General features: G+C 63.9%; 47 protein-coding genes and 1 tRNA gene. 22 read left to right on the top strand and 26 right to left on the bottom strand.

Going from position 1 to position 57671, the window contains the following annotated elements:
• Window positions 1–107 precede the first annotated feature (107 nt).
• The 7 genes from Q0K23_RS04170 (at window position 108) to Q0K23_RS04140 (ending at window position 5754) form a co-directional block, all read left to right on the top strand.
• Window positions 108–416 (top strand): V-type ATP synthase subunit F, encoded by a 309-nt coding sequence (locus tag Q0K23_RS04170; RefSeq protein WP_294518192.1) that lies wholly within the window; start codon window positions 108–110, stop codon window positions 414–416.
• A gap of 38 nt (window positions 417–454) precedes the next feature.
• Entirely contained in the window at window positions 455–1075 is a 621-nt protein-coding gene (locus tag Q0K23_RS04165) for a V-type ATP synthase subunit E (protein WP_294518190.1), read from the top strand.
• A gap of 48 nt (window positions 1076–1123) precedes the next feature.
• Window positions 1124–2887, top strand: coding sequence for a V-type ATP synthase subunit A (locus Q0K23_RS04160; protein ID WP_294518188.1), 1764 nt, complete (start codon window positions 1124–1126; stop codon window positions 2885–2887).
• Window positions 2888–2910: 23 nt separating this feature from the next.
• The gene (locus Q0K23_RS04155; protein ID WP_294518186.1) at window positions 2911–4338 is read left to right on the top strand and encodes a V-type ATP synthase subunit B; all 1428 of its coding nucleotides are present in this window, start codon (window positions 2911–2913) and stop codon (window positions 4336–4338) included.
• 19 nt (window positions 4339–4357) lie between these two features.
• Entirely contained in the window at window positions 4358–4987 is a 630-nt protein-coding gene (locus Q0K23_RS04150; protein ID WP_294518184.1) for a V-type ATP synthase subunit D, read from the top strand.
• A gap of 135 nt (window positions 4988–5122) precedes the next feature.
• Window positions 5123–5419, top strand: a complete 297-nt coding sequence (locus tag Q0K23_RS04145) for a DUF2089 family protein (RefSeq protein ID WP_294518182.1) — start codon at window positions 5123–5125, stop codon at window positions 5417–5419.
• Window positions 5420–5424: 5 nt separating this feature from the next.
• The gene (locus Q0K23_RS04140; protein ID WP_294518180.1) at window positions 5425–5754 is read left to right on the top strand and encodes a hypothetical protein; all 330 of its coding nucleotides are present in this window, start codon (window positions 5425–5427) and stop codon (window positions 5752–5754) included.
• A 55-nt stretch (window positions 5755–5809) separates the two neighbouring features.
• Here Q0K23_RS04140 and Q0K23_RS04135 read toward each other — a convergent pair whose 3' ends face one another.
• From Q0K23_RS04135 to metF, 4 genes are read right to left on the bottom strand one after another with little or no spacing between them, the layout of a single operon-like run.
• Complete coding sequence (locus tag Q0K23_RS04135; RefSeq protein ID WP_294518178.1) at window positions 5810–6376, bottom strand: uracil-DNA glycosylase family protein; 567 nt, start codon at window positions 6374–6376, stop codon at window positions 5810–5812.
• On the bottom strand, window positions 6373–8784 hold the full coding sequence (locus Q0K23_RS04130) for a homocysteine S-methyltransferase family protein (RefSeq protein ID WP_294518176.1): 2412 nt from the start codon (window positions 8782–8784) through the stop codon (window positions 6373–6375). Before Q0K23_RS04130 ends, Q0K23_RS04135 begins: the two co-directional genes overlap by 4 nt.
• 11 nt (window positions 8785–8795) lie before the next feature.
• The gene (locus tag Q0K23_RS04125) at window positions 8796–9446 is read right to left on the bottom strand and encodes a vitamin B12 dependent-methionine synthase activation domain-containing protein (RefSeq protein WP_294518174.1); all 651 of its coding nucleotides are present in this window, start codon (window positions 9444–9446) and stop codon (window positions 8796–8798) included.
• Window positions 9443–10303 carry a methylenetetrahydrofolate reductase [NAD(P)H] gene (gene metF / locus Q0K23_RS04120; protein WP_294518171.1) on the bottom strand — a complete coding sequence of 287 codons (861 nt, stop codon included), beginning with the start codon at window positions 10301–10303 and terminating at the stop codon, window positions 9443–9445. Before metF ends, Q0K23_RS04125 begins: the two co-directional genes overlap by 4 nt.
• 506 nt (window positions 10304–10809) lie before the next feature.
• Here metF and aspS point away from each other — a divergent pair.
• The 4 genes from aspS to gatB all read left to right on the top strand — a co-directional run bounded on the left by aspS (window position 10810) and on the right by gatB (window position 15451).
• Window positions 10810–12132: an aspartate--tRNA(Asn) ligase gene (gene aspS / locus Q0K23_RS04115; protein ID WP_294518169.1), complete on the top strand. Its 1323-nt coding sequence runs from the start codon at window positions 10810–10812 to the stop codon at window positions 12130–12132.
• A gap of 85 nt (window positions 12133–12217) precedes the next feature.
• On the top strand, window positions 12218–12505 hold the full coding sequence (gatC, locus tag Q0K23_RS04110; protein WP_294518167.1) for an Asp-tRNA(Asn)/Glu-tRNA(Gln) amidotransferase subunit GatC: 288 nt from the start codon (window positions 12218–12220) through the stop codon (window positions 12503–12505).
• A 12-nt stretch (window positions 12506–12517) separates the two neighbouring features.
• Window positions 12518–14026 carry an Asp-tRNA(Asn)/Glu-tRNA(Gln) amidotransferase subunit GatA gene (gene gatA, locus Q0K23_RS04105; protein WP_294518164.1) on the top strand — a complete coding sequence of 503 codons (1509 nt, stop codon included), beginning with the start codon at window positions 12518–12520 and terminating at the stop codon, window positions 14024–14026.
• A complete protein-coding gene (gatB, locus tag Q0K23_RS04100; RefSeq protein ID WP_294518162.1) occupies window positions 14027–15451 on the top strand; it encodes an Asp-tRNA(Asn)/Glu-tRNA(Gln) amidotransferase subunit GatB in 1425 nt (474 codons plus the stop codon). It begins immediately after the preceding gene.
• Window positions 15452–15504: 53 nt separating this feature from the next.
• On the opposite strand, the gene Q0K23_RS04095 is transcribed toward gatB, so the two are convergent.
• Window positions 15505–16989: an N-acetylmuramoyl-L-alanine amidase gene (locus tag Q0K23_RS04095; RefSeq protein ID WP_294518160.1), complete on the bottom strand. Its 1485-nt coding sequence runs from the start codon at window positions 16987–16989 to the stop codon at window positions 15505–15507.
• 317 nt (window positions 16990–17306) lie between these two features.
• On the opposite strand from Q0K23_RS04095, the gene Q0K23_RS04090 reads away from it, so the two are divergent.
• The gene (locus tag Q0K23_RS04090; RefSeq protein ID WP_294518158.1) at window positions 17307–19556 is read left to right on the top strand and encodes a hydratase; all 2250 of its coding nucleotides are present in this window, start codon (window positions 17307–17309) and stop codon (window positions 19554–19556) included.
• 108 nt (window positions 19557–19664) lie between these two features.
• Here the strand turns inward: Q0K23_RS04090 and Q0K23_RS04085 are convergent, their stop codons facing one another.
• The 14 genes from Q0K23_RS04085 to Q0K23_RS04020 all read right to left on the bottom strand — a co-directional run bounded on the left by Q0K23_RS04085 (window position 19665) and on the right by Q0K23_RS04020 (window position 36159).
• Complete coding sequence (locus tag Q0K23_RS04085; protein WP_294518156.1) at window positions 19665–20168, bottom strand: hypothetical protein; 504 nt, start codon at window positions 20166–20168, stop codon at window positions 19665–19667.
• Window positions 20169–20251: 83 nt separating this feature from the next.
• Window positions 20252–21535: an O-acetylhomoserine aminocarboxypropyltransferase/cysteine synthase family protein gene (locus tag Q0K23_RS04080; protein ID WP_294518154.1), complete on the bottom strand. Its 1284-nt coding sequence runs from the start codon at window positions 21533–21535 to the stop codon at window positions 20252–20254.
• Window positions 21536–21647: 112 nt separating this feature from the next.
• Complete coding sequence (locus Q0K23_RS04075) at window positions 21648–22589, bottom strand: GerMN domain-containing protein (protein ID WP_294518151.1); 942 nt, start codon at window positions 22587–22589, stop codon at window positions 21648–21650.
• Window positions 22586–24076: a HAMP domain-containing sensor histidine kinase gene (locus tag Q0K23_RS04070; RefSeq protein WP_294518149.1), complete on the bottom strand. Its 1491-nt coding sequence runs from the start codon at window positions 24074–24076 to the stop codon at window positions 22586–22588. The genes Q0K23_RS04075 and Q0K23_RS04070 overlap by 4 nt, the downstream gene beginning before the upstream one ends.
• A 33-nt stretch (window positions 24077–24109) precedes the next feature.
• A complete protein-coding gene (locus Q0K23_RS04065) occupies window positions 24110–24958 on the bottom strand; it encodes a metal ABC transporter permease (protein WP_294518147.1) in 849 nt (282 codons plus the stop codon).
• Entirely contained in the window at window positions 24958–25728 is a 771-nt protein-coding gene (locus tag Q0K23_RS04060; RefSeq protein WP_294518145.1) for a metal ABC transporter ATP-binding protein, read from the bottom strand. Before Q0K23_RS04060 ends, Q0K23_RS04065 begins: the two co-directional genes overlap by 1 nt.
• Window positions 25725–26669 (bottom strand): metal ABC transporter substrate-binding protein, encoded by a 945-nt coding sequence (locus Q0K23_RS04055; RefSeq protein WP_294518143.1) that lies wholly within the window; start codon window positions 26667–26669, stop codon window positions 25725–25727. Before Q0K23_RS04055 ends, Q0K23_RS04060 begins: the two co-directional genes overlap by 4 nt.
• Window positions 26670–26774: 105 nt before the next feature.
• Complete coding sequence (locus Q0K23_RS04050) at window positions 26775–27230, bottom strand: MarR family winged helix-turn-helix transcriptional regulator (protein WP_294518141.1); 456 nt, start codon at window positions 27228–27230, stop codon at window positions 26775–26777.
• A 13-nt stretch (window positions 27231–27243) separates the two neighbouring features.
• Window positions 27244–29097, bottom strand: coding sequence for an ABC transporter ATP-binding protein (locus Q0K23_RS04045; protein WP_294518139.1), 1854 nt, complete (start codon window positions 29095–29097; stop codon window positions 27244–27246).
• Entirely contained in the window at window positions 29097–30833 is a 1737-nt protein-coding gene (locus Q0K23_RS04040) for an ABC transporter ATP-binding protein (protein WP_294518137.1), read from the bottom strand. Before Q0K23_RS04040 ends, Q0K23_RS04045 begins: the two co-directional genes overlap by 1 nt.
• A 235-nt stretch (window positions 30834–31068) precedes the next feature.
• The gene (locus Q0K23_RS04035) at window positions 31069–32010 is read right to left on the bottom strand and encodes an ABC transporter permease (protein WP_294518135.1); all 942 of its coding nucleotides are present in this window, start codon (window positions 32008–32010) and stop codon (window positions 31069–31071) included.
• Complete coding sequence (locus tag Q0K23_RS04030) at window positions 32011–33165, bottom strand: ABC transporter permease (RefSeq protein ID WP_294518133.1); 1155 nt, start codon at window positions 33163–33165, stop codon at window positions 32011–32013.
• A 3-nt stretch (window positions 33166–33168) separates the two neighbouring features.
• A complete protein-coding gene (locus tag Q0K23_RS04025; RefSeq protein WP_294518221.1) occupies window positions 33169–34674 on the bottom strand; it encodes an ABC transporter ATP-binding protein in 1506 nt (501 codons plus the stop codon).
• Window positions 34675–34914: 240 nt separating this feature from the next.
• Window positions 34915–36159, bottom strand: a complete 1245-nt coding sequence (locus Q0K23_RS04020; protein ID WP_294518131.1) for a BMP family protein — start codon at window positions 36157–36159, stop codon at window positions 34915–34917.
• Window positions 36160–36557: 398 nt separating this feature from the next.
• On the opposite strand from Q0K23_RS04020, the gene infC reads away from it, so the two are divergent.
• The 3 genes from infC to rplT all read left to right on the top strand — a co-directional run bounded on the left by infC (window position 36558) and on the right by rplT (window position 37901).
• Complete coding sequence (gene infC, locus Q0K23_RS04015; protein WP_294518129.1) at window positions 36558–37196, top strand: translation initiation factor IF-3; 639 nt, start codon at window positions 36558–36560, stop codon at window positions 37194–37196.
• Window positions 37197–37250: 54 nt separating this feature from the next.
• Window positions 37251–37454, top strand: a complete 204-nt coding sequence (gene rpmI / locus Q0K23_RS04010) for a 50S ribosomal protein L35 (RefSeq protein WP_006574162.1) — start codon at window positions 37251–37253, stop codon at window positions 37452–37454.
• Window positions 37455–37544: 90 nt separating this feature from the next.
• A complete protein-coding gene (gene rplT / locus Q0K23_RS04005) occupies window positions 37545–37901 on the top strand; it encodes a 50S ribosomal protein L20 (RefSeq protein WP_006574163.1) in 357 nt (118 codons plus the stop codon).
• A gap of 109 nt (window positions 37902–38010) precedes the next feature.
• Here the strand turns inward: rplT and Q0K23_RS04000 are convergent, their stop codons facing one another.
• From Q0K23_RS04000 to Q0K23_RS03990, 3 genes are all read right to left on the bottom strand, one after another.
• On the bottom strand, window positions 38011–40527 hold the full coding sequence (locus Q0K23_RS04000; RefSeq protein ID WP_294518122.1) for an ATP-binding protein: 2517 nt from the start codon (window positions 40525–40527) through the stop codon (window positions 38011–38013).
• A 49-nt stretch (window positions 40528–40576) separates the two neighbouring features.
• On the bottom strand, window positions 40577–42118 hold the full coding sequence (gene cls / locus Q0K23_RS03995) for a cardiolipin synthase (RefSeq protein ID WP_294518120.1): 1542 nt from the start codon (window positions 42116–42118) through the stop codon (window positions 40577–40579).
• A gap of 136 nt (window positions 42119–42254) precedes the next feature.
• A complete protein-coding gene (locus Q0K23_RS03990) occupies window positions 42255–43577 on the bottom strand; it encodes a putative ABC transporter permease (RefSeq protein ID WP_294518118.1) in 1323 nt (440 codons plus the stop codon).
• A 181-nt stretch (window positions 43578–43758) separates the two neighbouring features.
• Here Q0K23_RS03990 and Q0K23_RS03985 point away from each other — a divergent pair.
• The 3 genes from Q0K23_RS03985 (at window position 43759) to Q0K23_RS03975 (ending at window position 45232) form a co-directional block, all read left to right on the top strand.
• Window positions 43759–43845: transfer RNA gene (locus Q0K23_RS03985), tRNA-Leu, on the top strand.
• A gap of 234 nt (window positions 43846–44079) precedes the next feature.
• Window positions 44080–44556 carry an NUDIX hydrolase gene (locus Q0K23_RS03980; RefSeq protein ID WP_294518116.1) on the top strand — a complete coding sequence of 159 codons (477 nt, stop codon included), beginning with the start codon at window positions 44080–44082 and terminating at the stop codon, window positions 44554–44556.
• A gap of 127 nt (window positions 44557–44683) precedes the next feature.
• Window positions 44684–45232, top strand: coding sequence for a GNAT family N-acetyltransferase (locus Q0K23_RS03975; RefSeq protein WP_294518114.1), 549 nt, complete (start codon window positions 44684–44686; stop codon window positions 45230–45232).
• Between the two features lie 67 nt (window positions 45233–45299).
• On the opposite strand, the gene Q0K23_RS03970 is transcribed toward Q0K23_RS03975, so the two are convergent.
• Window positions 45300–45635 carry a hypothetical protein gene (locus Q0K23_RS03970; protein WP_294518112.1) on the bottom strand — a complete coding sequence of 112 codons (336 nt, stop codon included), beginning with the start codon at window positions 45633–45635 and terminating at the stop codon, window positions 45300–45302.
• A gap of 210 nt (window positions 45636–45845) precedes the next feature.
• On the opposite strand from Q0K23_RS03970, the gene Q0K23_RS03965 reads away from it, so the two are divergent.
• From Q0K23_RS03965 to Q0K23_RS03955, 3 genes are all read left to right on the top strand, one after another.
• Window positions 45846–46217, top strand: a complete 372-nt coding sequence (locus Q0K23_RS03965; protein WP_294518110.1) for a BlaI/MecI/CopY family transcriptional regulator — start codon at window positions 45846–45848, stop codon at window positions 46215–46217.
• Entirely contained in the window at window positions 46214–48067 is a 1854-nt protein-coding gene (locus Q0K23_RS03960; protein ID WP_294518108.1) for a M56 family metallopeptidase, read from the top strand. Before Q0K23_RS03965 ends, Q0K23_RS03960 begins: the two co-directional genes overlap by 4 nt.
• 125 nt (window positions 48068–48192) lie before the next feature.
• Window positions 48193–49050: a carboxypeptidase-like regulatory domain-containing protein gene (locus tag Q0K23_RS03955; protein WP_294518106.1), complete on the top strand. Its 858-nt coding sequence runs from the start codon at window positions 48193–48195 to the stop codon at window positions 49048–49050.
• Between the two features lie 408 nt (window positions 49051–49458).
• Here Q0K23_RS03955 and Q0K23_RS03950 read toward each other — a convergent pair whose 3' ends face one another.
• The 3 genes from Q0K23_RS03950 to Q0K23_RS03940 all read right to left on the bottom strand — a co-directional run bounded on the left by Q0K23_RS03950 (window position 49459) and on the right by Q0K23_RS03940 (window position 55966).
• Window positions 49459–53721, bottom strand: a complete 4263-nt coding sequence (locus Q0K23_RS03950) for an EAL domain-containing protein (protein ID WP_294518105.1) — start codon at window positions 53719–53721, stop codon at window positions 49459–49461.
• A gap of 343 nt (window positions 53722–54064) precedes the next feature.
• A complete protein-coding gene (ypeB, locus tag Q0K23_RS03945) occupies window positions 54065–55438 on the bottom strand; it encodes a germination protein YpeB (RefSeq protein WP_294518103.1) in 1374 nt (457 codons plus the stop codon).
• A gap of 66 nt (window positions 55439–55504) precedes the next feature.
• Window positions 55505–55966, bottom strand: coding sequence for a pyridoxamine 5'-phosphate oxidase family protein (locus Q0K23_RS03940; RefSeq protein ID WP_294518102.1), 462 nt, complete (start codon window positions 55964–55966; stop codon window positions 55505–55507).
• Window positions 55967–56253: 287 nt separating this feature from the next.
• On the opposite strand from Q0K23_RS03940, the gene Q0K23_RS03935 reads away from it, so the two are divergent.
• Window positions 56254–57671, top strand: a 1418-nt coding sequence (locus Q0K23_RS03935) for a 4Fe-4S dicluster domain-containing protein (RefSeq protein ID WP_294518100.1), incomplete at its 3' end; no start/stop codon positions are given.

Here is a 57671-nt window from a genome sequence, read left to right as displayed (position 1 = left end):
GGCCCGGCTTCCGCCGCTGTCCGCCCCAGGGCGGGCAGCGGCGGGGTCCTCCATCCGCCGGAGGTTTTATTTCCTGACTGCGCGCCGAAAGGCGCATGGAGGTCTGTATGAAGTATTTTGTTATCACTGACAGCACCGATACCCAGGTGGGCCTGCGTCTGGCGGGTATCGAGGGCGTGGTGGTCCGGGAGATCCCCGAGGCCCGGAAGGCCATTCAGGACGCCGCGGCCGACCCCGACATCGCCGTCCTCCTGGTGACGGAGAACCTGGCGGCCAAGTGCTCTGACCTGCTGGAGCCCCTGAAAATGAGCTGCCATATCCCTCTGGTGGTAGAAATTCCGGACCGTCACAGCACCGGCCGTGCCTCCGACTCCATCACCCGTTATATCCGCGAGGCCATTGGGGTCAAACTTTGACCTGTGTCCTCCTCTTTTAACCAAAGGAGGTTTCTTCCATGTCTGAACTGAACAAAAAGCTGGACCACTTTACGTCCACGCTTCTGGCTGAGGCCACCGCTGAGACCGACCGGGTCCTCAGCGAGATCAAGGCCCAGCACGATAATTCCTACTCCGAGGCCGAGGACAAGATCCTGGCCGAGGCTTACCACTACATCCGCACCGAGGTGTCCCGCATCCGCAGCGAGGAGGGCCGCAAGGTCTCCCGCCACATGCTGGACAACAAGAAGACCCTCTACCTCCGCCGTGAGGCCATCGCCAGCGAGGTCTTCGAGGCGGTGCGGGACCGCATCGTCGCGTACAGCGCCACCCCCGACTACCGCAAGCGGCTGACCGAGGTGGCCCGTCAGGCCGTGGATACCCTGAAGGGCGCCGATGACATCGTCATCCACCTGCGCGCCGAGGATATGGACCAGTCCGCCGCCATCACCGCCGCTCTGGGCGGCGTGAAGGTGACCTTCGAGGCCGATCCCACCATCCTGCTGGGCGGCCTGACGGCCGTGTCCGCCTCCCTGGGCCGCCGCGTGGATGCCACCTTCGGCACCGCCATGGCCGAGCTGAACGGACACTTCGCCGAGATCTTCGGCCTGTCCCTGTCCGACGATCTGACCGAGGAGTAAGACCGCGTCCCCGGTCCCTGATTACCTGTTTGTTGTGAGGATGATACTATGAGCCAATATGTTATCAAGGGCGTCAACGGCCCTGTTGTCACCGTCGTCGGCGGCCAGGGGCTTGCCATGATGGACATGGTGCACGTGGGTAATGAGGGTCTGATTGGCGAGGTCGTAGGCGTGAGCGGCGGCGTGACCACCGTGCAGGTCTACGAGGACACCGCCGGTCTGGCCCCCGGTCAGCCCGTCACCACCACCGGCGCGCCCATGTCCGTCAAGCTGGGCCCCGGCCTGCTGAGCAATATCTTCGACGGCATTGCCCGCCCCCTGAACGTGATTCAGGACAAGGCCGGCCCCTTCATCACCCGCGGCATCAACATCTCCGCCCTGGATGAGGAGAAGCTGTGGGACACCACCATCACCGTCAAGGTGGGCGACGCCATCCGTCCCGGCACTCAGTACGCCTACTGCCAGGAGACCTCCCTCATCCAGCACCGCTGCCTGGCCCCCGCCGGCGTGGAGGGCAAGGTGACCCGGGTCCTGCCCAACGGCAGCTACAACGTCAACGAGGTCCTGGTGGAGGTCACCAACCTGTACGGCAAGGTGTTCAAGCTCTGCCTGTCCCAGGACTGCCGCATCCGTACCCCCCGGCCCATGGCCGAGCGTCTGCCCATCTCCCGCCCGCTGATCACCGGTCAGCGGATCATCGACACCCTCTTCCCCATCGGCAAGGGCGGCGCCGCCGCCATCCCCGGCCCCTTCGGCGCCGGCAAGACCATGACCCAGCACCAGCTGGCCAAGTGGTCTGACGCCGACATCATCGTCTACCTGGGCTGCGGCGAGCGCGGCAACGAGATGACCCAGGCCCTGGAGGAGTTCTCCGAGCTGCTGGACCCCAAGAGCCACCAGCCCCTGATGAACCGCACCATCCTGATCGCCAACACGTCCAACATGCCTGTGGCCGCCCGTGAGGCCTCCGTCTACACCGGCATGACCATCGCCGAGTACTACCGCGATATGGGCTACCACGTGGCCCTGATGGCCGACTCCACCTCCCGTTGGGCCGAGGCTCTGCGTGAGATCTCCGGCCGTCTGGAAGAGATGCCCGCCGAGGAGGGCTTCCCCGCCTACCTGGCCTCCCGTCTGGCCGAGTTCTACGAGCGCGCCGGCTACGTGAAGACCCTGGAGGGCAAAGAGGGCAGCGTCACCGTCATCGGCGCCGTCTCCCCCCAGGGCGGCGACTTCTCCGAGCCCGTCACCCAGAACACCAAGCGTTACGTCCGTACCTTCTGGGGCCTGGACCGCGCTCTGGCCTACGCCCGTCACTTCCCCTCCATCAACTGGCTGACCTCCTACTCGGAGTACACCACCGATCTGAAGCCCTGGTATGACGCCAACGTGGGCACCGACTTTGTCCCCTGCCGCAACAAGATCGCCAACCTCCTCCAGGAGGAGGCCTCCCTGATGGAGATCGTCAAGCTGATCGGCGCGGACGTGCTGCCCGAGGACCAGAAGCTGGTCATTGAGACCGCCAAGCTCATCCGCGTGGGCTTCCTGCAGCAGAACTCCTATAACCCCATCGATACTTACGTCCCCCTGGATAAGCAGCTGAAGATGATGCAGGTCATCCTGCGCCTGTACGACGGCGCCAAGGCCCTCATCGCCCGCTCCATCCCCCTCTCTCAGCTCAAGGCCACCGGCATTTTCGAAACCCTGGCCAAGATCAAGTACGAAGTCACCAACGACCAGATGGAGAAGTTCGCCGACTATGAGAAGCAGGTGGACGAGGCCCTGGACAAGGTGGACAAAGCCAACCGCTGAGACGAGATTTTTGAGGTGATTTTATGCGCATGGAATACATCGGCCTGTCCGAGCTGTCCGGTTCTCTGATCGCCCTCCAGGGCGTGGAGGACGTGGCCTACGACGAGATGGCCGAAATCACCCTGGAGAACGGCGAGCGCCGCTACGGCCGTGTCATCACGGTTGACGGCGACAAGGCCATCCTCCAGGTCTTCGAGGGCACCAAGGGTATCTCCCTGGAAAATGCCCGCACCCACTTCACCGGCAAGCCCATGGATATCGCCCTCTCCCACGAGATGCTGGGCCGTATCTTCGACGGCGCCGGCCGGCCCATTGACGGCCTGGGTGAGATCTACCCCGAGCAGCGCCGGAACATCAACGGCTCTGCCATCAACCCGGTGTCCCGCCAGTACCCCCGCTCCTGCATCTACACCGGTATCTCCGCCATTGACGGCTGCTCCACGCTGATCCGCGGCCAGAAGCTGCCCATCTTCTCCGGCGCCGGCATGAAGCACAACGAGCTGGCGGCTCAGATCGTCCGCCAGGCCCGCGTCGGCGACCAGGACGGCGACTTCGCCATCGTGTTCGCCGCCATGGGCGTCAAGAACGACACCGCCGAGTTCTTCCGCCGCAACTTTGAGGAGGCCGGCGCCCTCCAGCGGGTGGTCATGTTCATGAACCTGGCCTCCGACCCCATCATCGAGCGTATCCTGACCCCCCGCTGCGCCCTCACCGCCGCTGAGTATCTGGCCTTTGATCTGGGCTACCACGTGCTGGTCATCATGACTGATATGACCTCCTACTGCGAGGCCGTCCGTGAGTTCTCCTCCTCCAAGGGCGAGATTCCCTCCCGTAAGGGCTTCCCCTCCTACCTGTACTCCGACCTGGCCTCCCTCTACGAGCGCGCCGGCATGATCAAGGGCCGCCCCGGTTCCGTGACCCAGGTGCCCGTCCTGACCATGCCCAACGACGATATCACCCACCCCATCCCCGACCTGACCGGCTACATCACCGAGGGCCAGATCGTGCTGGACCGTGATATGGACCAGAAGGGCGTCTATCCCCCCATCTCCATCCTGCCCTCCCTGTCCCGTCTGATGAAGGACGGCATCGGCAAGGGCTTCACCCGTGACGACCACCCCGACGTGTCCAACCAGCTCTTCGCGTCCTACTCCAAGGTGCAGGACGCCCGGAGCCTGGCCAGCGTTATCGGTGAGGATGAGCTGTCCGAAATCGACAAGAAGTACCTGGAGTTCGGCAAGGCCTTCGAGGCCCTGTTCATCAACCAGGACATGGGCGACAACCGGACCATCGACCAGACCCTGGACCTGGGCTGGAAGCTGCTGAGCATCCTGCCCAAGAGCGAGCTGGATCGTATGAGCAGCGCCACCATCGAGGCCCACTATGTGGAGGGCGCCTACAAGACCATCCTGCACCCCGAATCCGCCGGCGGAGACGGGAAGCTCAACTAACCTGAGAGGAGGCCCGTAAATGGCCGCTGTCTTACCAACCAAAGGCAACCTGATGGCCACCAAGCGCTCCCGCGCACTGGCTCAGACGGGCTATGAGCTGATGGACCGGAAGCGGAACATCCTCATCCGGGAGATGATGTCCCTGATGGAGACCGCCAAGCAGGTCCAGGACCAGATCGACACCGTCTTCACCGAGGCCTATGCCTCCCTCCAGACCGCCAACATCAAGCTGGGCATCTGCGACCGGATCGCCGAGGCCGTTGACGTGGACGAGAGCCTGGAGGTGCAGTACCGCTCGGTCATGGGCGTGGAGCTGCCCCATATCCCCGACCGGTCCGCTCCGGTCCGGCCCGAGTACGGCTTTGCCTCCACCAGTTCCGAGCTGGACGAGTGCTACCTCAAGTTCCACCAGGTGAAGGAGCTGGTGCGCCAGCTGGCAGAGGTGGAGACCTCCATCTACCGCCTGGCCACCGCCATCAAGAAAACCCAGAAGCGTGCCAACGCCCTGAAGAACATCGTCATTCCCGGCTTCAACAACACCATCCGCTTCATCACCGAAGCGCTGGAGGAGAAGGAGCGGGAGGAGTTCACCCGTCTGAAGGTCATCAAGTCCTTCCAGACCAAGAAGCGTTCCCGCACAAGCGCCTGATCAAATACCGCCGCTGGACAGCAGTCCGGCGGCGGTATTTTTTATCTATTTTATTTTTAATATATTTCATATTGACTTTCATAAAATTAAAGTTTATATTAATATTATGAAAGTCACAGAGAGGAGGTTCTGTCCATGTCCATTGACCGGGTTCCGGGCTGGATGGCCGAACTGGAGGAGGAGGACGCGGCCTTTATCCGCAACTTTCTCCTGTGCTCCGGCTCCCTCAAGGATATCGCCAGGCAGTACGGCGTGTCCTACCCCACTGTCCGCCTCCGGCTGGACCGGCTGATCCAGAAGATCAAGCTCAGCGAGGAGGCCGACCAGGACCCCTATGTGGCGCTGATCAAACGCCTGGCCGTCAATGAGAAGCTGGACTTCGACACGGCAAAGCTCCTGATTCAGGAGTACCGCAGGCAGAAGAAGGAGTGAATTGTATGTCCACTATTCTGGCTATCGTTCTGTTTCTAGGTGCGCTTCTCGTCTATATCTGTATTTTGGGCCTGGTGCAGTATCTGCTCTGCCGGCTGACACCCCCCTGGCCCGGCCTGATTCTGCCCGTTCTCTCCGGCCTATCCGCCCTGGCTGCCGGAGCTTATCTCTTCCTCTTCGCGATTGCTCACACCCGGCTGGGAATGCTCATCTTATCCCTGGTGGTACTCGCGCTTCTCCTTCCCACTGTGATATTTATCATCATCTACCGCATCACCCGCCGCCGCTTCCGTCAGCAGGATGAGGTGGAGCGCATGAATCTCCAGGACCTGTGACCCACATATAACAGCCGCCCGCTGTCTTTCGGACAGCGGGCGGCTGTTTCTTCGCTCAATAGGTCCTGGTGCAGATTTCCCTGATCTTAGCCTGGAGGGACTTCAGGTCCTCAAAGGCGGCGGGACGCCAGCCAGGGTTGCGCAGCAGGGCCGCCGGGTGGTACATGGCGGTCATGTGCACCCCCGCCTTTTCCACCCACTGGCCGTGCTCCTTGGTGATCTTGAAGTCCTCCTTGATCAGCTTCATGGCGGCGATCCGGCCCAGGCACACGATGATCTTGGGCCGGATGATGGCCACCTGGTTGCGCAGATAGCCGATGCAGGCCTCCTGCTCCACGTTGAGGGGGTCCCGGTTCTGGGGCGGACGGCACTTGACCATGTTGGTAATGTAGATCTTGCTCCGGTCCAGATCGATGATCTCCAGCATGTCGTCCAGCAGCTTGCCGGCCCGGCCCACAAAGGGCTCTCCCTTCAGGTCCTCCTGTTCGCCGGGTCCCTCGCCGATGAACATGACCTCGGCGTTGGGATTGCCCGCGCCGAACACCACGTTGTGGCGGGTCTCAGCCAGGGCGCACTTCCGGCAGGCCATACACTCGGCCTGGAGCCCTTCCCAGTTCTTCATGCCTTCTCCTCCCTGTTCTCCGTTGCGTAGACTTCCTTGGCGTAGCGGACGGTGGCCATGGCGTCCCTGGCGTAGCGGTCGGCGCCAATGCTGGCGGCGTACTCCTCGGTGAGCACCGCGCCGCCCACCACCACCTTGACGCCGCTGCCGCTCTCCCGCAGGGCCCTGATGGTCTCCTCCATGCTGACCACCGTGGTGGTCATGAGGGCGCTCAGGCCCACCAGACGGACACCGGGTGCGGCGGCCGCCTCCACGATCGTCTCCGGGGCCACGTCCTTGCCCAGGTCCACCACTTCAAAGCCGTAATTCTCCAGCAGGACCTTGACGATGTTCTTGCCGATGTCGTGGATATCCCCCTTGACGGTGGCCAGCACCACCTTGCCCTGCTTCTCCTGGGGCTGGCTGGCCATGGCGGCCTTGACCACCTCGAAGGCCGCCTTGGCCGCCTCGGCGCTCATGAGCAGCTGGGGCAGGAAGAGGATCTTTTTCTCAAAGTCCTGGCCCACCTTGTCCAGGGCGGGGATCAGAGCGGTGTTGACCAGCTCCAGGGGCTCCACGCCCTTTTCCAGGTTCCTGCGGGCGGCCCGGGCCGCCTCCTCCTGCATGCCCCGCATCACACACTCCTCCAGGGACAGGCTGGCCGCGGCGGCAGGGGTGGCAGCGGAGGCCGCGGTCTGGCCGCTGTACGCCTCGATATAGCCGCCGCACTGGCTGTCCAGCCCGGCCAGGGCGCAGTAGGACCGCCAGGCTCCCATCATACCCTCGGCCAGAGGGTTGATGATGGCGCAGGACAGCCCGGCCTCCAGGGCCATGGCAAAGAAATTGGCGTTGATGATGTCCCGCCGGGGCAGGCCGAAGGACACGTTGGACACGCCCAAAATGGTGTGTCCCCCCAGCTCGTCCCGCACCCGCCGGAGAGTCTCCAGGGTGACCACCGCCGCCTTGGGCTCGGAGGAGACCGTGAGGGTCAGGCCGTCGATCACGATGTCCTCCGGCGGGATGCCGTACTCCGCTGCGGTGTCGTAGATCTTCCGGGCCACTGCCAGGCGGCCCTCGGCAGTCTCGGGGATGCCGCCCTCGTCCAGGGCCAGGCCCACCACCACGCCGCCGTACTTGCGCACCAGGGGGAACACCGCCGCCATGCTCTCCGCCTTGCCGCTGACCGAGTTGATCATGGGCTTGCCGTTGTAGCGGCGCATGGCACGGGCCATGGCCTGGGTGTCAGAGGTGTCGATCTGCAGGGGCAGGGGGATGACGCTCTGGAGGGCGCACACCGCCTCCTCCAGCATGGCGGGCTCGTCGATCTCGGGCAGGCCCACGTTCACGTCCAGGATGTGGGCCCCGGCCTCCTCCTGGGCGAACCCTTCATTCAGGATATACTCCAGGTCATGGTTCCGCAGGGCCTCCTTGAAGCGCTTCTTGCCGGTGGGATTGATGCGCTCGCCGATGATGACGGGCATGGGGCCGATCTCCACCGCCCGGGAGAAGGAGGACACCACAGTCCGCCGCTTCCGCTCCGGCGGGGTGACGGGGATGTCCCGGCAGGCGGCGGTGAGGGCGCGGATGTGGTCGGGGGTAGTGCCGCAGCAGCCGCCCAGGCCCCACACGCCCAGCTTTGCAATGCGCTCCATAACGGCGGCGAACCGCTCCGGGTCCACGTCGAACACGGTCCTGTCCCCCTCCCGCCGGGGCAGGCCGGCGTTGGGGTTGACCACCACGGGCACGGACGCCAGCTTCACCAGCTCCTCGGCCAGGGGGAGCATCTGCTCCGGACCCATGCCGCAGTTGACGCCCAGGGCGTCCACCCGCAGGCCCTCCAGCAGGGCCACGGTGGAGGCGATAGTGCCGCCGGTGAGCATCTTGCCGTTCTCGTCGTACACCGTGGTCACCACCACGGGCAGGTCGCTGTTCTCCTTGGCGGCCAGCACGGCCGCCTTGGCCTCGTAGCCGTCGCTCATGGTCTCGATGAGCACCAGGTCGGCCCCGGCCTGGGCGCCCACCCGGACCACTCTGGCGAAGAGTGACACCGCGTCCTCAAAGTCCAGGTCCCCCATGGGGCGCAGCAGCCGCCCGGTGGGGCCCATGTCCAGGGCGATGTAGGCGTCGGCCTCACGGCCCGCCTCCGCCCTGGCACGCTTGGCGTTGTCCACGGCCGCCCGGATGATCTCCTCCAGGTCCCATTCTCCGCCGTCGGGGAACTTCAGGGCGTTGGCCCCGAAGGTGTTGGTGCAGATGACGTGGCTTCCCGCGTCCAGATAGGCCCTGTGCACGGCCTGAATCCGTTCGGGATAGCGCAGGTTCCAGGTCTCGGGCAGCTCGCCGCCCTTCAGGCCCTGGGCCTGCAGCAGAGTGCCGGTGCCACCGTCAAAAAAGAGGCGCTCCCGCCCCAGTTTCTCCAAAAAACTCATACATCCTCCTGTTATCTGCGAAAGGCGCAGTCGGTCTTGTCACAGGCCTCGCAGCCCTGCCGGTGGCAGGGCGCCGCCTGACGGGACATGCCGATCACCGCGGTGACCGACTTCATGGGGGCCAGCAGCATCTGCTCTGTCACGGTCAGGCCGATCCTGGCCGGGGTCTGGAGCAAAGTTGTGATGTCGCGCTGGTGGGCGATGGAGAAGTCCCCGTAGCCGGGGCTGAACCGGGGCCGGAGATACCAGCCCTCCTCCTCCGCCTTACGGCGCAGCTCCTCGCAGGCGCTGTCGCAGCATACCTCGATGAGGGAGGCCGCCGCGGCCTGGAGGATCACCGCCTCGCTCATCCGCACGGCGGTAGCCCTGGCGATGAGCCGGTCGGCCTCCACCCCCAGGGTGGCGGCGAAGAAGATCACCCGCTCACAGCCCTTCAGGTTGCGGGACAGGCTTTTGCTCTCCACCCGGACCTCCCCCAGCTCCAGCGCCCCGTCGGGCAGGTGAGCGAGGGGGAACGCCCGGCTCACCCACCGGGGGGTGACCGCCTGTTCCAGCCGCTTGGCGCAGGCGCGGATGGTCTGCTCCATGGCGCTGTCCGGCGGTGTGTCCCTCCGGTAGCCTAAGTACCGGCAGATCTCGCTGTAGTCCGCCTCCAGGGTCACTTCAGGACCTCCGACAGGCTGGCCTGAATGCCGGCGGCGATCTCCGGCTTGTTCATGGAGTAGATGTGGATGTGGTTGACGCCGTTGGCGATCAGGTCGATGATCTGTCCGGCGGCGTAGGCCACGCCGGCCTGGCGCATGGCCGCCGGATTGTCCCCGAACTTGTCCACAATGGCCTTGAACTTTTCTGGCAGATAGGTGCCGGACAGCTTGCAGATGCGGGTCATCTGCTTGCCGTTGGTCACGGGCATGATGCCCGCCACCACGGGCACGGTGATGCCCTTCTCCCGGATGCGGTAGAGGAAGTTGTAGAGGATGTTGTTGTCAAAGAACATCTGGGTGGTGAGGAACTCACAGCCCGCCTCCACCTTGGCCTTCAGATGGTCGATATCGCTGGCCTTGGTGGGGGATTCGGGGTGCCCCTCGGGGTAGCAGGCGCCGCCCACGCAGAAGTCTCCGCTGGCCTTGATCTCCCGCACCAGCTCGGCGGCGTAGTGGTAGTCGTGGGCCGGGGCGCCGCCGGCGGGGATGTCCCCCCGCAGGGCCAGCACGTTGCTGATGCCGCTCTCCTTCAGCTTGCCCAGCACTTCATGGACATGCTCCCGGGTGGAGGAGGCGCAGGTCAGGTGGGCCAGAGGCTCCACGCCGTACCTGTCCCGGATGCCCGCGGCGATGCCCACGGTGTAGTCGCTGGTGCCGCCGCCGGCGCCGTAGGTGACGCTCATAAAGTCGGGCCTGAGGGCCGCGATCTCCTGGGTGGCCTTTGCCACCGACTCGTAGGAGTCGCTGGTCTTGGGGGGGAAGACCTCGAAGGACAGGGTGACCTTGTCCTGGTTGAGAATGTCAATGATTTTCATGTCTGGGTTCTCTCCTTTGGATGTGCCTCAGCGCCAGGGGCCGGCGGTCCCGGCGGCGGCCGATTCAATGCTGTCCATTATAGCACACTTCATCGGTAAAGTTCACCTTTTTTCTTTCATGGGAAATTTTTGAAAAAAATAACCGTTGACAAATGTCCGTCCATGGGCGTATAATGCCTCCAACATCACAAAGGCGACGAGAAAGACCGCCCCTCGGGCATCCGACAGAGAACGCGGGCCACCGACTGAGAGCCCGCCCCGGAGAGAAGAGAAGGCGCAACACTTTTGAGCCGGCGTGCCGAGCCTCCGCTGGAGGGGTAGGTCCGCCCGTTCCCCTCCGCGTTAAGGAGTATAAGAGGTCGCGTCAATGGGGACGCCGCAACTTTGGGTGGTACCGCGGAATAGGTCTATTTCGCCCCGAAACTGCTTTGGCAGTCTCGGGGCTTTTTTCGTTTTCCACGGTGGAAATTTTTAACTTTTATTTTTTCAGAAGGATGTGAACGGTCATGATCACAGCGACAGCTCTTACCGCAGTCAAGCAGCCCGCGATCCGCGACATTATCGGAGGTGCCCTGGAGAATCAGGCCGTCTCCGTCCGGGGCATGGTCCACTCCCTGCGGGACATGGGAGGCCTCACCTTCCTGCTCCTGCGCAAGGGGGACGGGGTGCTCCAGTGCGTGTGCCCGCCGGAGGTGGACCTGGACGGCGTCACCGAGGAGTGCGCCGTGGAGGTGCTGGGCACGGTGCACCAGGAGGAGCGGGCCCCCGGCGGGGCCGAGCTGGCCGCGGCGGCGGTGCGGGTGCTCTCCCGGCCCGCAGCTGCCATGCCGGTGCCGGTGTCCAAGCGGAAGCTGAACCTGACGCTGGACGCCCGCCTCTCCCTCCGCCCCGCCGTGCTGCGCAGCCTGCGGGAGCGCAGCGTGTTCCGCATCCAGGCGGGCATCTCCCGGGCTTTTCGGGAGTACCTCCAGAGCCAGGATTTTACCGAGATCCACACCCCCAAGATCGTCCACGCCGGGGCCGAGGGCGGCAGCAACATCTTCCGCCTGGACTACTTCGGCCGCAAGGCCTTCCTCACCCAGTCCCCCCAGTTCTACAAGCAGACCATGGTGCCCGTCTTTGAGCGGGTGTTCGAGGTGGCCCCCGTGTTCCGGGCGGAGAAGCACAGCACCACCCGCCACCTGAACGAGTACACCTCCATGGACTTCGAGATGGGGTATATCGACAGCTTCTACGACATCATCGCCGTGGAGACCGGCTTCCTCCGCTACTGCTTCCGCCTGCTGGGCGAAGAGTATGCCGACGACCTGGCCCGGCTGGGGGTGACCCTGCCCGAGATGAAGGACGTCCCCTGCGTCCGGTTCGACGAGGCCAAGCGGCTGGCGGCGGAGAAGTACGGCTACGCCATCCGCAACCCCTACGACCTGGAGCCCGAGGAGGAGCACGCCATCGGCCGGTACGCCAAGGAGGTGTGGGGCAGCGACCTGGTCTTTGTCACCCACTACCCGGCTAAAAAGCGGCCCTTCTACGCCATGGACGACCCGGAGGACCCCAAGTACACCCTGTCCTTCGACCTGCTCTTCCGGGGCATGGAGGTGACCACCGGCGGCCAGCGCATCCACGACTACCATCAGCAGGTGGCCAAGATGGAGCGGCTGGGCATGCACCCGGAGGAGTTCGAGTCCTACCTCATGCTCCACAAGTACGGCGCGCCCCCCCACGGCGGCCTGGGCATCGGCCTGGAGCGGCTGACCATGCAGCTGTGCGGCCTGGACAACGTGCGCCTGGCCACCCTCTTCCCCCGGGACCGCACCCGGCTGGAACCGTAAAGGGCGATTGATTTTCTGCCGAAAATCTCTGTCCCGCGATACCCCTCCGCTCTGTGAGGGGATCGGACGAAAGGATGCTGTTGCTATGAAAATTACCGAAGAGCTGGTGGACTACGTCTCCACCCTGTCCCGGCTCCGCCTGCCCCAGGAGGAGAAGGCCAAAATGGCCGGCGAGCTGGAACAGATCGTCACCTATATGGACACCCTCAACACCCTGGACACCGACGGCGTGGAGCCCATGAGCCACATCTTCCCCCTGAAGAACGTGCTCCGTGCCGACACGGTGGTCCCCTCTGCGGACCGTGAGGTCCTGCTGTCCGGCGCGCCGGACAGCGACGGGGAGACCTTCCGGGTCCCCAGGGCTGTGGAATAAGGAGGGTTTATCGTGAAAGAACTGCTGGAACTGAGCGCCCTGGAGCTGGGCGCGGCCATCCGGACGGGGGACGTGTCCATCGCCGAGGCCACCCAGACCGCCCTGGACGTGATGGCGGAGCGGGAGCCCGCCCTCAACTGCTTCATCACCGCCACCGGCGAGCAGGCCATGGCCCGCGCCCAGGCCCTCCAGGCCGGGGTGAAGGAGGCGAAAAGCCCCCTGTACGGCGTGCCCATGGCCTTCAAGGACAACATCTGCACCAAGGGCGTCAAGACCTGCTGCGCCTCCAAGATCCTGGGCGACTTCGCGCCCCCCTACGACGCCGCCGTGGTGGACCGGATGACGGAGGCGGGCGCCGTCTCCCTGGGCAAGCTGAACATGGATGAGTTCGCCATGGGCTCCACCACTGAGACCTCCTTCTGCGGCCCCACCCACAACCCCTGGGACACCGCCCATGTGCCCGGCGGCTCCTCCGGCGGCGCGGCGGCGGCGGTGGCCGCCCGGGAGTGCTGGTTCGCTCTGGGGTCGGACACCGGCGGCTCCATCCGCCAGCCCGCCTCCTTCTGCGGCGTCACCGGCATCAAGCCCACCTACGGCACGGTCAGCCGGTACGGCCTCATCGCCTACGCCTCCTCCCTGGACCAGATCGGCCCCATCGCCCGCACCGCCGCCGACTGCGCCGCCGTGCTGGACGTGATCCAGGGCAGGGACAGGCGGGACGCCACCTCCCTGGACGCCCCCGCCGGCAGCCTGCTCTCCGGCCTGACCGGGGACATCCGTGGCATGAAGATCGGCCTGCCCGCCGACTGCTTCGGCGAGGGCCTGGAGCCCCAGGTGGCCGCCGCCGTCAAGGAGGCCTCCGCCGTGCTGGAGGCCAGAGGCGCCAGGGTGGAGACCTTCTCCTTCCCTCTGATGAAGTATATGGTGCCCACCTACTATATCATCGCCTGCGCCGAGGCCAGCAGCAACCTGTCCCGGTACGACGGCGTGAAGTACGGCTGGCGGGCGGCGGAGTATGAGGACCTGACCGACCTCTACTGCCGCACCCGCACCGAGGGCTTCGGCTCTGAGGTGAAGCGGCGCATCCTGCTGGGCACCTTCGTCCTCTCGTCCGGCTACTACGACGCCTACTATAAAAAGGCCCTCCAGGTCAAGGCCCTCATCAAGGAGGCCTATGACAGGGCCTTTGAGCAGTACGACCTGCTGCTCACCCCCGTCTCCCCCACCACCGCCCCCAAGCTGGGGGAGAGCCTCAGCGACCCGCTGAAGATGTACCTGAGCGATATCTACACCGTGCCCGTCAACCTGGCGGGTCTGCCGGGGCTGTCCATGCCCTGCGGCTTTGACGGCGGCCTGCCCATCGGCGCCCAGCTCATCGGCCCGGCCCTGGGGGAGGCGGCGGTGCTCAACGCCGCCCATGCCTTCCAGCTGGACACCGACTGGCATAAGCGTTTCCCCTCATCCGGCCCTGAGGGCCACCTTCCCCCCAAGGGGAAGGCAGATCAGGAAGGGGTGATTTGAATGACCTGGGAAACTGTGATCGGTCTGGAGACCCACGTGGAGCTGGCCACCGAGACCAAGATCTTCTGCTCCTGCACCACCGCCTTCGGCGGCGCGCCCAACACCCACTGCTGCCCGGTGTGCACCGGTATGCCGGGCACCCTGCCCGTGCTCAACGAGAAGGTGCTGGAGTTCGCCGTCCGGGCCGGACTGGCCCTCAACTGCGCCATCACCCGCAAGAGCCACTTTGACCGGAAAAACTACTTCTACCCCGACCTGCCCAAGGCCTACCAGATCTCCCAGCTCTACCTGCCCATCTGCCGGGACGGCGCGGTGGACATCGGCGGCGGCAAGACCATCGGCATCCACGAGCTGCACATGGAGGAGGACGCGGGCAAGCTGATCCACGACCCCTGGACCGACCAGACCTGCTGCGACTACAACCGCTGCGGCGTGCCCCTGATCGAGATCGTCACCGAGCCCGACTTCCACACCGCCGATGAGGTCATCGCCTACCTGGAGCAGCTGCGCTCCACCCTCCAGTACCTGGGCGTGTCCGACTGCAAGATGCAGGAGGGCTCCCTCCGCTGCGACGTGAACCTGTCGGTGCGCCCCGCCGGCTCCACCGAGCTGGGCACCCGCACCGAGATGAAGAACCTCAACTCCTTCAAGGCCATTTCCCGGGCCATCCAGTACGAGAGCCGGCGGCAGATTGAGCTGCTGGAGGAGGGCAAGCGGGTGATCCAGGAGACCCGCCGGTGGGATGAGAACAAGGACGCCACCTACGCCATGCGCTCCAAGGAGAACGCCCAGGACTACCGCTACTTCCCCGACCCCGACCTGCCCCCGGTGGAGCTGTCGGAGGCGTATCTGGAGCATCTGCGCTCCGCACAGCCCGAGCTGGCTCCGGCCAGAATGGAGCGGTATCAGCGCCAGTTTGGCCTGCCCGCCTACGACACCGAGATGCTCACCTCCCAAAAGGCCCTGTCCGACTTCTTTGAGGCCGTGGTGGCCCTGGGCGCCCCCGCCAAGCAGGCGTCCAACTGGATCATGGGCGAGGTGCTGCGGGCCCTGTCCGCCCGGAGCATGGAGGCGGCGGACATGCCCCTCTCCCCCGCCACCCTGGCCCGGCTCATCGCCCTGGTGGCCGAGGGCAAGCTCAACCGCAACACCGCCGTCACCGTCTTTGAGGCGGTGTTCGACAGCGACGGCGACGTGGACGCCTACGTGGCGGACCACGGCCTGGAGCAGATCCGGGACGACAGCCTGGTGGAGGCCGCCGTGGACAAGGCCTTTGCCGACAACCCCAAGTCGGTGGAGGACTACCGCTCCGGCAAGGAGAAGGCCTTCGGCTTCCTGGTGGGCCAGGTCATGCGCCAGCTTAGGGGCAAGGCCGACCCCAAGGCCGTCAACGAGGCGGTCCGCCGCAAGCTGACGGAACAGTGACAGCACAAAAAAGTACCGCCGGGCAGCTGCCCGACGGTACTTTTTTGAAGAAATCAGCCCAGCGTGTTCAGGTAGTTGATGATACCCTGGGCGATGCCCTGGGCCAGCTTGTCCTGATAGGAGCTGGTGTTGAGCTTCATCAGCTCGTCGTGGTTGGTCATAAAGCCGGTCTCCACCAGCACGGCGCACATGTCGGTCTCCCGCAGGACCACGAAGTCCGCCGAGGCGATGTTCCGGTTCTTGGCGCCGGTGGCCTGGCAGGCCGGGGTCTGGATGGCCTGGGCCAGCCGCTTGCCCCGTCCGCTGGAGGGGTGGTAGTAGGTGATGAGGCCGTTGACCGACGGGTCGTCAAAGGCATTGGCGTGGATGGAGACAAAGATATCCGCGTCCACGCTGTTGGCGATGTCCGCCCGCTCGTACAATCCCACATACACGTCGGTGGAGCGGGTCATGACCACGTTGTACCCCGCCGCCTTCAGCAGAGCGGCCAGCTTCAGGGAGATGGGCAGGGTCAGGTCCTTCTCCAGGATGCCCTCGTACACCGCGCCGCTGCTGGTGCCGCCGTGGCCCGGGTCGATGACCACGGTCCGGCGGGACGGGTCGATGGGGTTGGACGGGTTCACCGGGTCGGTGGGCTCCTCCGCCGGGGTATCCGGCACCTGGGGCGCCTCCTCCTGGGGCCGGAAGGCCGTGATGAGGATACCGTCGTCCTGCTGCTCGATGGTCAGGTTCTTCTCCCGGGTGACGCCGTCGGCCAGGGTCAGCTCCACCCGCACCACGTGGTCATACCCCTCGTACAAATCGGAGCCGTGCTGGGCGTAGCGGACCGTGGCGATAAAGTCGTTGTCCACCGGGATGGTGCCGGGGAACCCCGCCGACAGCTCCGCGCCCAGGACGTCCAGGGTCACCTTGCCGCTGCCGTCGGTGACCCGGTACTCCAGCTTCCGGTCCGTCTCAATGAACACGGTCTGGCGGTCATAGTCGGCCTGGATGCGGGTGATGTAGGCCGTGTCGTTCTCCCCGCTGATGATGATGGCGGTAAAGGTCTCCTGGTCCCAGTCCACCTGGGCGCCCAGCTGCTCGGACACGAACCGCAGAGGCACCATGGTCCGCTCCACCCCCTGGCACTTCACCACACAGGCGGGCACGCCGTCGGGCAGGGGCTCCACCTTGCCGTTGACCACCGCGTTGGCCGAGCCCAGGGTGAGCACGATGGTGTCCACCCCCTTGCGCAGGATGACCTGGTTGCTCCCCTGAGGCCAGAGCACCGTGGCCCCCAGAGCCTCGGCCACCGTGCGGATGGGCACCATGGTGCGCCCGCCCAGCGCCAGGCCGGGCACGTCGCCCGTCAGGTCGATGACCGTCCCGTCCAGGCTGATGTTCACCTTCTCCGCCTGCTGGGGCTCGTAGCGCCCCGCGGACTCGTTATGTACCTCGATATTCAGCAGCCCGTTGGGCCCCGCCGCCTGGACCGGCAGGAAGGATACCAGCAGGGCCAGCATCAGCAGAAATGCAGCCGCTCTCTTTGTCTGTCTCATGGGGAACTCCTTATCCTCTGTAAACCTATCTCATTCCGGGCCTCAGGGGCACCGGCACACGTTCCCTATTATTCTACCGAATCCCCTTCTGTCCGTCAATGGATTTGGGTCAAAAAGGTTGACATAAATTTTTACATTTTTTATATGTCCTGACGGCGTCCCGGGGAAATCCGCATTTTCCCACCCCTGCCGCTTGCACTTTCCCCGCCGCTTTGGTATGATAATATTTATTGAATCAGCGAACTGATGTCACACAAGTTCTCGGTTCTCTGCCTGCAAAACCATTTCAAAATCCACAAGATATTGGAGGTACGTCCATGAGCATCAAACTGACTCTCTCCGGCGTCTACTATCGGGACGGCGGCTTCCTCTCCGAGGCCGAGGGTGCGGCCGCCGGCCTGCCCGCGCCTCAGCTGGCCAAATCCGGCACTATGGCCTATCACATCCTCAAGGCCCACAACACCGCCGGCAACATGGCCGAACTGAAGCTGAAATTCGACGCCATGGCCTCCCATGATATCACCTACGTGGGCATCATCCAGACCGCCCGCGCCTCCGGCATGAAGGAGTTCCCCCTGCCCTACGTACTCACCAACTGCCACAACTCCCTGTGCGCCGTGGGCGGCACCATCAATGAGGACGACCACGTGTTCGGCCTGTCCGCCGCCAAGAAGTACGGCGGCGAGTTCGTCCCCGCCCACCAGGCCGTCATCCACTCCTACATGCGGGAGCGGTACGCCGCCCCCGGCCGGATGATCCTGGGCTCCGACTCCCACACCCGCTACGGCGCCTACGGCTGCATGGCCATCGGCGAGGGCGGCCCCGAGCTGGCCCGCCAGCTGCTGTGCAAGACCTACGATATCGCCTACCCCAGGGTCATCGCCATCCACCTCACCGGCGCGCCCCGCCCCGGCGTGGGCCCCCAGGACGTGGCCCTGGCCCTCATCGGCGCCACCTTCAAGATCGGCGCGGTGAAGAACGCGGTGATGGAGTTCTTCGGCCCCGGCGTGAAGAACCTGTCCATGGACTACCGCTGCGGCATCGACGTAATGACCACCGAGACCGCCTGCCTATCCTCCGTGTGGAGCACTGACGAGACCGTGAAGGAATACCTGGGCATCCTGGGCCGGGGCGACGCCTACCAGGCCCAGGCCCCTGCCGACGGCGCCTGGTACGACGGCGTCATCGAGGTGGACCTGTCCGCCATGGAGCCCATGATCGCCCTGCCCTTCCACCCCTCCAACGCCTTCACCATCAAGGAGTTCAAGGCCAACATGGCCGACCTGCTCCACCAGGTGGAGGAGGACGCGGTGCGCCAGCTGGAACTGAAGAACGGCGCGCCCTCCCTCACCAAGAAGATCCAGGACGGCCAGTTCCACGTGGACCAGGGCGTCATCGCCGGCTGCTCCGGCGGCACCTACCAGAACCTGGTCCGGGCCGCCCAGATCCTCAAGGGCCACGCCATCGGCTCCGACGCCTTCTGGCTCTCCTGCTACCCCGGCTCCATGCCCATCAACCTGGAGCTGACCAAGCAGGGCTACATCGCCGACCTGATGGCCGCCGGCGCGTCCATCCGCTCTTGCTTCTGCGGCCCCTGCTTCGGCGCAGGCGACGTGCCCGCCAACGGCGCCTTCTCCATCCGCCACTCCACCCGCAACTTCCCCAACCGGGAGGGCTCTAAGCCCGCCGACGGCCAGGTAGCCTACGTGGCCCTGATGGACGCCCGCTCCATCGCGGCCACCGCCCTCAACGGCGGCGTGCTCACCGCCGCCACCGAGCTGCCCGACGTGCCCGCTGATCCCGCCAACGAGCCCTACCACTACGACGACTCCGCCTACAAGGCCCGGGTGTACTTCGGCGTGGGCCATCCCCAGCCCGAGACCGAGCTGGTCTTTGGCCCCAACATCGCCGACTGGCCCGAGCAGATCCCCATGCCGGAAAACCTGCTCCTCACCGCCGCCGCCGCTATCTATGACCCGGTGACCACCACCGACGAGCTCATCCCCTCCGGCGAGACCTCCTCCTACCGCTCCAACCCCATCAAGCTCTCCCAGTTCGCCCTGAGCCGCAAGGACCCCCAGTACGTCCCCCGTGCCAAGGCGGTCCAGGAGGTGGAGCTGCTGCGGCGGAAGAACCCGGAGGACGCCGCCGTTGTGGAGGCCCTGGGCGGCCGGGACGGCCGCACCACCGGCCTGGGCACCTTTGTCATGGCCCTCAAGCCCGGCGACGGCTCCGCCCGGGAGCAGGCCGCCTCCTGCCAGCGCGTGCTGGGCGGCTGCGCCAACCTGGCCGCTGAGTACGCCACCAAGCGCTACCGCTCCAACGTGGTCAACTGGGGCATGCTGCCCTTTGTGGCCGACGATGTGAAGGACTGGAACGTCCAGCCCGGAGACAAGCTGTGGCTGCCCGGCATCCGGAAGGTGCTGGAGTCTATGGACGAGACCGTGGAGGCCACCCTCATCCAGAACGGCCAGGAGCGCACCGTCACCCTCCGCCTGCCCGGCATGACCCGCGAGGAGCGGGATATCGTGCTGGCGGGCTGCCTGATCAACTACTATGCCAAGTAAATAAAGCAAAAGCGCGAGGCCCCGCCGGTACCGGCGGGGCCCCTCGTTTTATGGTCATCTCCTGCTCAGCTTTTTCAGCCGACAAAAAAGGGATTGTAAAGGCGGAAACTATCTCTCAATTCCAAGAACATCGTAGTATTCATCACTGTATTGGACTTTGCTGTCATCAAACTCTGACTGCAATGACTTTACATATTCAAAGGGATTTTCCATGGGCGTAAGGCTCAACTCATGGGCCAGAAAGGACATCAGCTCTCTCTGCTCCGGTGTCTGCGCTTCTCTTTCGCTCTGTAAGTGCTGCTCAAACTGCTGTTTATTCATCCATACAATCTGTTCAACCGGATTGGCGGAACCGCATGCCAGAATCAGCCGCATAAAATCCTTAAAGTCTGCTGCAAGGGGATAGACATTTTTATCCGCACAACTCTCGGGATTTGACGCAAAGACCATATCCCCATATTCAGGCAGGAAACAATACAATATGCAGCCTTCAAAGCCAATCACTCTGGCATTCACAGGGTAGCAGAAATAGGGCTCTGCGCGTTCCTCATATGCAAGAGAAATCAGTCTGCCGTCTATGTTCAGCGCTCTGTATTTTGAAAACAGGTCCATCCCTATCATCCTCATAGATTTTCCCTATTGCGTGAATCCCCCTCCCGCGCTGTGTGCAGGAGGGGGATTTTCTCAGTTTCAGTTTACACGCCGGCCAGGGCCTTCTCCACGTCGGCCAGGATGTCGGCGGGGTCCTCGATGCCCACGGACAGGCGCACCAGGTCGGGAGACACACCGGCGGCAGCCAGCTCGGCGTCGTTCATCTGCCGGTGGGTGGTGGAGGCGGGGTGGAGCACGCAGGTCTTGGCGTCGGCCACGTGGGTGGCGATGGAGGCCAGCTCCAGCCCGGCCATGAACTTGGAGGCCGCCGCGCGGCCGCCCTTCACGCCGAAGGACACCACGCCGCAGGTACCATTGGGCATGTACTTGGCGGCCATGGCGTGGTACTGGTCCCCCTCCAGGCCGGGGTACTTGACCCATGCCACCTTCTCGTGGCCCTGGAGATACTGGGCCACGGCCAGAGCGTTGGAGCAGTGCTGCTTCATCCGCAGGGGCAGGGTCTCCAGGCCGATGTTCAGGTAATAGCAGTTCTGGGGAGAGGGGATGGAGCCGAAGTCCCGCATGAGCTGGGCGGTGGCCTTGGTGATGTAGGCGCCCTCCTTGCCGAACTTCTCGGCGTAGGTGATGCCGTGGTAGCTCTCGTCGGGGGTGGTCAGGCCGGGGAACTTGTCGGCGTGGGCCATCCAGTCGAACTTGCCCGAGTCCACAATGGCGCCGCCCACCGCGTTGGCGTGGCCGTCCATGTACTTGGTGGTGGAGTGGGTGACGATGTCGGCGCCCCACTCAAAGGGGCGGCAGTTCACAGGGGTGGGGAAGGTGTTGTCCACAATGAGGGGCACGCCGTGGGCGTGGGCCGCCTTGGCGAACTTCTCGATGTCCAGCACGGTGAGGGCGGGGTTGGCGATGGTCTCGCCGAACACAGCCTTGGTGTTGGGCTTGAAGGCGGCCTCCAGCTCCTCCTCGGAGCAGTCCGGGTCCACAAAGGTGAACTCCACGCCCATCCGCTTCATGGTGACGGCGAAGAGATTGAAGGTGCCGCCGTAGATGGCGGAGGAGGCCACCACGTGGTCGCCGCAGGAGGCGATGTTGAACACCGCGTAGAAGTTGGCCGCCTGGCCGGAGGAGGTGAGCATGGCCGCCGTGCCGCCCTCCAGGGCGCAGATCTTGGCCGCCACGTGGTCGTTGGTGGGGTTCTGGAGGCGGGTATAGAAGTAGCCGCTGGCCTCCAGATCAAAGAGGGCGCCCATCTGCTCGCCGGTGGCGTACCGGAAGGTGGTGGACTGGATAATGGGAATATTCCGGGGCTCGCCGTTTCCGGGGCGATATCCGGCGTGGATGCAGTTGGTGCTCATACGGTAGTCACTCATGGTCATGCTCTCCTTTTTCTTGGGTAAGCCGTCTGTCCGGCGGCGGGCCTGGTTCCCGGCCCTGCGTTGGCATTTTGTAACAGGAATATCCTACACGCCCGGTGGGACTCTGTCAAGACTCCAGCAGCGTCCAGTCCGGCTCCAGGGGCACGGAGGCCGGCACGCCGCCGATGGACTCAATGGCGTGGCCATCGGCCAGGATCTGCACGGTGCTGATGGACAGGTCCTCCTGCATGCACAGGGTGTTGACGATGGAGTAGAGCAGCAGCCGGGCCGACTGCTCGTCCTCCGGCAGCGCGGCGAGAAACTCGGGCGACAGGTTCACGGTGCACACGCCGCCCTCCACCGAGATGCCCCGCAACTTGGTGTCCTCGGGCATCAGGCTGGTCAGCTCCCGGTACCGGGGGCCCTCCAGCAGGGCGGAAAACACGGCGCTGGCCATGGTGTCCCCCTCGTTCTGCACCACGTCGCGGTACTCCACCCCCAGGCCGCTGCCGTCGGCCCTGGGGAAGCACAGCCCCACCGCCACGGTCAGCTCTCCCTCCCCTGTGCCGGGCAGGAGCACGTCGTCCGTGCCCATGGCCCGCAGGGTCTGGTAGGGGATGGCCTCCCCCTCCACGGTGATGTACACCTCCTCCACCCCCTCCAGCTGGCACAGGGTGAGGGTGAGGCAGGAGTTGGCCACTGTCAGATCCACGCCGGACAGGCCGCCGTACTGCTCGGACAGGTCCAGCCGCAGCTGCCCCTCCTCCAGCTGGCAGGAGAGCAGCCGGGTGCCCGAGGGGGCGGGCGAGGTCAGGCCGGGGGTCTCGGGCTGGGAGAGCACCAGCTCCGCCAGGGCGGAGGCGGTGTCCTCGCCGGAGGGGACATGGTACTCCCAGTCCACCGCCTGGACCGTGGCCTCCTCCCCGGTCACCGCGTAGTAGACCTTGTAGGCCCCCTGGGGCTGGGTCTCCTCCCCGCTCTCCACCAGGGCGCAGGCCGACAGGAGCAGCAGGCCGGTCCACAGGACCAGCAGCAGACCGCTGTTCCGGCGCAAATCACACTGTCTCACTGCTCGCTCCCCCCTTCCGGCTGACAGAGCGGAAACACGACCTCAAAGCAGGTGCCCGGCTCCGGGTCCCGGCGGCGGACGGTCACAGAGCCGCCGTGCTGCCGGGCGGTGTCCCGCACGATGGACAGGCCCAGGCCGGTGCCGCCCGCCTCCCGGGAGCGGGCCTTGTCAACCCGGTAGAACCGGTCGAACACCTTGGGCAGATCCTCCTCCGGGATGCCCACGCCGGTGTCCTCCACCCGGAGGAGGACGCTCTTTCCACGGACGAACAGCGTCACCGTCACGGTGCCCTGGGGCAGGTTGTACTTGATGGCGTTTTCCATCAGGTTGAAGGCGATCTGGTAGATGTCGTCCTGGGTAGCCCGGACAAAGCAGCCCTCGTCCAGCCGGCACAGCAGCGTCACGTCCACCGCCTTTGCCAGAGGCGAGAGCATGTGCTCCACCTTCTCCACTACGTATTTCACATCCACCGGCTCGGTGTGGACCGGGGCGGCGTTGTCCATACGGGTGAGGGTGAGCAGCTTTTCGGTGATGCGGGTGAGCCGCTCGGCCTCCTCGCCGATGTCGCTGACGAACTCCTTCCCTGTCTCCGGGTCCATGTGGTCGGACTGGAGGATGGAGTCGGTGAGCAGGCGGATGGAGGCCAGCGGGGTCTTCAGCTCGTGGGAGGCGTCGGACACAAAGCGGCGGCGCACCTCCTCCGTGGTCTGGAGGCGGCCGGTCAGCTGGTCAAACTCGTCAGCCAGCAGGGCCAGCTCGTCGTGTCCCCCCAGCTGGACCCGGTGGCTGTACTCGCCCTCCCGCACGATGCGGATGGCTTTGAGCAGGGTGCCCATCCGCCGGGTGAGGGCCCGGGAGAACACCGCGCTCAGCAGCAGGGCCACCAGGCAGATGATCACGGAGATCCGGCCCAGGTTCCGCTGGACCCCGGAGAGCAGGGCCCCCTGGTCGGCGTCGTACTCATAGAGGCACACGGCGCCGATGATGGACCCCCGGTACACCACCGGGGCGGCGGCCCGGTTGCGGAACACCCCGTCCCGGTACTGGCAGGTGAACACGTCGTAGCCCTGGCCCTTGAGGGCGGTGACCACCTCGCCCACCAGGGCATACCGGCCGATGGTGGCGCCGGTCTCGCCGGTGTCGTAGATGATCATGCCCGCCGCGTCGGTCACCAGGATGCGGATGCGGGCCAGGTCCACGTTGTCCTGGAGCCGCAGCTCCTGAAAGACGCCGTCGGCGCCGTCGTAGGTCATGGTGCGCAGGCTGGACAATGCCGAGGAAATCAGGGACGCCTGGCTCTGGAGGGCGGTCTGTTTGGAGGTCTCCACCAGCTCCCGGGAGGCCAGGAGGGGGTAGGTGTTGAGCAGCACCAGCACCGCCGCGATGACCGCGATGTAGGTCAGGGCGAATTTTGTCTGGAGGGAGCTCCAGAGGTGGACCTTCCGGGGCGCGGAGCGCTCCTGATTCTTTTCCTTTTTTCTGTTCAAGGACTCCGCCTCCTCTCGTCTCCGGCGGTGATGTCAGGCCCGGCGGCCCCGCAGCAGGAAGGTGACGGCGAAGAAGGCCGCCAGATACAGCGTGATGGACGCGCCGGCAGAGGTGCCCGCGTAGTAGGAGGTCATCAGCCCGGCGATGCCGGCCACAATGGCCCCCAGGATGGAAAACAGGTGGTACTGCCGCATGTTGCGGGCCAGGTTCCGGGCGGCGGCGGCGGGGAGCACCAGCAGGGAGTTGATGACCAGCAGGCCCACCCAGGTCATGGACACGGTGACCACCACGGCGATGGCCGCGGAGAACAGGGCCTCCTGCCAGAACACCCGGATGCCCCGGCTGTCCGCCAGGGCGGGGTGGATGGAGGAGATCATCAGCTGGTTGAAGGACGCCAGCCACAGTACCACCACCAGCAGCAGGATGAGGGCCAGCAGGCCGATCTTGCCCGGCTCCACGCTGAGGATGTCGCCGATGAGCAGGTTGTTGAACTTGGTGAAGCTGCTGCCCCCCAGGGTGGCCAGGAAGATGCCCAGGGCCACCGCCGTGGAGGAGAAGACGCCGATGACGGTGTCGCTGGCCATGTGGGTCCGGTGGCGCACCAGGGTGAAGAGCAGGGAGAAGGCGATGGCGAAGATCACCGCGCACCACATGGGGTCCACAAAGCCGAAGATGGCGCCGATGGCCATGCCGGTAAAGGCGGAGTGGCCCAGGGCGTCGGAGAAGAAGGACATCCGGTTGGTGACCACCATGGTGGACAGCAGTCCGAACAGGGGCGAGATGACCAGCACCGCCAGCAGGGCGTTCTTCATAAAGTAGAGCCCGTCGGGCCCGGCCCATTCAAAGGGCAGAATGGATACGATCTGATACCACAGCTCCATTACGACCCCGCCCCCTTTCTCAGGTCCAGGTGGAACACGGCTCTGAACTCATCGGAGGAGAGAACCTCCGCGGGCGTGCCCACCTTCAGCACCGTGGACTTGAGGAGGATCACCTGGTCGGCGTACTCCTCCAGGGTGGCGAAGTCGTGGGTGGACAGGAGGATGGACAGGTCGTACTGGGTGCAGATCTCGTCCAGCATGTCCAGCAGCTGCCGCTCGCCGTCGATGTCCACGCCGGAGAGGGGCTCGTCCAGGATCAGGATATGGGGCAGCGGCTCCAGGGCCATGGCCATGAGCACCCGCTGGAGCTCGCCGCCCGACAGGGCGCCCATGCGCTTGTCGATGAGGTCGGCGCCGTGGACCCGCTCCAGGCAGGCGATCACCCGCTTGCGCAGGCTCTTGGGCGCGGGCAGGAACACCGGCCAGGAGGAGATGGCGGCGGAGAAGAAGTCGAACACGCTCACCGGGTCCCCCCGGTCAAAGGCGGGGGACTGGGGCACGTAGCCGATGAGGGGGCGGGTGTGCTTTCCCCCCGCCTTCTGGAACTCGATGGTGCCGCTGTGGGGGATCTGGCCCAGCACGGCCTTGAACAGAGAGCTCTTGCCCGCGCCGTTGGGGCCGATCAGAGCCACGATCTGGCCGCAGTGGAGGTGGAAGTTGACGTCCCGGAGGATGTCCGCTCCACCCATGTCCACCCCCAGGTGCTCCACCCGGAGGCAGCAGGCGCCCGCGCAGCCGGCGCCCTGGATCTCATGCTTTGGTTTTCTCATTCATAGGCCTCCAGGATCGTGTTGACATTCTGCTCCAGCCCGGCCCGGTAGGGGTCGTCGCTGTCCGCAGGCACCGCCTCGGCGCTCATGAGCATGGTCAGCTGGGCTACCTTGACCCCCGTCTCCCGGGACACCGCGTTGGCGGTGGCGTCCGAGCCGTTGGCCTCGGTGAAGATGGCGGGCAGCTGATACTGCTCGATCAAATCAATAATTTCCACCAGTTCCCTGGCGCTGGCCTCGCTGCCCGCCTCCTCCTCGATGGCCTTGACCACGGTCAGGCCCATGGCGTCGGCAAAGTAGCCGAAGCCCTCGTGGAAGGTGATGAGCTCTCTGGGCTCCAGGCCGGAGAGACGGTCCCGCAGCTCATCCTTCAGGGCGGTCAGCTCGCCGGCATAGGCCGCGGCGTTGTCCGCGTACAGCTGGGCGTTGTCCGGGTCGGCCTGGGACAGGGCGGCGGCGATGTTCTCCACCATCACGGCGGCCCGGGACGGGTCCATCCAGATGTGGGGGTCGTACTCGCCGTGGTCGTGGTCGTCGTGGTCGTCCTCGCCGCCGTGGGCGGCGTGCTCCTCGGCGCTCTCCCCGTAGTGGAGGAGGGACACGCCCCCCGAGCAGTCCACCGTGGGCACGCCGCTGGACTCGATGGCAGAGGACATGGCGTCCTCCAGGCCCACGCCGTTGAGCAGGAGCAGGTCGGCGCCCTGGATGGCCTTCATGTCGTTGACGGTCAGGGTGTAGTCGTGGAGGCAGCTCATGGGCTGGTTGATGACCGCCTCCGCCTCCACCCCCTCGGCGCCCTCGATGACCCGGCTGGTGAAGAGATAGATGGGGTAGGTCATGGCCGCCACGTGCAGCGTGCCGTCCTCCTCCGGCGCGGCGGCAGGGCCGCAGCCGGACAGCAGCAGCGCCAGGCTCAGGAACAGGGGAATGAGTTTCTTCATACAATACCTCGCCAATAAAATACCTGCCGGACCGCGCTTTCCCGCAAGTCCGGCAGGCTTTATTATACCGCTATTTGCACATTTTGTAAAATGTTTTCCCACTTGTCAGGTGGATTTTCCCCCGAACAGGCCCTCGCACCCGTCCAGGTTGGCCCGCAGGCGCTCCAGGTCCTCCTGGAGCCGGTCCAGCTCCGCCTGGGAAAACCCCCGGCAGAGCACCTCGTCCACCCGGTCAAACCCCTGCTGGACCTGGGCGGCCTTCTCTCGCCCGGCGTCGGTGAGCCGGACCAGGTAGGACCGGCGGCTGCCCGGGTTCTCCACCCGGCGGATGAGTCCCGTCTCCTCCATCCGGTCCAGGGCCCGGGAGAGGGTGGCGGCGTCCAGCACACAGGCGTCGGCCAGCTCCCGCTGGGTCAGGCCGTCCCCCTGGAGGAGGCGGGCGAGAATCCGGGGCTGCCCCTGGCCCAGGGTGAGCCCCAGGCCGGAGAACCAGGGCTGGAGCAGCCTCCGGCGGCTCAGCTCCAGCTGGAACAGCATTGACCGCAGTTCACGCTTTTTCACGGCGCTCCCCTCCTCACTCCAGCTCGAACTGGCCGGTGTAGAGCTGGTAGTACCGGCCCTTCTGGGCCAGCAGCTCCTCGTGGCTGCCCCGTTCGATGATCCGCCCCTGCTCCAGCACCAGGATGGCCTGGGCGTTGCGGACGGTGGAGAGCCGGTGGGCGATGACGAACACGGTGCGGCCCTCCATGAGGTGGTCCATGCCCTGCTCGATGAGCTGCTCGGTGCGGGTGTCCACCGAGCTGGTGGCCTCGTCCAGCACCAGCACCGGCGGCTGGGCCACGGCGGCCCGGGCGATGGTGAGCAGCTGCCGCTGGCCCTGGGACAGGTTGGCGCCGTCCGAGGTGAGCATGGTGTCGTACCCGTCGGGCAGGCGGCGGATGAAGGAGTCGGCGTTGGCCAGCCTGGCCGCCTCCTTCACCTCCTCGTCGGTGGCGTCCAGCCTGCCGTACCGGATGTTCTCCAGGATGGTGCCGGTGAAGAGGTGGGCGTCCTGGATGACCATGGCCATGGACCGGCGCAGATCGTCCTTGCGGATGTCCCGCAGGTCGATGCCGTCGTAGGTGATGGCGCCCTCGTTGAGCTCGTAGAACCGGTTGATGAGGTTGATGATGGTGGTCTTGCCCGCGCCGGTGGAGCCCACGAAGGCGATCTTCTGCCCCGGCTTGGCAAACAGGTCGATGCTGTGGAGGATGGTCTTTTTGCTATTGTACCCGAAGACCACGTTGTGGAAGCGCACGTCCCCCCGCAGAGGCACCAGCCTGACCGTACCGTCGGCCTGAGGCACCCGCCAGGCGTAGATGCCGGCGGGGTCCTCGGTGAGGGTGCCGTCGGCGTTCTCCCGGGCCCGGCATAGGGTCACCTTGCCCTCGTCCGGCTCAGGCTGCTCCTCCATCATCTCAAAGATCCGCTCCGCGCCGGACAGGGCGGCCATGATGAAGTTGACCTGCTGGGTGAACTGGTTCATGGGCATGGCGCTCTGCCGGACGTACACCAGGTAGGCCGACAGGCTGCCCAGGTCCATCAGGCCGGAGAGCACGAACATGCCGCCCACACAGGCGGACACGGCGTAGTTGAAGTAGGACAGGCTCACCACCGTGGGCACGGTCATGCCCGCGTAGTTGACGGCCTTGGTGGCCGCCTTCCGCAGGTCCTCGTTCTTGCGGCAGAAGATCTCAAAGTCCTGGGGCTCGTGGTTGAACACCTTCTCCACCTTCTGGCCGGACACCATCTCCTCGATGAAGCCGTTCAGGTCGCCCAGCCGGGCCTGCTGCTCGTTGTAGTACCGGCGGCTGCGCTTGCCGTTCCACCGGATGAACAGGGCCATGGCCGCCAGAAAGGCCACCACGATGAGGGACAGCCGGAAGTTGAGCACCAGCAGCATGCTGATGGTGCCCACCACCATGATGGCGCTCTGGATGAGCATGGCGAAGGAGTTGTTGAGCATGTTGGTGAGGGTGTCCACGTCGTTGGTGAAGCGGCTCATGAGCTCGCCGTGGGTGTGGGTGTCAAAATACCGCAGGGGCAGGGTCTGGACGTGGGCGAACAGGTCGGAGCGGATCTCCGCCACCACCTGCTGGGCGGTGTGGGCCATGAGCTGGTTGTAGCCCCAGGTGGCGGCGGCCCCCGACAGGTACATCAGGCCCATGAGCAGCAGCATCACCATCAGGCCGCGCACATCCCCGGGCAGCACGTACTGGTTGATGACCGGCTTGAGCAGATAGGTGCCGAAGATGTTGGCGCCGCTGCCGATAAACACCATCACGGCCACGGCCACCAGAGCCAGCTTGTGCCGCCCCAGATAGCGCATGAGCTGGAGTATGGTCTTTTTGGTGTCCTTGGGCCCCCGGCCTCTTACCATTGCAGCCATTATTCCAGCGCTCCTTTCTGCTGAGACTGATAGAGCCCCTGGTAGAAGGGGTTGGAGGCCATCAGGCTCTCATGGTTGCCCACGGCGCTGATCTTTCCGTCCTCCAGGATGAGGATCTGGTCCGCCTCCTGGACGGAGGTCACCCGCTGGGCGATGATGATCTTGGTGGTGCCGGGCAGGCCCTGGGCCAGGCCCTGGCGGATCTTGGCCTCGGTGGCCGTGTCCACGGCGGAGGTGGAATCGTCCAGGATGAGCACCCTGGGCTTTTTCAGGATGGCCCGGGCGATGCACAGCCGCTGCTTCTGGCCGCCCGACACGTTGACGCCCCCCTGGCCCAGCTCGGTGTCGTATCCGTTCTGGAGCCGGTCGATGAACTCGTCCACGCAGGCGATATGGCAGGCCTGGTCGATCTCCTCGTCGGTGGCGTGTTCGTTGCCCCAGCGGAGGTTGTCCTTCACCGTGCCAGAGAAGAGGGTGTTCTTCTGGAGCACCATGGCGATGGCGTCCCGCAGGTGCTCCAGGGGGTACTCCTTCACGTTCCGGCCGTCCACATACACCGCGCCACCGGTGACGTCGTACAGCCGGGGGATGAGCTGGACCAGGGTGGACTTGGCCGAGCCGGTCTGGCCCAGGATGCCCACGGTCTGCCCCGCCTCGATGCGGAAGGACACGTGGTCCAGCACGTTCTCCCCCGCTCCCGCCCGGTAGCGGAAGGACACGTCGTCAAACACGATCTCGCCCCGCTCCACCTTGGCGTCCGGGTCGGTGACGCCGGGGATCTCGGTGATGTCGATCTTCTCGTCCATGACCTCCAGGATCCGGCGGCAGGAGGCCAGGGACCGGGTGAGCATGAGGAACACGGCGGAGAACATCATCAGGGAGTTGAGCACCTGGAGCACGTAGCTGAGGAAGCCGGTCAGGTCGCCCACCTCCATGCCGCCCACCATGGTCAGCCGTCCGCCGAACCACAGGATGGCTAGGATGGTGCTGTACATGATCAGCTGCATGGCGGGCATGTTCAGGGCCGCCAGCCGGAAGGCCCGCTCGGAGGTGTCCCGCAGGTTCTTGTTGACCTCCTCGAACTTCTCCACCTCGTACTCCCCCCGGACGCAGGCCTTCACCACCCGGATGGCGGTCAGATTCTCCTGGATGATCCGGTTGACCTGGTCCATGGCAGCCTGCATTTTGCCGTACATGGGCCGCACCCGGCTGACGATCTGCCACAGCAGGATGCCCAGCAGGGGCGCCGCCACCAGGAACACCACCGCCAGCCTGGGGCTCATGCGGAAGGACAGGCCCAGGGCCATGACCATCATGATGGGGGAGCGGACGGCGGGTCGCAGGCCGGTGGCCAGGGCGTTCTGCACGGCGGTCACGTCGCTGGTGAGCCGGGTGACCAGGGAGGCCGTCTGGAACCGGTCGGTGTTGGCAAAGGAGAAGGCCTGGATCTTGCGGTACTCCTCCTTCCGCAGCTCTGCGCCCAGACCCTGGCCGCACACGGCGGCAAAGCGGGCGCTGCCCGCGCCGAACAGCAGAGCCAGCAGGGCGCACACGGCCATCATGGCGCCCCGGGTGAAAATGTACGTGGTGTCCCCGTTCTTGACGCCCACATCCACGATGTCCGCCATCAGGAAGGGGATGATCAGCTCAAAGACCGCCTCCACCGCGATGCAGAGCACCGCCAGTATGGTGTATTTCCGGTAGGGCTTCAGGTAGGAAAAAATCCGCAGAAGCACGTGCCGTCGCCTCCTCAGTTGCAGTTCTTATTGTTGTGCGTGCAATTATTGTATGCGCATCACATGCAGATGTCAACCTTTCGCAGGCAAATTTCTTCCCCTCCCCTGTTTTTTCGGCGCTAGACCCTGTTTTCTCTCGAAAATGCCGCCCGGCGGGTCTGTTTTCGGCAGAAATGACAAACGGACCGCCGCCCGGATGGGCGGCGGTCCGCTTGGAATCAGCTTGTGACAGGGGTCAGCGCTGTCCCTTGTCGTAGGGGATACCCTCGGCCTTGGGCGCCCGGGACTTGCCGGAGGTGAAGGCCAGGATGATCAGGGAGATGATATAGGGCAGCATGTTGTACACGCTGCTGGGCAGGTTGAGGGCAGCCAGGAAGTCGAAGCCGGTGTACACGTTGCCCAGGGCCCGGAACAGGCCGAACACCAGGGCGGCCAGGGCGATGCGGGTGGGCTTCCACTGACCGAAGATCATGACGGCCAGGGCCAGGAAGCCGAAGCCGGCCACGCCGTTCTCAAACTTCCACTCGCTGACGCCGGCGGTGATATAGACGATACCGCCCAGACCGCCCAGCACGCCGGAGATGAGCACGCCGGCATAGCGCATCTTGTACACATTGATGCCCACGGAGTCGGCCGCCTGGGGGTGCTCGCCGCAGGCGCACAGCCGCAGGCCGAAGCGGGTCTTGTACAGCGTCACATAGGCCAGCACCAGGGCGATGACGGCCAGGAGCATGAACCAGTTGAACTCAAAGCCGGCGATGTTGACGATAAAGGCCTTCTTGGGCTCGATATACTGGATGGTGGAGGAGACGTTGTTCACGTTCTCCGAGGTGTTCATGGCCTTGACGAACACGGTGGCGGCGGCGGTGCCCAGCAGGTTCATGGCGGTACCCACCAGGGTCTGGTCCGCCTTGAAGTTGATGGCGGCCACGGCCAGCAGCAGGGAGTACACCAGGCCCAGGGCCATGGCGGCCACGACCACCGCCAGGATGACCGCCGGCGCGGGAGTGCCGGCAGGCAGGAACTTCATCATCAGCGCGCCGCCCAGGGCGCCCATGACCATAATGCCCTCCAGGCCGATGTTGATGATGCCGGAGTGCTCCGAGAAGCAGCCGCCCAGCGCCACCAGGATCAGGACGGAGGCAAAAATCAGCGTATACTGAATGAGCAGTACCATTTACTTGTCCCCTCCTTCCCCGTTCTCGGCGGCCTTGGCAGCCGCCAGGGCCTTGGCCTCCGCCTTGCGGTCGGCCCGGCGGTCCATGAAGCTCTTGAAGAACAGCACGAAGCCGCACAGGTAGATGATGAGGGCGGAGATAAAGTCGGCGATCTGGGCGGAGTACATGGTCTTGTCCACGTAGGCGCCGCCGTTGGTGATGTGCTGGATGAAGTAGGAGGAGAAGATGGCGCCGATGGGGTTCAGGCCGCCCAGGAAGGCGGCGGCGATGCCGTTGAAGCCCATGGCGGGCACAGAGGAGGCGGTGGTCTGCCACTGCTCGAAGCCGGTGAGATAGAACATGCCCGCGCCCATGGCGGCCAGACCGCCGGCGATGACCATGGTGAGGATGATGTTCTGCTTCTCCTTCATGCCGCAGTACTTGGCGGCGAACTTGTTGAAGCCGGTGGCCTTCAGCTCATAGCCGAACTTGGTCTTCTCCAGCACCACCCACACCACGATGGAGATGATCACCACCAGGGGGATGGCGATGGTCACGTACTGGTTGTTGCTGAAGAACTTGCCCAGGCCCAGGCTGGGCAGGATGGCGCTCTTGTTGGTGCTGGCCAGGGTCAGGGTGTAGGGGCTGGCGGTCTCCTTCACGTTGCCCAGCAGCATGTTGACCGCGTAGAGGCTGATCCAGTTGAGCATGATGCAGGAGATGACCTCGTTGACGTTGCAGTAGGCCTTCAGGGCGCCGGAGATGCCGCCCAGGATGCAGCCGGCCAGGATGGCGGCGATGATGCACACATACCAGGGCATATTCAGGGCCAGGGCGCAGTAGAGGCTGGCGCCCGCGCCCACCACGTACTGTCCGGCGGCGCCGATGTTGAACAGGCCCACCTTATAGGCGAACAGGATGGACAGGGAGCACATGATGAGGGGCACGGTCTTGACCAGGGTGTTGCCCAGGTACTTCAGCTGGGCTGCGGCGCTGGGATAGTAGAGGAAGTTCTCCACAATGGTCTTGATGGCTTCCGTCGCGCCGGCGGGATTGATGATGAGCAGGACGATATAGCCCACCAGCAGTCCGATCAGGATGCACAGCAGCGAGGCCGCCAGAGATTGAAAGCCTTTGTTCTTCCAGATGGAACCGGACTTTTTTCCTTGCTTCATCCTTTATTTCCCCTCCCTCTTGGCGCCCGACATATACAGGCCCATTTCTTCCACCGTAGTGGTCTTGGGGTCCAGCTCGCCCACGATCTCGCCCTCGTACATGACCAGGATCCGGTCGCTCAGCGCCATGACCTCGTCCAGCTCCAGGCTGACCAGGAGGACGGCCTTGCCGGCGTCCCGCTGGGCCACGATCTGGCTGTGGATGTGCTCGATGGCGCCCACGTCCAGGCCGCGGGTGGGCTGGACGGCGATGAGCAGATCCGGGTTCTTGTCGATCTCACGGGCCACGATGGCCTTCTGCTGGTTGCCGCCGGACATGCTGCGGGCGAGGGTGATGGGGCCCTGTCCGGAGCGGACGTCGTACTCCTGAATGAGCCGCTCGGCATAGGCCCGGATGGCCTTCCGCTTCATGAAGCCGGCGTGGACGAACTCGGGCTCAAAGTACCGCTGGAGCACCATGTTGTCCTCCAGGGTGTAGTCCAGCACCAGGCCGTACTTGTGCCGGTCCTCGGGGATGTGGCTCATGCCGGAGACCGACCGCTTGCGGATGGGGGCGTTGGTAATGTCCTGGCCCTTGAAGGTGATGGTGCCCGACACAACAGGCTCGATACCGGTCAGGCCATACACCAGCTCGCTCTGGCCGTTGCCGTCGATGCCGGCGATACAGACGATCTCCCCGGCCCGGGCCTGGAAAGAAACGCCCTTCACGGCGTTGTTCTTGTGGACCTTGGAGGCCACGGTCAGGTCCTTCACATCCAGCACCACGTCGCCGGGCTTGGCGGGCTCCTTGTGGACCACAAAGTCCACGTCCCGGCCCACCATCATCTTGGACAGCTCTTCCTTGGTGGTGTGGGCCACGTCCACGGTGCCGATATACTTACCCTTGCGCAGGACGGTGCACCGGTCGGCCACAGCCATGATCTCGTTGAGCTTGTGGGTGATGAACAGGATGCTCTTGCCCTCGGCCCGCAGGCCGCGCATGATCTCCATCAGCTCGTCGATCTCCTGAGGGGTCAGAACGGCGGTGGGCTCGTCAAAGATCAGGATCTCGTTGTCCCGGTAGAGCATCTTCAGGATCTCGGTGCGCTGCTGCATGCCCACGGTGATGTCCTCCACCATGGCGTCCGGGTCCACCTTCAGCCCGTACTTCTCGCTGAGGGCCACCACCTTTTTCCGGGCCTCATCCTTCTTCAGGAAGGGACCCTTGGTGGGCTCCACGCCCAGGATGATGTTGTCCAGAACAGAGAACACCTCCACCAGCTTGAAGTGCTGGTGCACCATGCCGATACCCAGGTCGTTGGCGTCGTTGGGGTTCTTGATGGAGACCACCTGACCGTCCTTTTTGATGGTGCCCTCCTCCGGCTGATAGAGCCCGAAGAGCACGCTCATCAGAGTGGACTTACCCGCGCCGTTCTCGCCCAGAAGGGCGTGGATTTCTCCCTTTTTTAACTGAAGCGTAATGTTGTCGTTTGCGATAATGCCGGGAAACTTCTTGGTGATGTTCAGCATTTCGATAGCATATGCTTGTTCCAAGCCGACGACCTCCCCCTCATATAGTTCCGCGCCGGGCTTCTGCCGGAGGGCAAAGCCGCCTTGCGCTTAATTGACAATATCATTATACAATATCCGTCGGGTTCTTCCAAGGAAATTTGACGGATTTTCCAGAAAAATTCAAAGCCGCTTTGTGCACAGTGGCCTGCTTAAAAAAAGAGGGCGGGACCTGGCCCGCCCTCTTTCGGCATCTGTTCCTTACTTGATGTTCTCGTAGCTGTTGACGGTGATGGTGGTGGCATTGGCAGCGGGCTCCACGGACACGTCGTTGGAGACGGTGATCTCGCCGTCGAACATGGCCTTCACCAGGGCCTTGTAGTCGTCCTGGGTGAAGCCGTCGCTCCACTGAGTGGACTCCATGGGCAGCTGGACATAGTTGGCCTCGGGATCGTCGCCGGACACCAGGCCCAGAGTCTCGATCTTGCCGCCGTAGTTGGCGAAGTTGCCGTTGACAACCTCATCCAGCAGGTGCTGGGTGGTGTTGGCCAGGCCCTTCATGGCGGAGGTGACGGTCATATCCTCGCCGTAGGCGGAGATGATGCCGGCCTGGTCCACATCCACGCCGATGACCTTGCCGCCGGCCTTGGCAGCGGCCTCGGCAGCGGAGGTGTAGATACCGCCGCCGCAGGCGAACACGACCTGCACGCCCAGGGACTGATACCAGTTGTCCATGTAGGCGGTGATGTCGGCGTCGCCGAAGAACTGGTTGCCGTAGACATACTCCAGGGTCACGTCGGCGCCGGTCTCAGCGGCGGCGGCGTCAGCGCCCTGGATGTAGCCGTAGCCGTAGCGCTGGACAGCGGGCACGGCCATGCCGCCCAGGAAGCCCAGGTGGGTGTAGCCCAGCTTCACAGCGGCGTAGCCGGCCATGTAGCCGCACAGCTCCTCCTGATACACAGCGCAGTACACGTTGGAGGGCACCACGTAGGGATCAGCGGGAGGATTGCCATTCTCATCCAGAGGATTCAGGTCGGTCTCGCCCACGTCCAGGGCGATGAAGGTGGTGTCGGGGTACAGCTCAGCGGTCTCCTTGATGGCCTCGGCAAAGGCGTAGCCGGGCATCACGATGACGTTGTAGCCGTCGGCCACAGCGGCGTCGATCATGGCCACACGCTCGGGGGTGGAGTCGCCGGCGGGCTTGTAGTACTCAAAGGGGATGCCGGCGGGATCGCAGTAGGCCTTGCAGGCCTCATAGGTGGTCTGGTTGAAGGACTGGTCGGTGATGTCGCCGTAGTCGGTGATCATGGCCACCTTGATGTCGGTAGCGGTGTTCTCCTCGCCGCCGGACTGGGTAGCGGGAGTCTGGTTGTCCTCAACAGGCTGGCTGCCGGAGGGAGCGGGGCTGTTGGTGTCTCCGCCGGTCTCCTGGTTGCCGCAGGCGGCCAGAGCGAAGACCATTGCCAGGGACAGAATGAGAGCCAGGATCTTACGAGACTTCTTCAATGTGATCTACCTTCCTTTCAAGAAACAGATGGCCCAGTTCGGCAACAGACGTCTCTCCGTCCCTCACTGGGCTGGCAAGGCTATTATAACGCAGTCTTAAGCAAAGAGCAATCGTCATTTGACCGTTTAGTTCGAAATTTTTACAAGTTACCTTTCATATCCCGCCGCTGCCACGGGCATTTTGAACAAATAGTACAGTATTTCTCCTCTTTTGACCACATTTCCCCCGCATGCCCCCTCAAAACTTTTCTACATTCTCTATACAAATTTTTTACTTGACTGTGAGTATGATATGTGGTATAGTATCTCAGCACAATAAAGCAGGAACGGTACCTCCGTCCTCACCTCCAGCCCCAGGCAAAGAGGTCAACATAGTTCAGTGCGCGCCGCCTCCCAGGATGCGGCGGGTGTTGTTGTGTTGGACGCGGGTACCGGTTGGTAGCCGCTTTTTGCGGTTTCAGCCAGGTGCAGGCTTGGCTTGCTTAACGAATTGGAGGTGCTTTCCTATCAGCAAACAGGGTCATCAGCTCAACGAGGAGATTCGGGACAGAGAGGTCCGTCTGGTGGGCGCCGACGGCGCTCAGCTGGGCATCATGTCCGCCAGAGAGGCTCTGGAGAAGGCCATGGAGCAGGGCCTGGATCTGGTCAAGATCTCTCCCACCGCGGTTCCCCCGGTCTGCAAGCTCATGGACTACGGCAAGTTCAAGTTCGAGCAGCAGAAGCGGGAGAAGGAGGCGCGGAAGAACCAGCGCGTGGTGGAAATCAAGGAAGTGCGCATGTCTCCCGGCATCGACGTCAACGACTTCAATGTCAAAGTCCGCAATGCGCAGAAGTTCCTGGCCGACGGCGACCGGGTCAAGGTAACGGTCCGCTTCCGCGGCCGCGAAATGGCCCATACCGAGATCGGCAAGGATCTGCTGCTCAAGTTTGCCGAGCAGTGCGCCGACGTGGCCACGCTGGACAAGGACCCCAAGCTGGACGGACGGCACATGTCCATCTTCCTGTCCTCCAAGGTCGGTAAGGACGCCAAGAAGTAAAACCGCCGTCCCGGCGGCTGTCCCAGGTATTTAACAGTAAAGGAGATCACTAAAATGCCTAAGCTCAAAACCCACAGCGGCGCCAAGAAGCGCTTCAACCTCACCAAGAGCGGCAAGGTCAAGCGCGCCCACGCCTTCAAGTCCCACCTGCTCAACGGCCACGGCAAGGACACCAAGCGCAAGAGAGGCCTCCGCGCCGGCGCTTACGCGGACAAGACCAACGAGTCCGCCATCAAGCGCATGATTCCCTACAAATAAGAACCTTACCATCTCCTTCCCGGAGAGGAGGCTCGCTGAGAGCCGGAGGGGCCACCCCCTTTTACTCATAACATAGGAGGCTTTTTACAAATGGCTAGAGTTAAAGGCGCGATGATGACGCGCAAGAGAAGAAATAAGGTCCTCAAGCTGGCCAAGGGCTACTGGGGCGCCAAGAGCAAGCACTTCAAGATGGCCAAAGAGCAGGTCATGAAGTCCCTGAAGTACGCCTACACCGGCCGCCGGCTGAAGAAGCGCGACTTCCGTCAGCTGTGGATCACCCGCATCAGCGCCGCCTGCAAGATGAACGGCATGAACTACTCCACCTTCATGAACGGCCTGAAGAAGGCCGGCGTGGAGATCAACCGCAAGATGCTGGCCGAGCTGGCTGTCAACGACAAGGCCGCCTTCACCGCCCTCACCGAGATGGCGAAGGCTCAGCTGGGCTAAATCCAGATTTCAGCGCACACAGAGCGGGGCAGGGCAGACGCCATGCCCCGCTTTTCCTGTCCTTTGGACAAAACCGGGCCGCCCTGCTGAGGGGCGGCCCGGTTTTCTTTTATTCGTGCTTCATGCATTTCTCCAGCGCCTGGTAGAGCAGGGACACATCGATGGGCTTGGAGATGTGCCCGTTCATGCCCGCCTCGGTGGTCTTGGCGATGTCCTCGGCAAAGGCGTTGGCAGTAACGGCGATGATGGGCACCGTGGCCGCGTCCGGCTTGTCCAGCGCCCGGATGGCCCTGGCCGCCTGGCAGCCGTCCATCTCCGGCATCTGCATGTCCATCAGGATGGCGTCGATGGAGTAGGGCGCCGCCGCCTGGAAGATGCGCACCGCCTCCGCGCCGTTGACCGCCTGGAGCACCTCCACGTCGTTCATGGAGAGGATCTCGGTGGCGATCTCCATATTCAGCTCGTTGTCCTCCGCCAGGAGAATCTTCCGCCCCGCCAGCTGGAAGGGGCTGCTCTGCTCCTCCTTCTTCTCCTGGGCGTCCTCCTCCCCGGAGACCGCCTCCAGCGGCAGGGTGACGGTGAACTTGCTCCCCTTCCCCAGGGTGCTCTCCACCGAGATCTCGCCGCTCATCTGCTGCACCAGGCTCTTGACGATGGGCATGCCCAGACCGGTGCCCACGGTGGCTGCGCTGGTAAAGCAGGTCTCCCGGGCGTAGGGGTCAAACAGATGCTCCAGGAAGCTCTTGGACATGCCGATGCCCGTGTCCTCCACCACGATCTGGTACTTGCTGTGCCGCTGGAAGTCGAACTGGCGCACCTCCAGCCGGATGTCCGCCCCCGGGTTGCTGTACTTCAGGGAGTTGGAGAGGAGGTTGTTGAGGATCTGGCCGATCTTGAACTCGTCCCCCACCACCTCCTCGTTGCGGATGTCCAGCTCGACGGAGAAGTGCTTGCCCTGGTGCTCCGCCTGGGTCCGGAAGATCCCCGCCGACTCCTCCACGTACTGCTTCAGGTTGAAGCGCTTGTTGTTGAGGGCGTTCTTCCCCGCCTCCATCTTGGACAGCTCCAGAATGTCGTTGATGAGGGCCAGCAGCTGCTTGCCCGAGAACTCGATCTTCTGCATGTAGTCCCGCATCTTGCAGCAGTCCCCCTGGCTGTTCTGAGCCAGCTGGGAGAAGCCGATGATGGCGTTGAGCGGGGTGCGCATGTCGTGGGACATGCTGCTGAAGAAATCCGACTTGGCCTTTGTGCTCTTCTTGGCCGCCTCCAGCGCCTCCTGGAGGATAATGGTATGCTGGAGCTGCTGCCGTTTCTCAATATCCACGTCCCGGAAGCAGAGAATCACCTCGTCGGGGGCCAGCTTCTCATCATAGAGGGTGCGGATGTTCACCCATTTATAGATCTCGCCGAAGCGGCGCCGGTAGTCGCCGCCGTAGTCGGCGATGTGCTCGCTCACCCGCTGGCGGATGCTTTCCAGCGAAAAGCTCAGCTCAAATTCCTGGTAGGTCCCCGACTCCACCACCTGCTTTACCGTGGCCAGCAGGAAGTCGTATCCTCCCGTCCGGGGCATCTGGGACTCCAGATCCCTGGACATCTTGATGGCCTCATAGGTCCCTTCGCGGAAGTTCACCCGGTAGACGGCGTAAAAGGAGTCGCTGAGAATCCGAATGGTGTTGCCCGCCTTTTTAATCCGCTTGTTCTGCTGCAAATCCCGGATCACCATGGCGGTCAGCACCGCAAAGAGCAGCACCGCCACCCCGGCCAGCAGATTCACCACCATGTTCCGGTCCCCCATCAGGATGGTCCTGATGGGGATGGTCATAATGACCGTCCAGCCGTTGCTCATGGTGGAGTAGTACACGCCCCGCTCCACGCCCTCCATATCTGTGATGGAGGTGTCGTATGCAAAGAGGGAGCCGTCCCTTATCCCCTCCATCAGATAATCGGCGTACATCTGCAGGGTCTTCTCATCCGTCTGCCACCTGGTCACCGTGTACAGCAGCGTGCCGTTGGTGTCGCACAGATAGTAGGAGCTGTTGCCGGGCAGGGTCTGGGTGGTGTTGTGGAGGCCCTGGCTGTGGATGTACACGTCCATGGCCAGCACGTCGCCGCTGCGTGCCAGCGCCTTGGAGATGGTGAACACCGGCTCGCCGGTGATGGCGTCCTGATACACGTCGCTGAACACCACCTCGCCCCCGGCCGCCAGCGCGTCCTGGTACCAATCCGTGGACCGGTAGTCGTAGGCGGCGTCCCCGTCCCACGGGTTGGCCGCCACGATCTCCCCGTCGATCACCGCGTAGGGATCCACCATGTTCTCCCCCAGCATCACGGTCAGCTTGGAGAAATAGTCCTGGAGCCAGCTCTGGACCTCGCTGCCGTTGCCCGCGTCACTGTCAATCTCGTCCACGTACTGGGCGGCCAGGATGATGATCTGGCGGAAGCTGTCCAGATGCATCTCCTCCTCCACCGCGTAGCTCTTGGCCAGGGCCATGCCCAAATTCTGGGTGTTCTCCAGCAGCTTCACCCGGACCAGAAACACACTGAACAGGAGCAGCACAGCCACCAGGACCAGCATGAGAATGCTCAGCGCTGTGTTGGACGAGACGGAAATCTTTTTCTCTTTCAAGGCAAAGTCCTCCCTGTGTATCCCGGAGCAGCTCCGGGGAGATGAGCCGTCACAGCAGCGGCGCGAACAGCCGCAGCAGGCACTGGCCCACCCGCAGCACGGCGGAGCGGCCCGAGCTGTACTGCCCGGTCACCTCCCGGCACTGGGGGAAGGTGTTCCGGAAATCCTCCTCCACCTGCTTCACCGCGGCGCAGCCGTGGAAGAGCACCGCGTTCTCAAAGTGCAGGTACAGGCTGCGGTAGTCCATGTTGATGGTGCCCACCACGGCGGTCTCCCCGTCGGCCACGCACTGCTTGGCGTGGATGAACCCGGGGGTGTACTCGTAGATGCGCACGCCGCTGCGGGCCAGCCCGGCGTAGTAGGACCGGGTGACGCTGTACACCAGCTTCTTGTCCGGGATGCCGGGGGTGATGATGCGCACGTCCACCCCCCGCCGGGCCGCCAGACCCAGGGCACGGTTCATCTCGTCGCTGATGATGAGGTAGGGCGTGGTGAACCACACCCGTTCCCTGGCCCCCTCGGCCATGCTCAGATACACGTTCTCCCCCACGAACTCCTGGTCCAGGGGGCTGTCGGCGTAGGGCTGGACAAAGCCGCCCTCCCTGCTCTGATAGGGCACCGGCGCCAGGTAGGCGCTCACGTCTCCGTCGGTGGGGCGGATGGCGTTCCACATCTCCAGAAACTGGGCCGTCAGACTGGTCACCGCGTCCCCCTCCAGCCGGATGCCGGTGTCCTTCCAGCGGCCGAAGGGGTGGGTCAGGTTGAAGTACTCGTCGGCCAGATTGTACCCGCCGGTGAACCCCACCGCGCCGTCGATGACCGTGATCTTCCGGTGGTCCCGGTTGTTCAGAAACACGTTGAACACCGGGATGACCGGGTTGAACACCCGGCACTGCACCCCCACCTGCTCCATCCGGCGGATAAAGTCCCGGTTGATGAAGCCGATGCTGCCGATGTCGTCGTAGATAAAGCGGACCTCCACGCCCTGGGCCGCCTTGCGGGCCAGCACGTCCTTCAGCCGGCCGAAGGCCGCGCCCTCCTGTACCGCGTGGTACTCCATGAAGATGAACCGCTCCGCCCGCTCCAGGTCGCGGAGCTGGGCCTCCAGCCCGTCGGCGGCGTCGGCGTAAAAGTCCACGTCCGTGTTCCGGCACAGTGGGAAGCCCCCGTACCGCTGCAGGTAGCCGGCCAGATTGCCCGCCGGGCCCCCCTGGGCCTTCAGCTCCTCCACCACGTCCGGCCGGACGGGCACACCCTTGGCCAGGGTCTGGTGCACCGCTTCAAACCGTCGGGCCATCCGCCGGGTGGCGCCCGACCGGCCCATCAGCAGGTACAGGCACACCCCCAGCACCGGGAATGCCAGCAAAAGCAGCATCCACGGCATCTTGAAGGCCGCATTGGTGTGTTTTCCGTACAGCTTCAGCACGATCACCAGGGCCGCCAGACGGGTGACGGCACTGAGGATGGCCGAATACTCGTTGAGCCTGATGTAGAGCAGGACGATCCAAAGTACCTCCAGCAGGATGCACAGTCCCACAAATACCAGGCGGCCGATGCTGTTCTGCACGCTGGTCTTCTGTTCCGCTGTCATAGAACCCCTTCTCTCCCGCCCTTTTCCGGGCGTTACGGCACGATTATACCAAATCCCCGTCTTTTTGTTAAGTCCCGGCTTTCATGGAAACAGCCTGCGGCCCCCTGTTCAGGCGCCGCAGGCTGTTTTCTCTTATTTACTCCTCCACCAGAATGGCGTTGGGATAGACCTTTGCGATCCGCTCGTCGGGGTAGTGGCGGTCCAGGAAGTCGGAGAGGATGGTGGTGGGTACGTCGGGCGCGGTCTGCCGCTGGTTGTACCGGGCCAGGGCCAGCGCCGACAGCGCCATGTTGCACACCATGAACACAATCAGCACCCAGGTGCCGATCCGGCCGATCTTGGGCGGAATGCGCTCGATCAGGCCGGAGAGCACGGGGTAGATGCCCTTGAGCCACACCACCGCCGCAATGCCCCAGAAGAAGCAGTAGAGCAGGTTGATACGTCCCCCCAGGTTGAAGGGGAGGTGGCTGTAATCCCAGAACACGGTGCCGAACGCCAACTCGGTGAACACGCTGCACGCATACTCGTAGGCGCCGCCCAGGATGGTGCCCGCCAGGAAGATGTACCGGTCGCTGCGGTCCTTGTACTTGTAGAGCACGGCGGTGAACATCACCGCCCCCAGGCCCCACACCACGCTGAAGGCGCCGTAGATCAGACTGCTCCGGCTCATCCACACCCCCGCCGTCACCCGGCAGAACAGCGTCTCGATGATATCCCCCAGAAAGGCGGCGATGACAAAGAGCCACACCAGCTTGTGGAAGCAGCAGCCCTCGGCAAAGACGCCGCGCTTTTCTTCCCGCTCTGTCTGGGCCTCCAGCAGCTTTTCCGCCTCCAGCTCGTGGGCCCGGAGGACCCGGCGCTGGACCCGGCGGGTGATAGCGTTGCCGAACACGTCGGACAGGTCCCGGAAGTTCTCCGACAGCCGGGCCAGGCGCCGCAGCCGGAAGCGGAGCTGGAGCACCGACACCAGGGACACCACAAAGTCCACCGCCACCACGCCCCAGCACACCAGCAGGGCGATCAGCCCGGCCAGTCTGGGGATACGGTCCAGCACCCCGGCCAGCAGGGGGTCCAGGAACCAGATGGACGCCAGGGCCAGCAGGCCCCACACCAGCAGCAGCGGGAAGAAGATGTAGCCCTCGAACTGGAACCGGTGCCTGGTATAGTCCCACCAGCGGCGGTGGAAGATGCGCTCCAGCAGGAACCCGGTGACAAAGGTGACGGCTGCGGCGATGACCGCGCCGCCCACCACCAGAAAGACCGGGTGATCCGCCAGCTCAGGCAGGAAGATGGCGAAGAGCACCGCGCCGAAGCCGTAGGACGGTTTGAGCGGCAGGTTGAGAAAGCCGCTGTTGACAAAGATGTGCCGCCGCACCGCGGCCGCCGCCACGCTGACGCACCATCCTGCCAGGGAGTAGACCAGGAAAAACCAGGCCAACTGATAGAGCGTATAATACATAACGTCTCTCCTTTCGGAGGCGCTGAGCCCTTCGCGCCCTCACGGGCTATTCTGCCATACTTTTTCCCCCATTGCAACCCGCGTTTATGACCCTGCGCAAACTTCTCCTTGAAATGGCGCGCGGTTTCCTGTATAATGTACCGTAACGCAGCCGGAGGCCATGATCCTCCCCCTTAAATATGCCGGTGTGATGAAATTGGTAGACGTAGCGGATTCAAAATCCGCCGGTGGCGACACCGTGTGGGTTCGAGCCCCACCACCGGTACCACGTCGGAGCAAGCTCTGTATCGCTTGCTCCGATTTTTTTCAAAAGTCAGAGCGCGCTCACGCCGCTGCTCCTCCTTTCCAAAGCGAACCCGCTTCGCCGGGCTTCGATTTGGCATTGGGTGCAAACCTGAAAGCTGCGGCATCTGTACTGTTGCGATGTTCCATGTCGGGGCAAAGTCCGGCTTTGCTCCGGCGTTTTTTATTCTCCCGGCAAAATTGACTGCGAGGTGGAGATATGGATATTTCATTTGAATCTGGGAATGAAAAATTCAATTACAGAGTATGTGCCATCATTCTGAATGACGGCAAGATTTTGGCCATGCACGATGAACGCTCCCCCTATTTCTATCTGCCCGGCGGACGTGTCAAACTGGGTGAAACGGCAGAAGATGCCGTCACCAGAGAAATAGAAGAAGAATTAAATATTACAGCCAAGATTGTCCGTCCTCTTTGGTTCAATCAGGGCTTTTTCAAAAAGGATGTTGATGGCCTGCACTACCATGAGGTCTGCATTTATTTTCTGATGGACATTTCACATACTGACCTGCTTGATAAAGGCGACAGGTTTTTTATACGGGAAGGAAGTCACCAGCATACTTTTGAATGGCTGAAATACGAACAATTACAGCATGAATATTTTTATCCGCTCTTTTTGAAAAAGGACATCTTTGATTTGCCCCAGACGTTCACAATTCGCACCGAATATGAATGACCACCCATCATCTTCAGAGAAATATGGACCATTTTAATTGCTGCGAGGCGTAAATATGATTACAGGAAGCCAATACCTTGCCAATCCGTGCAGAGCGGCGTCCCTCCCCTACTGGAAGGCAAAAAGCATGGTTCTGCCGGAGGGAATCCTCATCATACATGACGATGATTTCCGTCCGCCGGAGTATGCGCAGTACACGGGCGAGCCGTATTTTCGCCTGTTCCACAGTCTGAAGCACCTGTCCCCTCCCCAGCTGCCGGAGGGGTTCCGCTTATGTGATATTACCTTGCGGGAATATGCGGACCATATCAACAGCTGCTATGATGATATCGGTGTTTCAGAGTCTGAACTGTATCGCTCCACCACGCGGCCGGTGTATGACGCCGGACTGTGGATCGCTGTGAAGGAGGAGCGGACCGGCGCAATTGCCGCGACCGGCATTGGAGAACTGGACCGTGAAATCGGCGAGGGGATCCTGGAGTGGATCCAGGTATCTCAGGCGTATCGCGGGCGCGGGCTGGGCCGTTCCCTCGTCTCCGAACTGCTGTGGCGGATGCGCGGCTCGGCCAGCTTTGCCACGGTATCCGGTCAATGCGGCAATCCGACGAATCCGGAGCGGCTCTACCGGAAGTGCGGATTCGCCGGCAGCGATATATGGCATGTACTGAGGAGATAAGCCGCTCACCGCTCCTAAACAGCGCAAAACCGGGGGACACGTCGATGTGTCCCCCGGTTTTTTATCCTTACTGCTTCACCAGCTTGGTGGCCACGGGCGTGGCGTTCTCGTCGCCCAGCACGCCGGTGTAGGTCACCTCCACCTTGTCGCCCTCGGCGAAGGTGCTGGCGTCCAGGCCCTTGTCAAAGTCAAAGATCTGATAGTCGCCGTTGTCCAGCAGCAGCACCAGATAGTCGTCCATCCGATTGATGGTGCCGGTGATGGTGGAGGTCTTGATCTCCATCATACCGCTCTCGCTGGGCGCGGGAGAGGCGGACTGCTTGCCGGGGAGGCCCAGCTTGGAACAGGAGGCCAGGGAGAGCACCAGAGCGGCGCCCAGGATCACGGTAGCGATTCGTTTCATATCAGACATTCCTTTCAATTCAATCAATTTCATCGTCCCACTGCCCGGGGACCAGTGCTCCCACATTATAGCCCGGGATTATGTAAAATCAATATAGCCCGTCTTACCATTTGTTAAGGTTGCCTTCATGTTTCGAAAAACAGTTGACATCTGCGTCTACACCTTGTAGACTATATTTGACTACAAGAAGTAGACAGAGGAGGTGTTCCCATGAAGGAGTATCAGCTGGGTGCGGTGGAGTCCCGCTTTGCCGACCTGATCTGGGCGGGCGCGCCCATCACCACCGGGGAACTGGTGCGGCAGGCCGAGCAGGCCCTGGGCTGGAAGCGCACCACCACCTACACCGTGCTCAAGCGGCTGTGCGGGCGGGGGCTTTTCCAGACCCGGGACAGCGTGGTCACCGCTCTCGTCTCCCGGGAGGAGTTCTACGCCATGAAGAGCCGCCGCTTTGTGGAGGAGAGCTTTGACGGCTCCCTGCCCGCCTTCCTGGCGGCCTTTACCGCCCGGAAAAAGCTCTCCCCCCAGGAGATCGACCAGATCCGCCGCATGATCGACGCCTGCGGAGAGGAGGAGAACTCATGAGTACCCTGTTCTGGAAGCTGCTGAACATGAGCATTTCCGCCGGATGGCTGATTCTGGCGGTGATGGTCCTGCGGCTGGTGCTGCGCAAGGCGCCCAGGGGCCTCCGGTGCGCCCTGTGGGGCATTGTAGCCCTGCGGCTGGTCCTCCCCTTCTCCCTGGAGAGCCCGGTCAGCCTGATTCCCAACGGTGAGACTGTGTCCGCCTCTGTGCTCAGCGGCGGAGCGCTCCAGGTCAGCACCGGGGTGGACCTTCTGGACAGGCCGGTCAGCAATTATCTGGAGCCCTCGTCCGCCGTGACGGCCACTGCCGGAGGCGGCATCCACTGGATGGAGCTGCTGAGCTGGCTCTGGCTGGCGGGTGTGGCCATTCTGCTGGCATACGGCCTGGTCAGCTGGCTGGCGCTGCGGCGCAGGGTGGCGGAGGCCGTCCCCCTCCGGGACAATCTGTGGCTGTGCGACCGCATCCCCACCCCCTTTATCCTGGGCCTGTTCCGCCCCCGGATCTATTTGCCCTCCCATATGGCGGAGGAGGACATCCCCTGCGTGGAGGCCCACGAGCGGGCCCACCTGGCCCGCCGGGACCACTGGTGGAAACCTCTGGGCTTCCTGCTGCTGGCGGTCTACTGGTTCAACCCTCTGGTGTGGGCGGCCTACCTGCTCTTCTGCCGGGACCTGGAGCTCGCCTGTGACGAGCATGTGGTGGCCGGCTGGGACGCCCAGGCCCGACAGGCCTACGCCCGGGCCCTGCTCTCGTGCAGCGTGTCCCGCCCTGCCCTCTCCGCCTGCCCCCTGGCTTTCGGCGAAGTGGGCGTGAAGGAGCGGGTCAAGGCCGTGTTCCGCTGCAAAAAGCCCGCCCTGTGGGCCCTTCTGGCCGCCGCAGGACTGTGCGTGGCGGTGGCGGTCTGCTTCCTCACCGACCCGGAGCAGCTCACCCTGGACAACATCACGTCGGAGCGGGGCTATGCCATCACCAGCCAGACCCCTTACGTTCTCACCCTGTCGGTGCCCAAGGGCACCCTGACTGAGGACTGCTACACCGGAGAAGGGCAGGTTTTCAGGGAAAATGAAGTCCCCGCCTTCCAAAACGACACCACCACCATCTACCTGGAGCAGGTCATGCCCTCCAACGAAGGGGACGAATATCTCGTCTTTATGTTCAACTGCTCCTATCAGCTGCCCGAGTCGGGCACCATCCTGCTGCCCTATCAGAAGTCAAAGGACGGCTACCGCCTCTTTGCCTATCCTGCCAGTGAGACGCTGACCGACGACAGCACCCTCTACCCGGATGCGGTTTCCCTGCGCGGCCTCGGGCCTGGGACACAGTTTGACTTCTACGTCCGGACCGATGCGTGCAGGGCAGCCAGCGGCACACTGGAGATGCAGCTGGGCTGCAATGCCCTGACCTATGTCCGGCTGAAGCCGGGCCAGTCGTCGCCCTCCGGCGTGCAGGAAAAGCAGACGGTCGCCGATGTCGACGATGTAAATGACGCAATTGCCGAGCTGCTGGCCGAGATTGCCTCCTCTCCACAGGAGGCCTCCAGCACGTTGGCCTATATCTCCGCACACCCCGAGGCTTATCAGCAGCTGCTGGACTACGGGGACCACACCCTGCGCTACTGCTTCGCTCAGTTCCTGGACGGCGGTCAGACCGGCCTGGAGGGGGCAATCATGTGGGGCCTCATCTGTGAGCTGGCCCCCGAGGCGGAGCAGGTTCCCCTCACCGGCTCGGGGCAGGAGTTCTTTGACGCCTGGCTGACCTCGGCCCGGGCGGACATGGCGGAGCGTGGGGCCGGCTGGATGGAAAGCCACGCGCCCGCCGCCCTCCTGCTGCTCCAGACTGCCGGCGGGTAGGGCCGGTCGATTTTGCTCTCCTTCTGTCACCCCGGCCCCGGCGGCGGCATAGACTGCCTCAGAGCCCGGCGCCAGCAGCCCGGGCTCCCGCAGACCATGCGGCACTTTCAGGAGGTAATCGCGCTATGGCCGACACCCAGCAGGACCTTTTGGCCCTTCAGTACAGCCCCAGCTTCACCCTTCAGGGCCTTCAGGAGGAGAACGTCAACCTGACCCTCCCCCCTGCTCCCAGCACTTTTGCTACCATCACCGGCACCGTGACCGACGGTACCGCCCCCATTGCCGACGCCACCGTCAAGCTCTTTGACAGCGCCGGCCTGCCCTATCAGCACACCATGACCGCCGCCGACGGCACCTACACCCTGGACGGCATCCCCGCCGGCACTTACAGCGTGGCGGCGGTCAAGGACGGCTACCGGATGAGCACCGCCGTGGGCGTCACGGTGACCGTCGGCAGCACCACCGATATTCCCCTCACCTGCACGGCAGACGCCACTCTGGCCCTGGGGGCCATCGCAGGCACCCTGACTGTGTTTGGCACAACCGGCACCCCGCTGGCAGGGGCCAAAGTCACCCTGACCAACGCCGCGCTGGAGACCGTGGCCACCACCTATACCGCCGCCGACGGCGAGTTCCTGTTCTACGACGTGGCTGACGGCGTATACACCCTGCGGGCCTCCGCCGAGGGCTACCTCACCACCGCGCCCATGACCGCCACCGTGCTGGCCGGTTCCACCGTCAACCTGACCATGACCACCCAGGTGGACAGCCGCACCTACAACGGCACGGTCAGCGGCATCATCCGGGATCAGAGCGGCGCGGCGGTGGCCGGCTGCTTTGTAGGCCTGTACCAGGTCACCACCGTGGGCGGCGTTACCACCGAGCAGCTTATCGCCGCCACCAAGACCAACACCGAGGGAAAGTACCTGTTCGGCGGCGTCACGGACGGCCAGTATCTGGTCAAGGCAAAGGTAAGCCAGTAACCTGTCCCTCGCCCCTGGTCCACGGTCCGGTCTTCCGCCGGGACCTGTGTCTGGTCCGGGTGTGCGTATCCGGCAGCTGTCCCTGGGACAGCGTGACGCTGCAGGACTGGAGGGGCTGCGTTCAGTCCTCCAGGCAGCTGTGGACCTGCGGCCAGGCCTTTTTTACCGGCCTGACGCCGGGTCCATATCTCCTCTCCCTGCGCCGAGGCCCGTCGGGCCCGCGCCTGGTGCTCCTGCTTGCCCCCGGGGCCCGGATCACCCAGTGCCACGACCCGGCCTCCGGCTGCTGCCGGTGGTACAGGCAGCCCGGTCCCTGCACCCCGTTCCGCCCCCTCTAGCCCATGCAAAAGATCAGCCCCCTGCGCTGCACGCTCTGTGCGCCGCAGGGGGCTGATGCGCTCTTTTTCCTTAATCCTGGCTGCCCGAGTCCTCGTAGAAGTGGAACCGGTTCTTTCCTCTCCGCTTGCTCTCGTACAGGGCCAGATCGGCTCGCTTCAGATAGTGGTCATAGCGGAAGTCCAGATTGCACACATAGGTCAGGCCGATGCTGCCCGTGACAGCGGGGCCGGAGGTGCGGGACAGGGTGGTCAGCAGGGTCTCCACCCGCTGCTCCAGCCGCTCCCGTCGGATGCCGCCCCGGATGAACACCAGGAACTCGTCTCCCCCCAGCCGGCCCACAATGTCCTCCTGCCGGAAGGTGGAGGTGAGCACCCGCGCCACCGCCTGAAGGGCCTTGTCCCCCTCCAGATGGCCCTTCTGGTCGTTGATCTGCTTGAAGTCGTCGATGTCCATCATCAGCAGCACGCCGCAGGGGGACTGGCCGCACTCCTCCACGCACCGCTTCATCTCCCGCTCGAAGGCAGTGCGGTTGTACAGGCCGGTGAGAGGGTCCCGGTCGGCCGCCTTTGCCTGGGCGAACTCCCGCTCCTTCTCGGCATTGACGTCCTTGAGATAGATCAGGGTGTACACATTGCGGGTGATGTCCTCCCGGAAGAGGTAGATGGTCAGCTCCACCCAGTGGAGGCTGTCCCCCACCGGACGGCGGTAGCTGAACCGGCTGCTGGTCTCGCCACGGGCCAGCATCCCGTTCCACACCTCCGGGTCCCGGTAGCGGCTGAGCCGCTCCAGATCCTCCGGGGCCAGCATGGGGGCCAGCTGCTGCTCCAGCACCTCGATGAAGTGGCGGGAGCTCTGGCGGTAGTCCTGCTTGTACACCCGCCACAGCCCGCCCACCGACTTGAGCTGGCCGCTCTCCAGGTCCACCTCCGCATAGGCGATGGCCTCGGAGAGCAGGGTGTGGTAGAATTTGCGCATGCGCATGTACTCCAGCTCCATGACCCGGTCGGCGCCGATGGGCTCCAGCACGGCGATGACCGCGTCCTGGCCCTTCTGCTCCCGGTCCAGCCGCTGGGTGGTCAGCTTGAACCACTCGTAGGTGCCGTTTTTGGACTTGAGCAGCAGCTCCTGCCGCTCGTTCCCCCGCTGGAGCCGGGTGCGGGAAAAGCCGTTGCGGAAGGCCTCCACAAAGTGGGGGTGGACGATCTCGCTGTCGATCCAGCACTGGGGGAAGTTGGACTCGTGGGCCTCCTCCCCCAGCAGCAGGGTCCGCTCCGTGTGGAAGAAGATGGTCTTCTCCGCCGCGTTGTACTCGAAGATGTCCCGGGCGCAGGAGTCGGGCACCAGCTTGGGCCGCTCCATGTCGTTGACGATCCGGTGGTACCCCTTCAGGCAGATCATGCCGTCCTCGTCGGGCATGCGCATGCCGGTGCAGCGCACCAGCACGTCCCCCCGCTCCGGATGGCGCCAGCTGTACTCCAGCTGCACAGGCCGCGGCGAGCGGATCATGGTCTTCATGGACTCGTCCACATAGCGGCGGTAGCCGTCGTTGATCCTGCTGTACCAGAACTGGTAGCACTCCTCTGCGCTGGGCACGCCGGAGATGCCCAGGATGTGGAGCATGGTGTCGTTGGCCACCATCTCGCGGCGTTTTCCCTCCCGGTCAAAGCGGATGGCCCACAGCCCCAGCCCCAGCAGCTCGAAGATATCGTGGCAGTTGGCACGGAGCAGCTGCCGGTACCGGCTCTCGTTCCGCTCCTGCCGGATCCGGCCCAGCAGGAAGCTGGACAGCACCCGGATCTGGGCGTCATCGTGGATGGAGTAGCGGGGATTGTCCACGCCGATGAAGCCGATGGTCTGGTCCCGGTCCCGGACAGGCACCGCGATCAGGCGGCTGATGCCCTGGGCCTCCAGCACCCGCCACTCCTCCGGGCTCTCCCTGCGCAGGGTGTCCAGATTCAGGATCACCACCGAGCAGTCCTTGTCAAACAGCCCCATCCACCGCTCCAGCACGCTGGGCGGCACGTCCTGCAGGTTCTGGGCCTGGGCCTCCACGTTGGGCGCGCACCACTCGAAGGTGTTGTCCCAGTGGCCCTCCCGCTGGGGGCTGGGCTCAAAGAGATAGGCCCGGTCCGCCTGGTAGAACTCCCCCACTGAGGCCAGCATCCGGTTGACCGCCTCGCCGTAGTCGGCGTACTCCGACAGCGTCCTGGTGTATCCGGCGATCTTCTGGGCGAAGATCAGCCGCTCCTGGGTGGTGCGGCTGACCACCTCGTGCTTGGTGATGTCCAGGGCCACCTCCATCCGCAGCCGCCTGCCCTGGTAGGTGATGATCTTGTCCTTGAGCAGGAAGTGCCGCCCGCAGTACTCGTTCTGCCGGTCCCAGATATAAAAGTTGTCCCGCTTGAGCACCGCGTTGGTGCAGAAGGGACAGGGCTCGTCCAGGCCCTGAAGGGCCTTGTAGCACTTCCGTCCCCGGTAGTCCCGCAGGCCCATCATCCGCCGCCCGGCCGGGTTGACGTAGTAGAGCTCATAGGTGTCCATGTCGCTGATGTAGAAGATGTCGTTCTCCGCCTCCAGAATGGCCGCGGCCAGCTCGTCCTCCGACCAGTCCGCCGCGGAGCCGATCTCCGAGACGTGGATCTGGCTCAGATAGTTCCGCTCCCGCTCCAGCCGGGCCCGGTAGTCCGGGCTGTCCGGCCGCAGGTAGCGCTCCTCCAGCTCCGCAGGCGTACAGGGCCGGGAAAACAGGAACCCCTGGAGCAGGGCCGGATGGAGCTCCTCCAGGGCGGTCAGCTCCTCCTCGGTCTCCACCCCCTCGCAGCACACCCGGATCTGACAGCTGTCCGCCAGCTCCAGCATATTGCCCAGCAGGCGGTAGTTGTAGGCGCTGTGCTGGATGTTGTTGACAAAGCACCGGTCGATCTTGATCTCGTCGATCTCCAGCTCCTTGAGCCGGCTCAGGCTGGAGTAGCCCGTGCCGAAGTCGTCCACCGAGATCTCAATGCCGTGCTTCTTCCACTGGAGGAACAGGTCGTTGATCTGGGGGTAGTCCAGCAGCTGCATGCTCTCGGTGATCTCCAGGGTGACGGCCTCGCCGGGCAGGCCGCTCCGGTCCACCGCGTCCAGCACCTTCTGGACGATATCCGCCTCGCACAGCTGGGTGTAGGACACATTGATGCTCACGTGGAAGTCGGGCTCCAGCTGCCGCCAAATCCTGCACTGCTCCAGGGCGGTGTCCAGCACCCAGATGCCCACCGGGCGGATCAGCCCGCTCTGTTCCAGGATGGGCACGAACTCCGACGGCGGCACGCTGCCCCGCCGGGGCGAGGTGTACCGCAGCAGGGCCTCGGCGCCGTAGAGCCGGTAGGTGCCCGAGCAGACCTGGGGCTGATAGCACAGGGAAAAGCCCCGGAACCCGGCCTGTACGCTCCCGGTCAGGTCCTCCTTCAGCTCCAGGGTGGCGATCTCCTTTTCGTAGTCGTCGGCGGAGAAGAACAGCAGCCGGTTCTTTCCCTGGGCCTTGGCGTGGTCCAGGGTGTTCTCCGCGTACTGGTAGAGGGTCTCGGCGTCGGGCACCATGTACTCCCGGAAGGGCACGCAGCCCCCCGACAGGGTACACTGGCCCTCCAGCAGATTGCGGGCGCAGGAGAACACCGCCTCCGCCTGGCGGGCATCGGTCTCGGGCAGGTTCACCGCAAAGCAGTCGCCGTTGGTGCGGTAGATCCGCCGCTCTCCGTCCACCGCGCTCTCCAGGGCCTCCACCACCCGCCGGAGCACCGCGTTGCCGTGCCCCCGGCCCATCTTCAGGTTGATGGACTTCAGGTCGTCCACTCCCACCAGCAGCAGAAAGCCGTCCCGCTCCTCGGCCAGCAGCCGGCCGCACTCCTGCTTGAGCCGGTTCATGCCGAAGGCCCCGGTGAAGTTGTCCGCGCCGCTGTCCATGGCCCCCTCGGAGATGCAGCCGATGGCCCACTGGGGACGGCCCTCCCCGTCCAGCTGGCTCTTGCCCCGGCTGCTGATCCACACCACGTCCCCCCGCCGGTTGATCACACGGTACTCCAGCCGGTGCACCGTCTCCCTGCCCGAGCGCACCTTTTCATACAGCTCCCGCAGGATGGGCAGATCCCACGAGTAGACGATCCGGCTCCACTCATGCACCGTGACGTAGTCCCGCCCGTCCTCCATCACATCGTAGTTCCTGCAGATGTTCCTGGAGAAATGGATCCGCTCCGTCTGGAAATCCATAAAGTAAAAGTAATCATTGGAGCTCTCGCTCAGAAAATCCAGTATGCCGCGGTAGGTGTCCGCCACAGACCGCCCGTCCAGTTCCATGCTCATCGCCACTCCTCAAGCCACCTCTCCGCCGGAAGGCGGGCACAGTGCCCCGGCGCTGTCCTTTTGGTGCGGAAAGGTGCGGGATTCCCCCTGCAAAAGTTGGAAACCCCTTCCGTATCCGCAAAATAATTGTTGTTTATTGTACCATGCTTCCCGGTTTCCTTCAAGGGCCTCTTCCCCGTGCCCAGGCCATCCCCGCTTTTTTCACCTGTTTCCGTCCCATTTTACAGGCCGGTCCCACCGATTTCCGCCGTTTTGCCCGTTGTGTAAAAGTTTCGCAGCCCAGGCAGCAGCCCGCCCGGAGACATCTCTGTCCCCGGGCGGGCATTCCGTCAGGCCATTATATGGTCAGCGTTCCGCTCTCATCCTCGATCAGAATGAGGATCTTCTCCTCGCTGCCGGTCTGGGCGTTCACGTAGACGATATAGTGCCGTCCGTCCTCCAGCTGACACTTGAACTCGTGGCAGAGCACCTCATATTTTCCGGCGGTGGGGATGAGGGCCAGCTGGTGGGACAGGCACTCCAGATCCGGGTCCAGCACCGCCCGGGCCGTCTCCTCCGACACAGCGGGGGACTCCAGCGTCCGCTGGGTGTGGTTCATCAGATACCCCTCGACCTCAAAGCCCACAATGCTGCCGCTGTCCAAGGCCACCGCCGCCTTGATCAGGTCCGGGTAGCACAGCGTCTCCCCCTGCCGGGCGGCAAAGTTGACAGTGAGAATGTTGTCCTGGCTGATATGATAGGTGGGCTCCATGTCTTCGTACCCCTGGGCGGCCAGGAAGGCCCTGGCGGCCTCTACCCCCTCCTCCGCCGTGAGAACCGCCTCCCCCACCGGTCGGGCGTTCATCAGCTCCGTCACCCTGCCCCCCTGGCGGGACACCTCGATATACACCTCGCCCCCGTCCACCACAGCGGAGAAGCTCCAGTAGGGGATGGCCCCCTCGCCGGTGGACACGGCCGTGAAGATCTCCGGCTTCAGGCCCATGAACGCCGCCGCCGCTTCCCGGGCCTCCTCCTGGGTCACCTCTTCCAGCCCCTCCAGGGCCTTGGGCTGCTGCTGGGTGGAGAGGTGCTCGGAGAAGGGGCCGTCGTAGATCAGGGTGGGCACCTCGGGGAAGTCGGCCTCCATGTTCTGGAAGGTGCTCCCCGCCGTCTCCCCGCTCTCCTGGGTCTGGGCCAGCCGGACTTCCGCCTGCTCCAGGTCCTCCAGGGTGATGGTCCCGCCGTGGATGTCGGCCTGCAGGTCCTGGAGCATCTGGGACAGCTGCCCTGAGGCGGCGGCCAGGGCCCGCAGGTTCTCCTTCTCCTCCTCCGTGGTCCCGTCCCCTGCCGCCGTGCTCTTGGACAGGGCCGCCGCGTAGTCCCCGACCTTGGCCGCAAAGGATGCGGTCTGGGCCAGCTCCACGTTGCCGTAGGGCAGCTCGCCGATGGCCATCTGGGCGGACATGGCCCGGCCGAACAGCTCGGTGCACAGCTGGGCCAGCAGAGGCTGGGAGGTGGCGTAGGCGCTCTTCTGCAGCGCCGCGTCCATCTCCGCCACCGCCGTGGTCAGCTCGGCAAAGGCGTGCTGGTAGGTGTTGTTGACAATGTTCCGGTAGGCCTCCGCCCGGGCGTGGCTCTTCAGCGCCGCGCCGCCGGTCACCGCGAAGGCCGCCGCCGCAAAGCTGACCGCCAGCACCTTTGCCCGACGGCTGCGAAAAAATTCCTTGGTCATGAAAACCGCCCCCTTTGGACCTAGTCTGTTCCAAAAGAGGCGGTTCTTTTCAGGTAATTTTTGCTGTCAGTCCCCCGGATTGGCCTTTCCGGCGGCGGACTCCACCCGGACCTTCCACACCGCGGTGCGGGGCATCCAGGCCCACACCACCTCGTCGAACCGGTCCATGTCCGCCGGACAGTGCCGCAGGCAGAGCAGCCGCAGGGCCTGCGTCTTCTCGGCCTCCTCCGTCACCTCGCTGGCAGTACCTCTGGCCAGCACCGAGGCGTACCGGGCGGTGAACTTCCGGGGCACCGCCTCCGCCTCCTCCACAAAGGCCATGGCCACCCTGGAATGGGCCCGCAGGGCGTCCACCTTCTCCCCCTCCGGCGCGCAGTGAAAGTAGATGTCCTCCCCGCTGCGCACCGGCGTCAGGGGCACGCAGTAGGGCAGTCCGTCCGCCCCCGTCATGGACAGCACCATGTATGCACAGCGGTCCATCACCCGGTGGATAAACTCCGTCCCCTGCTCCCGGTCCTTTCGTCTCATACGCTCCATCCTCTCCGTTTTTTCTCCATGATATCCGTCCGGCCCGCCGATTGCAAGGGCTTCCTCTGTTTTCTCTTATTTCGTCCTGTGAAACGTACACGAAACCGGCCCGGCTGCGCCTTCTTTTTCTTATCTAATGTAAAAATCGTATTTTAATTTGCTGCTAATGATTTACAAGCGGGAATATTTGCGGTATTCTTTCTCTGTAACCAAAATCCCGCGGTTTTAGCGGGCAAAATATGTTCTGCATGCAACACCGAAGAAACACAAGGGGGATCTAAAAAACTATGAGAGGCGTTGAAACGCGTATTCAGGAGATACGGCACAGAATCTTCCGCGAGGTGGCCCGCATGGCCTACCACACCGAGTGGCCGGTGGACAAGCGCATTGAGGAGCTTCCTTATAAGATTATTCCCGGCGAAGTGGGCAACTTCCGCAACGACGTGTTCCTGGAGCGGGCCATCGTGGGCGAGCGGCTGCGTCTGGCCATGGGCCTGCCCTGCCGCAGCGCGGCGGAGCACGCCCCTCTGTCCGACAACATCGAGGCCGCCGACCGGGACGAGACCTACTACACCCCGCCCCTGATCAACGTGATCAAGTTCGCCTGCAACGCCTGCGCCGAGAAGAAGGTTCTGGTCACCGAGGGCTGCCAGGGCTGCCTGGCCCACCCCTGCGAGGAGGTCTGCCCCAAGGAGGCCATCAAGCTGGACCGGTACAACGGCCGCTCCCACATCGACCAGGAGAAGTGCATCAAGTGCGGCCGCTGCGCCGACGTGTGCTCCTACAAGGCCATCATTATCCAGGAGCGGCCCTGCGCCGTGGCCTGCGGCGTGGACGCCATCCACACCGACGCCAACGGCAAGGCCGACATCGACTATGACAAGTGCGTCTCCTGCGGCATGTGCCTGGTGAACTGCCCCTTCGGCGCCATCGCCGACAAGTCCCAGATCTTCCAGGTCATCCGGGCCATCCAGTCCGGCGAGCGTGTGTACGCCGCCGTGGCCCCCGCCTTTGTGGGCCAGTTCGGCCCCAAGGTCACCCCCGGCAAGCTCCGCGCCGCCATGAAGCAGCTGGGCTTTGCCGATATCTTCGAGGTGGCCATCGGCGCCGACCTGTGCGCCACCCAGGAGGCCGAGGACTTTGTCCGTGAGGTCCCCGAGGAGCTGCCCTTCATGGGCACTTCCTGCTGCCCCGCCTGGTCCGTCATGGCCAAGAAGACCTTCCCCGACCACGCCAACTGCATCTCCATGGCCCTCACCCCCATGACCCTGACCGCCCGCCTCATCAAGCACAACCACCCCAGCGGCAAGGTTGTGTTCATCGGGCCCTGCGCCGCCAAGAAGCTGGAGGCCATGCGCAAGAGCGTCCGCAGCGAGGTGGACTTCGTCCTCACCTTTGAGGAGATGGCCGGTATCTTCGACGCCAAGCACGTGGATCTGACCACCATCGAGGAGGACCCCACCGGCGTCAACGACGCCTCCACCGACGGCCGGAACTTCGCCGTGTCCGGCGGCGTGGCTACCGCTGTGGTGGACGTGATCAAGTCCCGCTACCCCGACCGCGAGGTCAAGGTGGCCAAGGCCGAGGGCCTGCGGGAGTGCCGCCAGATGATGAAGGACGCGGTGGCCGGCAAGTACCCCGGCTACCTGCTGGAGGGCATGGCCTGCCCCGGCGGCTGCGTGGCCGGTGCCGGCACCATGCAGCC

The sequence above is a fragment of the uncultured Pseudoflavonifractor sp. genome, from assembly GCF_944387275.1.
In the GTDB taxonomy this organism is placed as follows: domain Bacteria; phylum Bacillota; class Clostridia; order Oscillospirales; family Oscillospiraceae; genus Pseudoflavonifractor; species Pseudoflavonifractor intestinihominis.
The sequence above is the reverse complement of the archived record's forward strand: the minus strand, read 5'-3'. Positions and strand labels throughout refer to the sequence as shown.

What these genes read in the sequence shown, in the direction of transcription:
- Q0K23_RS04170 (WP_294518192.1), top strand. Translation starts at nt 108, where the DNA reads ATGAAGTATTTTGTTATCACTGACAGCACCGATACCCAGGTGGGCCTG.
- Q0K23_RS04165 (WP_294518190.1), top strand. Translation starts at nt 455, where the DNA reads ATGTCTGAACTGAACAAAAAGCTGGACCACTTTACGTCCACGCTTCTG.
- Q0K23_RS04160 (WP_294518188.1), top strand. Translation starts at nt 1,124, where the DNA reads ATGAGCCAATATGTTATCAAGGGCGTCAACGGCCCTGTTGTCACCGTC.
- Q0K23_RS04155 (WP_294518186.1), top strand. Translation starts at nt 2,911, where the DNA reads ATGCGCATGGAATACATCGGCCTGTCCGAGCTGTCCGGTTCTCTGATC.
- Q0K23_RS04150 (WP_294518184.1), top strand. Translation starts at nt 4,358, where the DNA reads ATGGCCGCTGTCTTACCAACCAAAGGCAACCTGATGGCCACCAAGCGC.
- Q0K23_RS04145 (WP_294518182.1), top strand. Translation starts at nt 5,123, where the DNA reads ATGTCCATTGACCGGGTTCCGGGCTGGATGGCCGAACTGGAGGAGGAG.
- Q0K23_RS04140 (WP_294518180.1), top strand. Translation starts at nt 5,425, where the DNA reads ATGTCCACTATTCTGGCTATCGTTCTGTTTCTAGGTGCGCTTCTCGTC.
- Q0K23_RS04135 (WP_294518178.1), bottom strand. Translation starts at nt 6,376, where the DNA reads ATGAAGAACTGGGAAGGGCTCCAGGCCGAGTGTATGGCCTGCCGGAAG.
- Q0K23_RS04130 (WP_294518176.1), bottom strand. Translation starts at nt 8,784, where the DNA reads ATGAGTTTTTTGGAGAAACTGGGGCGGGAGCGCCTCTTTTTTGACGGT.
- metF (WP_294518171.1), bottom strand. Translation starts at nt 10,303, where the DNA reads ATGAAAATCATTGACATTCTCAACCAGGACAAGGTCACCCTGTCCTTC.
- aspS (WP_294518169.1), top strand. Translation starts at nt 10,810, where the DNA reads ATGATCACAGCGACAGCTCTTACCGCAGTCAAGCAGCCCGCGATCCGC.
- gatC (WP_294518167.1), top strand. Translation starts at nt 12,218, where the DNA reads ATGAAAATTACCGAAGAGCTGGTGGACTACGTCTCCACCCTGTCCCGG.
- gatB (WP_294518162.1), top strand. Translation starts at nt 14,027, where the DNA reads ATGACCTGGGAAACTGTGATCGGTCTGGAGACCCACGTGGAGCTGGCC.
- Q0K23_RS04095 (WP_294518160.1), bottom strand. Translation starts at nt 16,989, where the DNA reads ATGAGACAGACAAAGAGAGCGGCTGCATTTCTGCTGATGCTGGCCCTG.
- Q0K23_RS04090 (WP_294518158.1), top strand. Translation starts at nt 17,307, where the DNA reads ATGAGCATCAAACTGACTCTCTCCGGCGTCTACTATCGGGACGGCGGC.
- Q0K23_RS04085 (WP_294518156.1), bottom strand. Translation starts at nt 20,168, where the DNA reads ATGGACCTGTTTTCAAAATACAGAGCGCTGAACATAGACGGCAGACTG.
- Q0K23_RS04080 (WP_294518154.1), bottom strand. Translation starts at nt 21,535, where the DNA reads ATGAGTGACTACCGTATGAGCACCAACTGCATCCACGCCGGATATCGC.
- Q0K23_RS04065 (WP_294518147.1), bottom strand. Translation starts at nt 24,958, where the DNA reads ATGGAGCTGTGGTATCAGATCGTATCCATTCTGCCCTTTGAATGGGCC.
- Q0K23_RS04060 (WP_294518145.1), bottom strand. Translation starts at nt 25,728, where the DNA reads ATGAGAAAACCAAAGCATGAGATCCAGGGCGCCGGCTGCGCGGGCGCC.
- Q0K23_RS04055 (WP_294518143.1), bottom strand. Translation starts at nt 26,669, where the DNA reads ATGAAGAAACTCATTCCCCTGTTCCTGAGCCTGGCGCTGCTGCTGTCC.
- Q0K23_RS04045 (WP_294518139.1), bottom strand. Translation starts at nt 29,097, where the DNA reads ATGGCTGCAATGGTAAGAGGCCGGGGGCCCAAGGACACCAAAAAGACC.
- Q0K23_RS04035 (WP_294518135.1), bottom strand. Translation starts at nt 32,010, where the DNA reads ATGGTACTGCTCATTCAGTATACGCTGATTTTTGCCTCCGTCCTGATC.
- Q0K23_RS04030 (WP_294518133.1), bottom strand. Translation starts at nt 33,165, where the DNA reads ATGAAGCAAGGAAAAAAGTCCGGTTCCATCTGGAAGAACAAAGGCTTT.
- Q0K23_RS04025 (WP_294518221.1), bottom strand. Translation starts at nt 34,674, where the DNA reads ATGCTGAACATCACCAAGAAGTTTCCCGGCATTATCGCAAACGACAAC.
- infC (WP_294518129.1), top strand. Translation starts at nt 36,558, where the DNA reads ATGCGGCGGGTGTTGTTGTGTTGGACGCGGGTACCGGTTGGTAGCCGC.
- rpmI (WP_006574162.1), top strand. Translation starts at nt 37,251, where the DNA reads ATGCCTAAGCTCAAAACCCACAGCGGCGCCAAGAAGCGCTTCAACCTC.
- rplT (WP_006574163.1), top strand. Translation starts at nt 37,545, where the DNA reads ATGGCTAGAGTTAAAGGCGCGATGATGACGCGCAAGAGAAGAAATAAG.
- cls (WP_294518120.1), bottom strand. Translation starts at nt 42,118, where the DNA reads ATGACAGCGGAACAGAAGACCAGCGTGCAGAACAGCATCGGCCGCCTG.
- Q0K23_RS03990 (WP_294518118.1), bottom strand. Translation starts at nt 43,577, where the DNA reads ATGTATTATACGCTCTATCAGTTGGCCTGGTTTTTCCTGGTCTACTCC.
- Q0K23_RS03980 (WP_294518116.1), top strand. Translation starts at nt 44,080, where the DNA reads ATGGATATTTCATTTGAATCTGGGAATGAAAAATTCAATTACAGAGTA.
- Q0K23_RS03975 (WP_294518114.1), top strand. Translation starts at nt 44,684, where the DNA reads ATGGTTCTGCCGGAGGGAATCCTCATCATACATGACGATGATTTCCGT.
- Q0K23_RS03970 (WP_294518112.1), bottom strand. Translation starts at nt 45,635, where the DNA reads ATGAAACGAATCGCTACCGTGATCCTGGGCGCCGCTCTGGTGCTCTCC.
- Q0K23_RS03965 (WP_294518110.1), top strand. Translation starts at nt 45,846, where the DNA reads ATGAAGGAGTATCAGCTGGGTGCGGTGGAGTCCCGCTTTGCCGACCTG.
- Q0K23_RS03960 (WP_294518108.1), top strand. Translation starts at nt 46,214, where the DNA reads ATGAGTACCCTGTTCTGGAAGCTGCTGAACATGAGCATTTCCGCCGGA.
- Q0K23_RS03955 (WP_294518106.1), top strand. Translation starts at nt 48,193, where the DNA reads ATGGCCGACACCCAGCAGGACCTTTTGGCCCTTCAGTACAGCCCCAGC.
- Q0K23_RS03950 (WP_294518105.1), bottom strand. Translation starts at nt 53,721, where the DNA reads ATGGAACTGGACGGGCGGTCTGTGGCGGACACCTACCGCGGCATACTG.
- ypeB (WP_294518103.1), bottom strand. Translation starts at nt 55,438, where the DNA reads ATGACCAAGGAATTTTTTCGCAGCCGTCGGGCAAAGGTGCTGGCGGTC.
- Q0K23_RS03940 (WP_294518102.1), bottom strand. Translation starts at nt 55,966, where the DNA reads ATGAGACGAAAGGACCGGGAGCAGGGGACGGAGTTTATCCACCGGGTG.